This is a genomic window from Ruminococcus sp. RTP21198st1_G1_RTP21198_201120 (assembly GCF_040924265.1).
Taxonomy (GTDB): domain Bacteria; phylum Bacillota; class Clostridia; order Oscillospirales; family Ruminococcaceae; genus Hominimerdicola; species Hominimerdicola aceti.
This window is the reverse complement of the sequence record NZ_JBCOMH010000012.1, coordinates 57672-115342: the sequence shown is the minus strand read 5'-3', so window position 1 is coordinate 115342 and position 57671 is coordinate 57672. Positions and strand designations below refer to the sequence as shown.

57 protein-coding genes and 2 riboswitches (2 of these 59 cut by a window edge) are annotated in these 57671 nt (G+C 41.0%); of the genes, 13 read left to right on the top strand and 44 right to left on the bottom strand.

Annotation, left to right across the window (positions count from 1 at the left end):
* Window positions 1-908, bottom strand: the 5' portion of a protein-coding gene (locus AB5627_RS09395; RefSeq protein ID WP_265290632.1) for a hypothetical protein. It extends 139 nt beyond the left edge of the window; 908 of the gene's 1047 nt are visible here — the first part of the coding sequence; its start codon is at window positions 906-908; its stop codon lies beyond the left edge, outside the window.
* A 105-nt stretch (window positions 909-1013) separates the two neighbouring features.
* On the opposite strand from AB5627_RS09395, the gene AB5627_RS09390 reads away from it, so the two are divergent.
* Window positions 1014-1394: a hypothetical protein gene (locus AB5627_RS09390; RefSeq protein WP_117928528.1), complete on the top strand. Its 381-nt coding sequence runs from the start codon at window positions 1014-1016 to the stop codon at window positions 1392-1394.
* A gap of 95 nt (window positions 1395-1489) precedes the next feature.
* Here AB5627_RS09390 and AB5627_RS09385 read toward each other — a convergent pair whose 3' ends face one another.
* Window positions 1490-2581: a hypothetical protein gene (locus AB5627_RS09385; RefSeq protein WP_265290631.1), complete on the bottom strand. Its 1092-nt coding sequence runs from the start codon at window positions 2579-2581 to the stop codon at window positions 1490-1492.
* A 90-nt stretch (window positions 2582-2671) separates the two neighbouring features.
* Window positions 2672-3052, bottom strand: a complete 381-nt coding sequence (locus AB5627_RS09380) for a hypothetical protein (RefSeq protein ID WP_265290630.1) — start codon at window positions 3050-3052, stop codon at window positions 2672-2674.
* A 440-nt stretch (window positions 3053-3492) separates the two neighbouring features.
* On the opposite strand from AB5627_RS09380, the gene thyX reads away from it, so the two are divergent.
* From thyX to AB5627_RS09345, 7 genes are read left to right on the top strand one after another with little or no spacing between them, the layout of a single operon-like run.
* Window positions 3493-4266 (top strand): FAD-dependent thymidylate synthase, encoded by a 774-nt coding sequence (gene thyX / locus AB5627_RS09375; protein WP_265290635.1) that lies wholly within the window; start codon window positions 3493-3495, stop codon window positions 4264-4266.
* Window positions 4256-4924, top strand: a complete 669-nt coding sequence (locus tag AB5627_RS09370; protein WP_022286916.1) for a deoxynucleoside kinase — start codon at window positions 4256-4258, stop codon at window positions 4922-4924. The genes thyX and AB5627_RS09370 overlap by 11 nt, the downstream gene beginning before the upstream one ends.
* A gap of 10 nt (window positions 4925-4934) precedes the next feature.
* Window positions 4935-5840, top strand: coding sequence for a phosphatidylglycerol lysyltransferase domain-containing protein (locus tag AB5627_RS09365; protein WP_289148611.1), 906 nt, complete (start codon window positions 4935-4937; stop codon window positions 5838-5840).
* 19 nt (window positions 5841-5859) lie between these two features.
* A complete protein-coding gene (locus AB5627_RS09360) occupies window positions 5860-6402 on the top strand; it encodes a DJ-1 family glyoxalase III (RefSeq protein WP_022286914.1) in 543 nt (180 codons plus the stop codon).
* Window positions 6399-6974, top strand: a complete 576-nt coding sequence (locus AB5627_RS09355) for a 5-formyltetrahydrofolate cyclo-ligase (RefSeq protein WP_046441871.1) — start codon at window positions 6399-6401, stop codon at window positions 6972-6974. Before AB5627_RS09360 ends, AB5627_RS09355 begins: the two co-directional genes overlap by 4 nt.
* A gap of 3 nt (window positions 6975-6977) precedes the next feature.
* Entirely contained in the window at window positions 6978-8384 is a 1407-nt protein-coding gene (gene mltG, locus AB5627_RS09350; RefSeq protein ID WP_289148610.1) for an endolytic transglycosylase MltG, read from the top strand.
* Between the two features lie 18 nt (window positions 8385-8402).
* Window positions 8403-9626 carry a U32 family peptidase gene (locus AB5627_RS09345; RefSeq protein WP_022286911.1) on the top strand — a complete coding sequence of 408 codons (1224 nt, stop codon included), beginning with the start codon at window positions 8403-8405 and terminating at the stop codon, window positions 9624-9626.
* 37 nt (window positions 9627-9663) lie between these two features.
* Here the strand turns inward: AB5627_RS09345 and AB5627_RS09340 are convergent, their stop codons facing one another.
* A complete protein-coding gene (locus AB5627_RS09340) occupies window positions 9664-10644 on the bottom strand; it encodes a tyrosine-type recombinase/integrase (RefSeq protein ID WP_022286910.1) in 981 nt (326 codons plus the stop codon).
* 514 nt (window positions 10645-11158) lie between these two features.
* Here AB5627_RS09340 and AB5627_RS09335 point away from each other — a divergent pair.
* Window positions 11159-11833, top strand: coding sequence for a uracil-DNA glycosylase (locus AB5627_RS09335; RefSeq protein WP_022286908.1), 675 nt, complete (start codon window positions 11159-11161; stop codon window positions 11831-11833).
* 44 nt (window positions 11834-11877) lie between these two features.
* Here AB5627_RS09335 and AB5627_RS09330 read toward each other — a convergent pair whose 3' ends face one another.
* The 4 genes from AB5627_RS09330 to AB5627_RS09315 all read right to left on the bottom strand — a co-directional run bounded on the left by AB5627_RS09330 (window position 11878) and on the right by AB5627_RS09315 (window position 16575).
* Window positions 11878-14172 carry a hypothetical protein gene (locus AB5627_RS09330; protein ID WP_022286907.1) on the bottom strand — a complete coding sequence of 765 codons (2295 nt, stop codon included), beginning with the start codon at window positions 14170-14172 and terminating at the stop codon, window positions 11878-11880.
* Window positions 14173-14192: 20 nt separating this feature from the next.
* Window positions 14193-14966 carry a 23S rRNA (guanosine(2251)-2'-O)-methyltransferase RlmB gene (rlmB, locus tag AB5627_RS09325; protein ID WP_022286906.1) on the bottom strand — a complete coding sequence of 258 codons (774 nt, stop codon included), beginning with the start codon at window positions 14964-14966 and terminating at the stop codon, window positions 14193-14195.
* A gap of 132 nt (window positions 14967-15098) precedes the next feature.
* Window positions 15099-15359, bottom strand: a complete 261-nt coding sequence (locus AB5627_RS09320) for a hypothetical protein (protein ID WP_022286905.1) — start codon at window positions 15357-15359, stop codon at window positions 15099-15101.
* A gap of 532 nt (window positions 15360-15891) precedes the next feature.
* On the bottom strand, window positions 15892-16575 hold the full coding sequence (locus tag AB5627_RS09315) for a DUF6062 family protein (RefSeq protein ID WP_022286904.1): 684 nt from the start codon (window positions 16573-16575) through the stop codon (window positions 15892-15894).
* A 128-nt stretch (window positions 16576-16703) separates the two neighbouring features.
* Between AB5627_RS09315 and AB5627_RS09310 the strand changes: the two genes are divergently transcribed.
* A complete protein-coding gene (locus tag AB5627_RS09310; protein ID WP_022286903.1) occupies window positions 16704-17507 on the top strand; it encodes a DNA-3-methyladenine glycosylase in 804 nt (267 codons plus the stop codon).
* A 47-nt stretch (window positions 17508-17554) separates the two neighbouring features.
* Here the strand turns inward: AB5627_RS09310 and argS are convergent, their stop codons facing one another.
* The 6 genes from argS to AB5627_RS09280 form a co-directional block, all read right to left on the bottom strand.
* On the bottom strand, window positions 17555-19243 hold the full coding sequence (gene argS / locus AB5627_RS09305; RefSeq protein WP_265290614.1) for an arginine--tRNA ligase: 1689 nt from the start codon (window positions 19241-19243) through the stop codon (window positions 17555-17557).
* A 27-nt stretch (window positions 19244-19270) separates the two neighbouring features.
* Complete coding sequence (locus AB5627_RS09300; RefSeq protein WP_022286901.1) at window positions 19271-19708, bottom strand: DUF1934 domain-containing protein; 438 nt, start codon at window positions 19706-19708, stop codon at window positions 19271-19273.
* A 15-nt stretch (window positions 19709-19723) separates the two neighbouring features.
* Entirely contained in the window at window positions 19724-20533 is an 810-nt protein-coding gene (gene murI / locus AB5627_RS09295) for a glutamate racemase (RefSeq protein WP_022286900.1), read from the bottom strand.
* Window positions 20526-21608 carry a D-alanine--D-alanine ligase family protein gene (locus AB5627_RS09290; protein WP_368369810.1) on the bottom strand — a complete coding sequence of 361 codons (1083 nt, stop codon included), beginning with the start codon at window positions 21606-21608 and terminating at the stop codon, window positions 20526-20528. The genes murI and AB5627_RS09290 overlap by 8 nt, the downstream gene beginning before the upstream one ends.
* Before the next feature lie 126 nt (window positions 21609-21734).
* On the bottom strand, window positions 21735-22508 hold the full coding sequence (gene hisA / locus AB5627_RS09285) for a phosphoribosylformimino-5-aminoimidazole carboxamide ribotide isomerase (RefSeq protein ID WP_022286898.1): 774 nt from the start codon (window positions 22506-22508) through the stop codon (window positions 21735-21737).
* Between the two features lie 9 nt (window positions 22509-22517).
* Window positions 22518-23507, bottom strand: a complete 990-nt coding sequence (locus AB5627_RS09280; RefSeq protein ID WP_022286897.1) for a transglutaminase domain-containing protein — start codon at window positions 23505-23507, stop codon at window positions 22518-22520.
* 235 nt (window positions 23508-23742) lie between these two features.
* On the opposite strand from AB5627_RS09280, the gene AB5627_RS09275 reads away from it, so the two are divergent.
* Both AB5627_RS09275 and AB5627_RS09270 read left to right on the top strand, forming a co-directional pair.
* Window positions 23743-25683: an aconitate hydratase gene (locus tag AB5627_RS09275; protein WP_022286896.1), complete on the top strand. Its 1941-nt coding sequence runs from the start codon at window positions 23743-23745 to the stop codon at window positions 25681-25683.
* A gap of 208 nt (window positions 25684-25891) precedes the next feature.
* A complete protein-coding gene (locus AB5627_RS09270; RefSeq protein WP_022286895.1) occupies window positions 25892-27103 on the top strand; it encodes an NADP-dependent isocitrate dehydrogenase in 1212 nt (403 codons plus the stop codon).
* A gap of 54 nt (window positions 27104-27157) precedes the next feature.
* On the opposite strand, the gene AB5627_RS09265 is transcribed toward AB5627_RS09270, so the two are convergent.
* Both AB5627_RS09265 and AB5627_RS09260 read right to left on the bottom strand, forming a co-directional pair.
* Complete coding sequence (locus AB5627_RS09265) at window positions 27158-27724, bottom strand: chromate transporter (protein ID WP_022286894.1); 567 nt, start codon at window positions 27722-27724, stop codon at window positions 27158-27160.
* The gene (locus tag AB5627_RS09260) at window positions 27721-28305 is read right to left on the bottom strand and encodes a chromate transporter (RefSeq protein ID WP_022286893.1); all 585 of its coding nucleotides are present in this window, start codon (window positions 28303-28305) and stop codon (window positions 27721-27723) included. Before AB5627_RS09260 ends, AB5627_RS09265 begins: the two co-directional genes overlap by 4 nt.
* Window positions 28306-28471: 166 nt before the next feature.
* Window positions 28472-28570, top strand: a riboswitch (SAM riboswitch).
* 87 nt (window positions 28571-28657) lie between these two features.
* Here AB5627_RS09260 and metK point away from each other — a divergent pair.
* Window positions 28658-29830: a methionine adenosyltransferase gene (gene metK / locus AB5627_RS09255; protein ID WP_022286892.1), complete on the top strand. Its 1173-nt coding sequence runs from the start codon at window positions 28658-28660 to the stop codon at window positions 29828-29830.
* A gap of 67 nt (window positions 29831-29897) precedes the next feature.
* Here metK and AB5627_RS09250 read toward each other — a convergent pair whose 3' ends face one another.
* From AB5627_RS09250 to AB5627_RS09115, 28 genes are all read right to left on the bottom strand, one after another.
* Window positions 29898-30521, bottom strand: coding sequence for an ECF transporter S component (locus AB5627_RS09250; RefSeq protein WP_022286891.1), 624 nt, complete (start codon window positions 30519-30521; stop codon window positions 29898-29900).
* A 97-nt stretch (window positions 30522-30618) separates the two neighbouring features.
* Window positions 30619-30751: riboswitch (FMN riboswitch) on the bottom strand.
* Window positions 30752-30781: 30 nt separating this feature from the next.
* Window positions 30782-31225, bottom strand: a complete 444-nt coding sequence (locus AB5627_RS09245) for a CD1247 N-terminal domain-containing protein (RefSeq protein ID WP_022286890.1) — start codon at window positions 31223-31225, stop codon at window positions 30782-30784.
* A gap of 39 nt (window positions 31226-31264) precedes the next feature.
* Entirely contained in the window at window positions 31265-31822 is a 558-nt protein-coding gene (gene efp / locus AB5627_RS09240) for an elongation factor P (protein WP_022286889.1), read from the bottom strand.
* A gap of 138 nt (window positions 31823-31960) precedes the next feature.
* A complete protein-coding gene (locus tag AB5627_RS09235) occupies window positions 31961-33025 on the bottom strand; it encodes an aminopeptidase P family protein (protein WP_022286888.1) in 1065 nt (354 codons plus the stop codon).
* Window positions 33018-33476, bottom strand: coding sequence for a type II 3-dehydroquinate dehydratase (gene aroQ, locus AB5627_RS09230; protein WP_022286887.1), 459 nt, complete (start codon window positions 33474-33476; stop codon window positions 33018-33020). The genes AB5627_RS09235 and aroQ overlap by 8 nt, the downstream gene beginning before the upstream one ends.
* 18 nt (window positions 33477-33494) lie before the next feature.
* Window positions 33495-34349 (bottom strand): TIM barrel protein, encoded by an 855-nt coding sequence (locus AB5627_RS09225; protein ID WP_022286886.1) that lies wholly within the window; start codon window positions 34347-34349, stop codon window positions 33495-33497.
* Window positions 34350-34373: 24 nt separating this feature from the next.
* A complete protein-coding gene (locus tag AB5627_RS09220; protein ID WP_022286885.1) occupies window positions 34374-34853 on the bottom strand; it encodes a YqeG family HAD IIIA-type phosphatase in 480 nt (159 codons plus the stop codon).
* A gap of 62 nt (window positions 34854-34915) precedes the next feature.
* Window positions 34916-35089 (bottom strand): 30S ribosomal protein S21, encoded by a 174-nt coding sequence (gene rpsU, locus AB5627_RS09215; protein ID WP_002847085.1) that lies wholly within the window; start codon window positions 35087-35089, stop codon window positions 34916-34918.
* 258 nt (window positions 35090-35347) lie between these two features.
* Window positions 35348-37756, bottom strand: a complete 2409-nt coding sequence (gene leuS, locus AB5627_RS09210) for a leucine--tRNA ligase (RefSeq protein WP_022286884.1) — start codon at window positions 37754-37756, stop codon at window positions 35348-35350.
* A gap of 36 nt (window positions 37757-37792) precedes the next feature.
* Entirely contained in the window at window positions 37793-38170 is a 378-nt protein-coding gene (gene rsfS, locus AB5627_RS09205; RefSeq protein ID WP_022286883.1) for a ribosome silencing factor, read from the bottom strand.
* Between the two features lie 11 nt (window positions 38171-38181).
* On the bottom strand, window positions 38182-38760 hold the full coding sequence (gene yqeK / locus AB5627_RS09200; RefSeq protein WP_022286882.1) for a bis(5'-nucleosyl)-tetraphosphatase (symmetrical) YqeK: 579 nt from the start codon (window positions 38758-38760) through the stop codon (window positions 38182-38184).
* On the bottom strand, window positions 38750-39367 hold the full coding sequence (gene nadD, locus AB5627_RS09195; RefSeq protein WP_022286881.1) for a nicotinate (nicotinamide) nucleotide adenylyltransferase: 618 nt from the start codon (window positions 39365-39367) through the stop codon (window positions 38750-38752). Before nadD ends, yqeK begins: the two co-directional genes overlap by 11 nt.
* Entirely contained in the window at window positions 39367-39663 is a 297-nt protein-coding gene (locus tag AB5627_RS09190; protein WP_022286880.1) for a YhbY family RNA-binding protein, read from the bottom strand. Before AB5627_RS09190 ends, nadD begins: the two co-directional genes overlap by 1 nt.
* Before the next feature lie 18 nt (window positions 39664-39681).
* Window positions 39682-40260 (bottom strand): RdgB/HAM1 family non-canonical purine NTP pyrophosphatase, encoded by a 579-nt coding sequence (gene rdgB / locus AB5627_RS09185; RefSeq protein WP_022286879.1) that lies wholly within the window; start codon window positions 40258-40260, stop codon window positions 39682-39684.
* Window positions 40261-40270: 10 nt separating this feature from the next.
* On the bottom strand, window positions 40271-40771 hold the full coding sequence (locus tag AB5627_RS09180; protein WP_022286878.1) for an isochorismatase family protein: 501 nt from the start codon (window positions 40769-40771) through the stop codon (window positions 40271-40273).
* A gap of 50 nt (window positions 40772-40821) precedes the next feature.
* Entirely contained in the window at window positions 40822-41727 is a 906-nt protein-coding gene (ftsY, locus tag AB5627_RS09175; protein WP_117939206.1) for a signal recognition particle-docking protein FtsY, read from the bottom strand.
* 10 nt (window positions 41728-41737) lie between these two features.
* Window positions 41738-45304 carry a chromosome segregation protein SMC gene (smc, locus tag AB5627_RS09170; protein ID WP_022286876.1) on the bottom strand — a complete coding sequence of 1189 codons (3567 nt, stop codon included), beginning with the start codon at window positions 45302-45304 and terminating at the stop codon, window positions 41738-41740.
* Window positions 45304-46329, bottom strand: a complete 1026-nt coding sequence (locus tag AB5627_RS09165) for an elongator complex protein 3 (RefSeq protein WP_265290612.1) — start codon at window positions 46327-46329, stop codon at window positions 45304-45306. The genes smc and AB5627_RS09165 overlap by 1 nt, the downstream gene beginning before the upstream one ends.
* Window positions 46316-47014 (bottom strand): ribonuclease III, encoded by a 699-nt coding sequence (gene rnc, locus AB5627_RS09160; protein ID WP_022286874.1) that lies wholly within the window; start codon window positions 47012-47014, stop codon window positions 46316-46318. Before rnc ends, AB5627_RS09165 begins: the two co-directional genes overlap by 14 nt.
* Entirely contained in the window at window positions 47014-48024 is a 1011-nt protein-coding gene (plsX, locus tag AB5627_RS09155) for a phosphate acyltransferase PlsX (RefSeq protein WP_022286873.1), read from the bottom strand. The genes rnc and plsX overlap by 1 nt, the downstream gene beginning before the upstream one ends.
* 10 nt (window positions 48025-48034) lie before the next feature.
* Window positions 48035-49351 (bottom strand): methylenetetrahydrofolate--tRNA-(uracil(54)-C(5))-methyltransferase (FADH(2)-oxidizing) TrmFO, encoded by a 1317-nt coding sequence (gene trmFO, locus AB5627_RS09150; protein ID WP_022286872.1) that lies wholly within the window; start codon window positions 49349-49351, stop codon window positions 48035-48037.
* Entirely contained in the window at window positions 49341-51431 is a 2091-nt protein-coding gene (gene topA, locus AB5627_RS09145) for a type I DNA topoisomerase (protein ID WP_022286871.1), read from the bottom strand. Before topA ends, trmFO begins: the two co-directional genes overlap by 11 nt.
* A 25-nt stretch (window positions 51432-51456) precedes the next feature.
* Window positions 51457-52689, bottom strand: a complete 1233-nt coding sequence (locus AB5627_RS09140) for a DNA-processing protein DprA (protein WP_022286870.1) — start codon at window positions 52687-52689, stop codon at window positions 51457-51459.
* Window positions 52682-53503 (bottom strand): RNA methyltransferase, encoded by an 822-nt coding sequence (locus AB5627_RS09135; protein WP_022286869.1) that lies wholly within the window; start codon window positions 53501-53503, stop codon window positions 52682-52684. The genes AB5627_RS09140 and AB5627_RS09135 overlap by 8 nt, the downstream gene beginning before the upstream one ends.
* A 118-nt stretch (window positions 53504-53621) precedes the next feature.
* Complete coding sequence (rplT, locus tag AB5627_RS09130; protein WP_022286868.1) at window positions 53622-53975, bottom strand: 50S ribosomal protein L20; 354 nt, start codon at window positions 53973-53975, stop codon at window positions 53622-53624.
* Between the two features lie 48 nt (window positions 53976-54023).
* Window positions 54024-54221, bottom strand: a complete 198-nt coding sequence (gene rpmI, locus AB5627_RS09125) for a 50S ribosomal protein L35 (protein ID WP_022286867.1) — start codon at window positions 54219-54221, stop codon at window positions 54024-54026.
* Between the two features lie 22 nt (window positions 54222-54243).
* Window positions 54244-54798 carry a translation initiation factor IF-3 gene (gene infC, locus AB5627_RS09120; RefSeq protein ID WP_022286866.1) on the bottom strand — a complete coding sequence of 185 codons (555 nt, stop codon included), beginning with the start codon at window positions 54796-54798 and terminating at the stop codon, window positions 54244-54246.
* 211 nt (window positions 54799-55009) lie between these two features.
* Window positions 55010-57671, bottom strand: partial view of a UvrD-helicase domain-containing protein gene (locus tag AB5627_RS09115; protein WP_022286865.1) — the 3' portion only. 1049 nt of this gene lie beyond the right edge of the window; only the last 2662 of its 3711 coding nucleotides appear in the window; the start codon falls outside the window, past its right edge; the stop codon is at window positions 55010-55012.

The window sequence follows — 57671 nt, the reverse complement described above, 5'->3', positions numbered from 1 at the left end:
AAACTCTCCGACTTTCCGCTATCGAAAAGGTCTGTGGAGCAGTCAAGTATCACCATGACTTCAAGCCCCTCGCTAAGCTCTCCGTCACAGTAATATGTTGGCACTGTGCATACTGTCTTTTTGTCTGTGAGCTTAATTTCGGCCGTGTTGTCGCCTATGGTCTGTACTGTGCCGAAAAAGCTGGGGTAGTCACTGGTCGTGAGCGGCTCATACGTCTTTGAGCCGTCATCATTCACCGCAACAAGTAAGTTGATATCCTCAATAATAAACTTGCCATCGGTAAAAAGATAGCCGCCGAACATAACATCATCAGCACTTTCGGGATATTTTCCTTTCTGCCACTCCTCAAGATCGTTGAAGTCAGCCGTGATAGTCCGATTTGCATTGCTAAGCTCATAGACAGAGCCGCTCTTGTGGCAAAGCTTGTAGTCATACTCCTCCGCAGGCACGTCCGCCTTGATGTCCTCATACATTCCCGAAGCGTATTTCTCGCCGTTAGGACTTACAACATCACAGCTGTATATTTTGGTTATGCCCTCGTCCGTAATTATCTCCGCAGAAATGACCTCGCCGATATCGTTGTTTATTATTGCTTGGGATAAGCTTTTCCCATTCACATATTTTTCATCATGTTCAAAAAGCTCGCTGTCCATTGCAAGCGTGTATTCCTTGCCGTCATAAACAAAGGTGAGCTGTCCGTTATCATAACCCACAGCCTCAGCCTGCAAAGTCACCCTGCTGTCCAAAAGGCTGTCAGTTCTGCTTTCCGCAGCCGACACCGCCGCAGATGAACTATTCTCGCTATTATTTTGACTATTTCCGCAAGCCGTCAGACAGATGATTCCGCCTATCACAGCAATACCAAAAAGCCGCTTTGTGATTTTGTCTGTATTTTTGTTTATTTTCATACAACTGTCCTTTCGGTTTTTGTTGATTTATTTATGTAGATATGGTATAATGGGAAAAATATGTTGAGCTTTCTGCTCGACAGATCGGAATTTAGAGGTGTTAAAATGTTTGCGATTAGTTTTGGAAACTTATGTTTTAATAGAAGCGCCGATAGAGAACAAGGCATTGAATTTGTGATCGCACCAAAACAAAACTACCAGTCTTTAGATCATTTTGTTGATGCAGTATTTGAATTTATGAACACAGATCCTGAATTTGCAGATAACTATGATGAAATCTATAAAAAACGTATTTATGAGCCAGTTCCAGACATAGAATTGAATTTTTTGAGATCTCGCTTTTCTGATATGAATAATTCAGTAAACATAATTTTAGAGCCGTTTATAAGAGCGGAATATCTTGTTAAACCGAGATGGAATGATATAACTGTTATAATAGAAACTAAGAGTAATTATATATTTTATAATTGGGGTACAACAGCCTAAATTCTCGTTTATCTACACTTATTTTTCACAGCACTCAAACGAATGCTGTGATTTTTTATGCCCGATTTTCCTCCCAAAAGCTCCGCACTATGAAACTACGAAACATCAACAAAGACCTCGCCGCCCAGCGCATTGACTTTGATATATTCCTTTGCGCCTTCGCTTGCGCCATCGCCGCCATTTATCTCGAAACACCACATAGGCTCAAAGGTTTTTGGTGTCTTGTTGTATTCCTCCGCCAACTGTTCAGCCTTAGCAACATTGTCCTCTTCGGTCATATCCAATGCTGGCTGATTTGCAAGACAGCAGTACATAAGCTCAACATTTGAAAACTCATAATAAGACCCTTTTGCAAGCTCCGTCTCAAGAATTTTCACCGCCTCGTCAAATGGTATCATCTCAGTTTTCTCTGTTTTGTCAAGTATGTTAAGTGGCGCATTTGCGTTGATAAAATCAAATTTGCCGTCCTCCCCAATAGAGCCTGTCACCTGCAAAAACGTCCAGTAACTCATATTATTCTCGTTGTCTGTCCGACTGTATGCAGAGGGCGAATACTGAAAAGGCACATTTTCATAGTCAAGACTTGCCGTAAAATCAATTCTGCCCACAGTGTCATTCACCGAAAACTCTTTGGTATTGATCGTAAAATCCTTATAAAAATCAGCAATATAATTGTTTAAGCCACTGTCGATATCAGTCACATCAATGGCTTTGCCACCTAAAGTAATGCCGCCCTCGTCAAGCCCCACAACATAAGTCTGTCCGCTGCTGTTTTCTTGAAACTCATAGTCAGCGGAATAAAGTGCAATATCCATACCCCAGTATGCAGAGGTGTTCATTCCAGCCTGATAAACTATTCCGCCATTGTCAGTTGAAAGTGCACTTTCGTCGAAATCGTCACCATAAAAAGTCTTGAATAACTTTTCAGCATTGGTCATATCATCATTTTTCAAAGTATTGCAGGACAAAGAATATACCTTATTAAAGTCCACTTTGCTAATCTTTTCTGGCAGCTTAAAACTGCCGTGATCGCTGCCAAGCAACTTATCACAGCCGTCATAAGCCTGTTCCACAGGCTCAAGCCTTGCATCATCTGTACTGTGGTTATTGGATTTGTTGTCCTGAGATGAACAACCAAAAAGGAAAAGAAAAAGCAGAGATATAACAACGCCATAATTTTTTTTCATTATTTCACGACCTTTACTAATATTATGAGCGACTATCGGCTGATAAATTTCAGACAATATGTCGCTCATATGTTATTTTAAGTGCATATATTAATAACCAGAAGTACTTCCAGAAGCAGATGTTGCTTTTGAAGCATTTTTAGTTATAGAAACAACGTTTTTAGCATTCATGCCAACTGTTATCTGATACCACGAGCCTGTAGTCTTCTGTGTACCCGTAGATGTTGTGATCAAATTCCAAGTGTTGTTTTTCCAAACATAACACTTGGTCGTAACTGTAGTATTTTTACTTGCAGTCAATTTGGTATATGTAGTGTATTTACCAGATTGTGTTGTTTTAAAATTAAGTGTTTTGGAAGTCACGTTATCGCTTGAAGGTGCTCCCGGCGTGTTGCGAAGACTAAATGCTTTACTATCTGCCGCACTAGCCCCAATAGCCATAGAACTCATCATCATAACAGCAGCACCCATAGCTGCGATCCTCTTAACGATATTTTTCATATTAAACGTTTTTTCATAATATAGGTGTGATTTTCTTCAAGTTTTGTTGCAGAGTAATTTAACTTCATCATATCACACAATTATTACAACGGGTAATTGTGCATAATAAATATTCACATCTTCATTGGGCTTATCACATTTTTTGCAATAGACTTTTTTATCTATGCATACATTATTTTAACACATATAACACCAAAAGTCACTATATTCTGCATATTTCTCTCATATGCACAAGATTTTTGTATAGCTGAACAAATATTGCGTTCTAAATTATTTCATTTTACACAAGTTGATTGTTAAATGCGTGTTAACATCAACACGGAAGTTGAAATAGCCATTTAAAATAAAATGTTGACTTGTAGGCTTTTTAATGGTATAATATAAAAAATATTTGGAAAGGATCATATATGATGAGGGTTGAACTTATTACCCATACACCTGAGCCTGAAAAGGTGGTTGCTACTGCTGCAAAACTTTGCTATTCAAGCAGTGATATCGCCTCGCTTAGAGAGGGTCTTACGGAAGAAAAAACAAAGAGCTTTATTGAAAGGCTCGTGTCTATTGGTCACGAAAGCCCTATGGAACACGTTTCTTTTACTTTTGGCATAGAGGGGATATCCCGTGCCTGCTCTCATCAGTTGGTAAGACACAGAATTGCGTCTTATTCTCAAAAAAGCCAGCGTTATGTAAATGAAAGCGGCTTTGAGTTTATCACGCCACCATCAATAGAGGCTGTGCCAGAAGCAAAGGCTGCATTTGACAGGCAAATGGATCAGCTACTTGATTGTTATAATAAGATTGCAGACATACTTACAAATACACATGAAAAGGCGTTTTTAGAGCAGGGTATGTCTGAAAAGGACGCACTTAACAAGGCTAAGAAAAAAGCCTATGAGGACGCAAGATTTGTTCTTCCAAACGCTTGTGAAACAAAGATAGTTGTGACAATGAACGTCAGAACACTGTTTAATTTCTTCCAGCATAGATGCTGTAACAGAGCACAATGGGAGATAAAGGCTGTGGCTGATGAAATGCTCAGACTTTGCAAGCAGGCCGCTCCTGAGCTCTTCAAGAACGCAGGTCCGTCATGTGTGATGAAAGGCAAGTGTCCGGAGGGCGCAATGAGCTGTGGAAAAATGGCTGAAGTAAAGAAAATTTACGGAGAAATGAATAATGTTGAATAAATCTGGACTTATAGTTCTTGAGGGACTTGATGGAAGTGGAAAATCAACTCAGTTTGAAAGGCTTTCTGCTTATTTCAGTGAAAATGACATAAAGCATAAGGCTATAAGCTTTCCTGACTATGATAATCCGTCGTCTGCGTTGGTAAAGATGTATCTTAATGGTGAAATAGGCAAAACGCCTGCTGACGTGAATGCCTATGCAGCTTCAAGCTTTTACGCTGTTGACAGGTACGCTTGCTACAAACAATTTTGGGAGCATGACTATAAAGAGGGAAGTCTTGTACTTGCAGCGAGATATGTTACGTCAAACTGCATTTATCAGATGACAAAACTGCCGAAAGAGCAGTGGGAAGATTTTATAGGTTGGCTTGAAGATTACGAGTATGACAAGCTTGGGCTTCCAAGACCTGACAAGGTGATATTCTTGGATATGCCAATAGAGATATCTCAAAAGCTGATGTCGGGAAGATACGGCGGAGATGAAAGCAAAAAGGATATCCATGAAGCAAATGTGGAGTATCTGAAAAAATGCCGTGAAGCCGCTTTGTTTACCGCAGAGAAACAGGATTGGGATATTATTCCTTGCAGCGACGGCAGCGAGCCTTATACAAAAGATAAGATTTTCGGAGATGTTCTGGGGTTAATCAATAGAAAGTAATGTGTGTTTAATGTTTGATTTCAGAAAAATAAGTTTTGAGGACAAAGAATGGATAACCAAGTGTCTTGCAGTATCAGATTTCAGAGGAGCAGAATATTGCTTTGCAAATAATATGGCGTGGCAAAGACTTAATGACACTGTAATAACACATCATGGTGATTTTTATATAAGCTGTTCCTTTGAGGACGGTCAGCCGTATTTTACATTTCCTGCGGGCGTTAAAATAGACGTTGAGGGCAAAGAAAAATATATCAGGCTTTTTGATGAGCTTAAAGAATATGTTTCCGCCCAGGGAAAGCCGCTTATCGTATCTTCTGTAACAGATGATAACCTAAGCTGGATAAAAGAATATTATGGTGATAAAATCATCTGCGAGTATGATAGGGACAGTTCAGACTATATTTACAATGCTTCCGACCTTATCGAGCTTAAAGGCAAAAAGTATCACGGCAAGCGTAACCACATAAAGCGTTTCATGGACGAGCCTTGGGAATACAGAGAGCTTACTGATAAGGAAATAGACAGCTGTATTGAATTTTCGGCTGAGTTTTATAATAAGAATGACAACGCTGACGATCCTTCGGCGGTGGTTGAGCAATATGCTATTGATCTTTTTCTTACGAATATGGATAGGCTCGGACTTAAAGGCGCTGTGCTTTACAGAAATGATAAAATGACAGGCTTTACGGTTGGTGAACAAATAAATTCGGATACCTTTGTGGTGCATATAGAAAAAGCACTCGCTGACGTTCAGGGTGCATATCCTATGCTGTGTAATCAGTTTACGTCGCATAATGCAAAGGGTCTCAGCTTCATCAACAGGGAAGAGGATCTAGGAATAGAGGGTCTTAGAAAGTCAAAGCTTTCTTATAACCCTGCTTTTCTTTTGAATAAAAATGTAATTACTTTCAGATGATCGAAAGGAGTCATTTGTTATGGTTTATGTATTTCTTGCCAATGGTTTTGAGGAAATGGAGGCTCTTGCCCCTGTGGATCTGCTCAGACGAGCAGGCGTTGAAGTTTTTACTGTAGGTGTAGGCTCTGATATGATAGTCAGCTCACACAACATTCCTGTCAAGACCGATACAACAGTGGATAAGATAGTTCTTAATGACGAGCTCGAAATGATAGTTCTCCCAGGTGGTATGCCGGGTACTTTAAATCTTGAAGCAAGCCCTGATGTGCTTGGTGCAGTTGATTACTGTGCTGATAATAACAGATACATTGCCGCGATATGTGCCGCTCCGTCCATAATCGGTCATAAGGGTCTTCTTGACGGCAGATATGCAACTTGTTTTCCAGGCTATGAGAAAGATCTTAAAGGTGCGATACATTCTGCCAGACTTGTGGCTGTTGACGGTAAGTTCATCACTGCAAAGGGCGCAGGCTGTAGCATGAAGTTTGCACTCAAGCTTGTAGAGCTTCTTGTTTCAAAAGAAAAGGCAGAAGCCCTTGAATCAGGTATGCAGAGCAAATGACAGATAAAAAAGCTTTAAGAAAGCATTTCAAAGAGATACGTCTTAGTATGTCTGCGGAAGAAAGAAAACAGGCAGATGTGGCTGTTCAGCAAGCTTTCCTTGACAGCGAGGAGTATAAAAGCTGTACAACTGTGCTTGCATATGTTTCCTCTGATATTGAAGTGTCTACGGCGGAGATAGTAAGAAAGGCGCTAAAGAGCAAAATAGTGCTATGCCCGAGATGTGAAAAAAACGGCAATATTATGTATTTTTACAGAATAAACAGCACCTATGATCTCAAAGAGGGTAGGTTTGGCATTTTTGAGCCTGATGAAAGTTGTGAGAAATACTGCGTTTTTGACAATGCATTGTGTATCGTGCCTGCGCTTTCGTATGATAAAGACGGATACAGGCTTGGCTTTGGTATGGGCTTTTATGACAGATTTTTGGCTGATTATAATGGCATGAAGCTAGGTTTATGTTACGATAACTGTATGTCAGAAAGTTTTTGTCATGACGGCTATGATATCTCTGTAGACAAGGTATTTACTGATAAGGATATATATACTATAAACACAAAGGAAAGGAAGTAAATAATGGACGATCTGAATTTTAATGTTGACGATATAATAAATGATGTCAACGCAAAGATAAAGTCTGCCGAGAAAAATGAAGCGGACGAAGAAAGCGTTGAAGCAGAGCCTATCGCTGACACTGAGAACAGTTCCGAAGACTGTGAACAGGCAGATAATACTGACGAGAAACCACAGTCACAGGAAACTCCAGAAGCGACCGATGACAAGCCTGGACCTATCCTAGCTTTTCACGAGGACAAGTCAGAGGAAGACAAAAGCGAGGAAGACGAGGATAAAGGGCCTGAGAAGCCCGAAAAGCAAGAAAAAAAGTCAAAAAGCGGCAAGAAGAAAAAGAAAAAAAGAAAGAAAAGCAAGGTGAATAATTCGGTGTTTGGCGGAATTATACTTGTTATAGTAATTCTTACAGTCTCTTTAGTGCTTGCAGTGGGCGGCATTTCTATTGGCATGGAGTATTATGGTATCGGAAAAACTGACGAGGATATCAGATTTAATATCCCTGCAGGTTCAACAAACAGTGAGATAGCTGATATACTTGTAAATGAGGGAGTTATAAAGAACAAAAAGCTGTTTATGCTTGCTTTGAAATTTGAAAAGCCTGCAGCTATATATCCTGGTGATATCACACTTCAGCCATCAAGCGGATATTCTGAAATAATCGAAAAACTTTCACAAATGAGAGAGTCATACAAGACTGTAAGCATTACATTCACAGAGGGAGAAAATCTTCTTGACATAGCTAAAAAGCTTGAAGATAATGAGGTCTGCACTGCTGACGACTTCCTGTTTGAATTCAATAAAAATCAAGGCTTTGACTTTGAAAATGATGTTGATGATAACGGCGATATGTTCTATCGCATGGAAGGCTATTTCTATCCTGATACATATGAGTTTTATGTGAATGACAGTGCAGGAAACGTTACCAAGAAGCTTAGAGAGCAGTTTGAAAAGAAATACGAATCTGTCAAAGCTAAGATCAAAAATTCCGGTATGTCACTTAACGAAGTTATGACCCTTGCTTCTATCGTTCAGCTTGAAGCCGCTTCTGAGGACGAAATGCCAAAGGTAGCTTCGGTATTCCTGAACAGACTAGATGACCCTGACACCTATCCTATGCTCCAGTCTGATACAACAACAAATTATATTAAGAATGTTATAAAGACCGAGGCTGACAACACAGCTTCTATCGAGCATTATACCGAGTGTTATGATACCTATAAGTGCAAGGGCTTGCCGGCAGGACCAATATGCAACCCTGGTATGGCTGCAATAAACGCTGTTCTTGAGCCTAAGAAGACTGATTACTATTACTTCTGTAATAATCTTAAGACGGGCGAAACATTCTATGCAAAGACACTTGACGAGCATGAGGAAAATCTTGTTAAGGCTGGACTTGCAAAGAAAAAGTAATAAAGGATTGAATTTTTAATGACTGAAAATAATTTGCTTGAAGTTCTTGCTCCTGTGGGAGATATGGAACGTCTGTATGCGGCGCTGGATTTTGGTGCTGATGCAGTTTATCTTGGAGGTACGGCTTTCGGAATGAGAGCCGCCTCTGCAAGCTTTGACGCTGAGCTTCTTAAAAAAGCCTGTGACGAGGCTCACAGTAGGGGTAAGCGTGTGTATCTGACCTGCAATACGCTTCCTCATAATGACGAGATAGTGCATTTAGAGCAGTTTGTGAATGACGCTCTTGCGGCAGGCGTTGACGCTATGATAGCCAACGATATCGGTGTTTTCTCACTGATAAAAAAATATGCACCTGATATGGAGATCCATGTTTCCACACAGGCTGGTATAGTAAATTATGTTACTGCAAATGAATTTTATAACATGGGTGCTAAGAGGGTAGTGCTTGCAAGAGAGCTTTCTCTCGAGGAGATCGCCGAAATAAGAGCAAAGACCCCTAAAGATCTTGAAATTGAGTGCTTTGTACATGGTGCAATGTGCGTAAGTTTTTCAGGCAGATGTTTGCTTTCCCAGTACCTTGTAAACCGTGACGCAAATCGTGGCGAGTGCGCACAGCCTTGCCGCTGGGGATACCACCTTATGGAAGAAAAGCGCACCAATGAGTTTTATCCTGTTTTTGAGGACGAAAAAGGAACTTATATCCTCAACGCCAAGGATATGTGTATGCTCAACCACATTGATAAGCTTGCAGAGGTAGGCGTGAACAGCTTTAAGATCGAGGGCAGGGCTAAATCTTCGTATTATGTGTCCGTTATCACAAATGCCTACAGAAAGGCTATGGATATCTATAAGTCTGATCCGAAGCATTTTGAGTTGCCACAGTGGCTTAAGGATGAAGTTTTCAAGGTAAGCCACAGAGCATACTGTACAGGATTTTTCTTTGGTCACCCAAAGGAGAGCCAGTATTACGAAAACGGCGGGTATATTCGTGAATATGATGTTGTGGCTGTGGTTGACGGTTGTAGCGGTGGAAGAATATACTGTACTCAAAAAAACAAATTCAACAAGGGCGACGAGATTGAAGTGCTTTCACCTGTTGGTAGCCCTGTGAAGTTCACCGTGGAGGAAATGTTTGATGAATACGACAACTCCATAGATACTGCAAACCATGCAGCTATGAAGATGTCGATAAGATCAGATCTGACATTCCCAGAACATTCTATAATTCGTATGAAAAAATAGCAAAAAAGCCATGTGATTTTCCTCACATGGCTTTTGTTTACTTCTTTTTCTTTTCAATTTCTTCAGACAATGGATTCGACTCCATGGCCTTTTTGATGTTTTCATCAGATAAATGGGTGTATATCTCAGTGGTCGCAATGCTTTTGTGACCGAGTATATCTTTCAGTACAAGAGTATCTACACCGCCGTGTTGGTACATTAGGGTTGCGGCTGTATGCCTGAGCTTGTGGGTGGTAATACCCAAATTACTAAGTCCTGCACGCTGGAGCTGTTCATCTACTATTTGTTGAACACGTCGCTTGTTTATCCTTGTTTTGTTAGCTGACAAAAAAATGGCAGTTTGTTCCACATGGGGACGGGTAGTGTCAATATACTCATCAAGTGCAGAAACACAAGCGTCGTTAAGATAAATAATGCGCTCCTTGCGGCCTTTGCCGAGGACACGTAGAGTTCTGTTATCTCGGCTGTAATCGCTTAAATTCAAGCCCACAAGCTCGCTCAGACGCATACCGCAGTTAAGGAACAGAGTAATGATACAATAATCACGCACCTGATTTTTAGAGTCGATATTACGCAGAAGCTCAAGGCTTTGTTCAAGGGACAGATATTTAGGCAAGGCTTGATTTATATGTGGCAATTCAAGATCATCAAGCGGATTGTTTGAAATAATCTTGGCTTTTTGGCAAAGATAAACATAGAATTGTTTCAAAGCTGAACATTTTCTTGCACGGGTTTTTGTGGAATTATTGCGCTCATCTTTGAGATACTTTAAATAAACATAAGCATCGTTTAGTGAAAAGCATTCGAGCCATTCTATTGGCGTTTCTTTTATTTTTATTTTATTGAAAGGCGTTTCGGCTGGAATTGCATGGTGCTTGACATTAAGATATCGCAGAAATGTTCGGATATCAATAAAATAAGCTTCTTCAGTGCGGTCAGAACGGTCTTTGACAACTTTCATGTTAGTTAGAAAATCGTCAAGATAATATGGGCAATCATCTACATATGCTTGTTTCATTTATATCTATTCTCCTTATTTATCACTTCTCTAAGTTTCACTAAATTTTTATTTAGTGAAACTTTCTGTACACACTGTGTGAGGGGCTGTTTGTGACTCTTTTACGCTTGTCGGCTCTCCCCGTTGTGCACTGCTTTAAGTATACACCCTACTTTGTGGGCTGTCAAGCTATGCTACATTTGCGGTAATCCATTGACAACTAAATTTATGATATCATATAAAGCAAGGCGAGGTTAAAACCTTGCTCATATGATATTTTTTTTCGTATAGCAGTTGCTTACTTACGAACCTTTGCGAGCCACTTCATTATTTTTTTGAACAAATTATTTTATAAATTTCCTCCAAACAGTTGATTTTACAGCGAAAATATGATAAAATTATAGTAGTATATTTTATGAAAGGAACGATAGTTAATGAACGACAAGAAACCTATGGTCATGAGAATACTCGTTCTCGCTTTGGTTGCCGCACTTATACTCGGTCTGATCGTCGGAACTGTCATTAGTGCTGTATAATGGTGCATATCGGAAATAGCTGGGACGATATTCTGGCTGATGAGTTTAAAAAGGAATATTATTTGAAACTCCGTGAATTTTTGAAATACGAATATTCACACTTCACTGTTTATCCTGATATGCATGATATCTTCAATTCATTGAAGTACACGCCTTATGAAAACGTCAAGGCTGTTATCATTGGACAGGATCCTTACCATGGTCCGGGACAGGCTCATGGTCTTTGTTTTTCCGTTAAAGCTGGTGTTAATCCACCACCTTCTTTGCAGAATATTTTTAAAGAACTTAATGCTGATCTTGGTATCTCTATCCCTAATAATGGCGAGCTTACCGATTGGGCTAAGCAGGGCGTGCTGATGATGAACACTGTTCTTACTGTTCGTCAGGGTCAGCCTAATTCTCATAAGGGTAAAGGCTGGGAGCAGCTTACTGACGCTGTAATAAAAAAGCTTAATGAGCGTAATGTGCCTACTGCATTTATCCTTTGGGGTGGCAATGCTAAGGCTAAGGCACCACTTATAACGAACCCTATTCATGCAGTATTCAAGGCAGCTCATCCATCTCCATTGTCTGCATATAATGGTTTTTTCGGATGCAGGCATTTTTCTAAGGTTAACGATTTCCTTGTAAGTAACAATATTCAGCCAATAGATTGGACAATAAGCAATAAGTAAAAAAATAACCTCGGTTTGTATCACTACAGGCCGAGGTTTTATTTTTATAGTTTTTTGATGTGTTGTATAAGCAACGCTACTCCCATTACAATGAGGTTGTAGACGATAACTAGCGTTGGAGTAAGCTGAACAAATGAACCTGTCAGCATCATTATAAGGGCTATGAACGCCGCAAGTATCGTTGCACCATACATCACTGACGCACCAAGTTCTGCGGTAAATTTGAGCCTTTTTGCGCCTATCACAAGCATTGCAAATGACGGAAAATGTCCGCTGCAAAGCATTGATGAAGCCTGACGTGGAACGTACTCGGTTTCGTTTTCGTAATCCTTGTGATATCTGAAGCTGAGAAGCTTAACGCTGTCGCTTTCAATATCAAAGAGGTCAGAGAGAAAACGCTGTGAAAGAAAGCCGTCAACTGTTCTTATTACTGTTGTGATACCTTCAAGTTCAAGCTCCTGAAGCCAACGTGTAACGGACAGATTAGGCGATACCTGAATAACGAACATTGCTGCTGTTATTCCAGAAATAGAAAGATATACAGCAACATTCCCATTTGTATACTCCTTCTCTTTTGCTTCTGACGGCAGACCATCAATAGAGTGGTTTTCCATAAGCTCTCTTGTACCAAGAAGTACACGTTTGTTTTCTATCCAGCCCGAAAGTCCAAGACCGTCCTCATAAATGTAGCTTTCAACAGGATAAAGCAACTCAGTCTTTCCTCTGAGCATTTTGTAGAATGTAGATTTAAGAACACTTCCCGATTGACAGCTAAGGCTTGCCGCCATTAAAATGCAGTCTTCAATAGAAATAGCTGAGAGTAGTTTAAGGTTTGCAAGCTCAATACTTCCTTTAGGGAAAAGCTGTTCAGCGTCAACAAGAAGTGAATTTGTGTCAGCAAATTCATCAACAGAAGAATATCCCAGCATTACCGCTGAATACTGCAAATACTTCTTTGTAGCTCTTGCCAAAGGTACATTTACTATAAGCATTACCGCAAACGAAGAACACATGGTAACAGTGCCTGAGAAAGCCGCAAGTGCTATGAACAAACGTTCTTTCATGTTTGACGCACCCTTATCAAATATAAGTGACAAAAGTGCTATAACAACGCCTGCAATGAGGATATAAGGGCTTATTTTCTTTGAATACTCATCTGAGATATCAGAAGTGTAGCTATTCTTCATGAAATCGTCCACAAACTCGGTTTTGCGCATAGCTGCTATCTTTGGCTCTGCAACAGCACCTCTTGTGAAGTTTTCTGCTATTTCCTCATCTTCAACGGATGTAACTGCATATCTCTCAAAATCTCCTGCAACGTACCTAAAATTACGTTCAGTACGTTTTACCACCATAAGTTTTCCAAGAGTATTGAATATCAGACCCACGATTGCAACGGATATGTAAACATGGTAAACACTGTCACGAATAGACTCAGGGTCAAATAGATTTATTATTCCTGCAATGACTGTAATAAAAATACCTATCGCTGCTATTGTATCATTATCTGCCTCTTTTTTAAATAGGCTTTTCATTCCTGCAAGAAGCACGTTATAGCACACCGCTATAGAAATAAGACCCAAAATAGTGTTTGCAAACAGATATGCCGCAGGGGTTATCGTTCTGTCAAATGTCTTTATAAGGGGTAGTTCCAAGTCATTTGCAACCGTGATGAATGTGCTGAAAATGCCCGTAAACAGAAGTACACAAAGCCTTAGAACAAGGTTGCTCTTCACATGACGGATAGAGCCAAAGACCTTTTCGGCGTCATCAAACTTCTTAAACTCCGTCTGCCCTGCCTTGTCTTTATCGTTTTTATCATCACTGTCAGGCTCGCTTTCCTGCTCGTCAGTTTTAAGAACAAAGCTGTCAACTTTCTTCTTTCTGTGCTGTGACAATATAGAGGATTTTTCCTCATAGGTGGCGTCATCAGGGATAAGTGCCTTGTCAAACTCCTCTGTTTTCGGGATTATTTTTCCCGTCAGTCCCATTTTGATATCTTTAAGGCTTGCCCTGTTCACAGGCGGAATGCTCTGCTTTGCAGCCTTGCCTTTTTTATGTTTGGTGAGATTATTTATAAGTGCAGCATTTTCCTCATTACGTTTTTTCTCATTCGTATGATCTGACGCCAATTCATCATCAAAATCTGTTGCTTTTATTGGATCATAGCCGTCACTATCTATATCGCTGGTATCATTATCTTTTTCAATACTCTCATCAATATTAGTATCTTCATTTAAAATTTCATCGTTTTCCTGTGACTCGTCAGTCTTTAAATCGTTTTCAACTTTTTCGCTGTATTCTGAAATTATATCGTCTATTGAGAATTTATCAGCCAAAGCTTTAACCTCCCTGTTCCTTATAGATTTCTCTGTCTTACGGCTTCGTACATAAAAATGCCCGCCGCAACGGAAGCATTCAAAGAATTGACTTTGCCTGCCATAGGCAAACTAAGCAAAAAATCACATTTATCTTTTATTAAACGTCCCATGCCGAAGCCCTCAGAGCCGACTATCAGCCCTATAGGACCAGTTAGCTTAACTTCAGTATAGCTCTGTCCCTCGCCGTCAGTTCCATATATCCACACACCGTTTTCTTTAAGCATATCAATAGTTGCAGCAAGATTTGAAACTCTTGCAACAGGCAACCAGCTTGCTGCACCTGCGGACGTTTTGAAAACAGTTGCGTTCAATGATGCACTTCTTCTCTTTGGAATGATAACGCCGTGAGCACCTGCCGCCTCAGCCGTTCTGATTATTGCACCAAGATTGTGCGGATCTTCTATCTCATCGCAAATGATAATGAAAGGATCCTCTCCCTTTTCATTTGCGATGCTGAGAATATCCTCCGGAGACACATACTCCGCACACGCACCCATAGCAATAACACCCTGATGTGAAGCTCCCCTGCTCATATTGTTGAGTTTTGTTTCGGTAACACGCTTGACATTTATGCCTTTTTCCTTTGCAAGTCTACAAATAAGTGTTATAGAGCCTTTAGCCTCAGGGTTAATATAGATAGTGTCGATCAGCTTATTTGCTTTTAAAGCCTCGATAACAGGGTTTCTGCCAATTATAAACTGCAGTTCATTTTCTTCGTCTAAATTATTATTTTTATCTTGATAATTACTCATTGAATTTTCCTTTTCAAAAAAATATACTACTCGTAATTATACCACAAAAAAACCATAATGCCAATAGTAAACAGGCTTTTTATATAGACTTTCGACGATTTACACAAATTTTATCAATGATATTTATGCTTATCACATACACAATGCGATAAGCAGCAGAACAAGCATTGCCACACCAATTATAGTTGATATCACAGCCGCAAAGTTGAATTTTCTGTTTGTCGAAAACATTTTGTCCCCCGTTATCGCACTTGCGATATCAACAGCATTTTTTCTTAAAATATCAGGGTGTAGATGATTTTTATTTGCGTTTACAAATAATAGAATCTTATCAAAACATTCATTTTCTGTACACTTTATTTCGATGATTTGTTTATTAATTCCTTTGAGCATTACAGTCAACTCCTCTAAATACCAATTACTTGATTATATTACTGATTGTTGGCATTAAAAAAGTGCAATATTCAACATTTCAACGCAAAAATGTTGAATATGAAAAGTTTTCAACATTCGTAGGGGCATTTTCTGTTGAAAACCATGTTGAAAACGTTGAAAACTCATGGTTTTATCGGTATTTGCAGGCTGTTGAAAACTTCATATTATAACGAAAATCGACCATTTAAGCGAAAAAACGCTAACTTTTGGGAACAAATACACACGAGAATGTTACGAATATATTAACACACAAACTTGTCTGTTGAAGGTTATTTGTTAGCAGCGGAATGACCGCACTTTACATAATTTTTGAATTTGTTTGAGAATAAATTTACAATGCTAGATCCAAAGTACAAAAAAATGACCTGTTCAAAGAACAATGACCTATTAAATGATATAAGCTGATCTTCTGTACATATAATTGTACTTTTACAATCTTCTGCATAAAATCTAAGCTGTAACCATTGTAACGAAAAGTAACGAAAATTTCTTATCTTGTGGTAAGAAATTTTATAGCACGCTCTATGGAGTCTTTTGAGTTTCCCCAATCGGCATTTGCTCCTGTGTTACGGTAGTCATACATCTTGCAGTAGTGTGATACGTCCGCTTCAAGAGTGTCAAGATATTTGCTTGTCAGCTCGCCGCAAGCGTCAATAAACTGCTTCTGATATTTCTTATCCATACTTTCAGTACACATAGACACTAAAAGGTCATAGTGCGGCAGACAAAGCATTTCCTGCTGAGCAAAAAGATCTCTGAAATCACGCTGTTGAACATACATCTCAAACAGCGTAACGAGTATCCTTGACATTCCCCAATCCACCTTGCTGCATACAAAACATTCGTTATTAACTGCGCTGACTTTCTTTTGCTTTGCTGTCTTGCCCTCGAACATTTTCTTTCGTGTGAAAATATGCTTTTGCATATCCTGCAAATGTGATTGAAGCATAAGCGCAAGTGACAATCTATTTTTGCAGGCTCTCATCTGTTCAAAATGTGTTTTGCAGAAACCGAGCTTATTGGTCTCCATACGCACGTCTGGCTCCATCATAGCCGCTCCCATTATGTACTCAACAGTTCTCTGCTCCAACGTATCACGCAGGCGGCATATTGGACAGCCGCATTTCGGCTCAAATATATCTGTGACAGGTATTGTCAGAATGCTTTCTCTCATATGATCTATCCTTTCTTAGATATGTTTATTTTATCCGCTTGAAAAATACTAATATTTATAGTATAATATTTTTTGTAGAATTTTGCAAGTAGATTCGATGATTTTATGATAAATAGGAGCTGAATTTTATGGATTATACACAAAGCGGCAGTGACATTTTGCTGAAACAGCCTGATTTTGGACTAGATGATACACTTGATTGCGGACAGGCTTTTCGCTGGGAGAAGATAGATAAAAAAACTTACAGCGGAGCTTTCCTTAACAACAAACTTACCATAAGTGAGGAACCCGAAAATGGCGTGTTTAGGTTTCATGACACTACTGTGCAGAACTTTGAAAACATTTGGATCGATTATTTTGACCTGAATACTGATTACGGGGAGCTTAAACGCCGCTTCTCTGAGAACGAAACTCTGTCAAAAGCCTGCTCATTTGCAGGCGGCATAAGAATACTCAGGCAGGACAGTTGGGAGGCGTTATCTTCCTTTATAATAAGTCAGAATAACAATATCCCAAGGATAAAGGGCATTATAGGACGTTTGTGTGAGCATTATAGCGGCTACCCTTCTGCAGAAGATATGGCAGATGAAACTATAGACAGCCTTGCATATCTGCGTTCAGGGTTCAGAGCAAAATATCTTGTTGACGCCATTGAAAAGGTTTTGAGCGGTGAGATAGACTACCAAAATATAAAAGAAATGCCCCTTGACGATGCACGAAACGAGCTTATGAAGATCAAGGGCGTTGGTCCGAAAGTTGCTGATTGTACACTGCTTTTCGGCTTTTACAAAACGGACGCCTTCCCAAAAGACGTGTGGGTGAAGCGAGTGCTTGCACAGTGGTATCCGAACGGACTTCCCTCTTGTGTGAAGGGTGTCGAGGGCATTGCACAGCAATATCTATTCCACTACATAAGAAATACCCAGAAATAACAAAAGACCCGATCGTAGAGTTTTCCACGGTCGGGTCTGATATTTTATTACATAGACTCTGGGCAAGTTATCTTGAGCATATCAAGAATATTCTTTATTACCTGCTTAACTGCAAGTGAAAGTGAAAGTCTTGCCTGCATAACGCTCTCGTTTTCTCCCATGATACGGCAGTTGTTATAGAACTTGTGATACATTGTAGCAAGGTCTATAACATACTTTGTTACCTTAGCTGGGTCATAAGCCTTTGCAGCCTCGTTTATAACGTTTGGCAGAGTAGCAAGGTGTTTTATCATCTCCTGCTCCTCAGGGGCTGTGAGGACGCTGAGAGCCGCCTTGTCGAGGCTCTTAACTTCAATGCCCTCTTCGTTCATCTTTTTAAGGACAGAACAAATTCTTGCGTGTGCATACTGTACATAGTAAACTGGATTCTGGCTTGTCTGAGATACAGCAAGGTCAAGGTCAAAATCGAAGTGAGAGTTAGGCTCACGGAGATTGAAGAAAAATCTTGCTGCGTCTATTGGAATCTCGTCAAGAAGAGTTGACAGAGTGATAGCTTTGCCTGAACGCTTGGAAAGCTTATACTTTTCACCGTTACGGACAAGGTTTACCATTTGCATGATAACAATGTCAAGTCTGTCAGCGTCAACGCCAAGTGCTGTCATAGAAGCTTTAATACGAGCTATATATCCGTGGTGGTCCGCACCGAAAATATCTACAGCTTTATCGAATTTTCTTACTGCAAGCTTGTTGTAGTGATATGCGATATCAGGCACAAGATATGTTGGCACACCGTTTTCACGAACGAGAACTCTATCCTTTTCGTCACCGAACTCTGTTGTTTTAAACCAAAGGGCACCGTCTTTTTCATAGGTATGACCGCTTGCTTTGAGCTGTTCGATAACTCTCTGAACTGAGCCGTCCTTATGAAGTGTGCTTTCGTTGAACCACTTGTCATACTGTATTCTATATTTGCCAAGGTCGTCGTGAAGCTTCTGAATGTTCTTTGGCAAGGCAAAATCGCAAAGTGCCTGACGGCGTTCCTCGCTGTCAGCGTTCACATACTTGTCGCCGTATATCTCATTGAATGCGTTTGCATGGTCGATTATGTCCTGACCCTTATAAGCGTCCTCCGGAAGTTCAGTTTCAGGCTTGTATATCTGAAGATATCTAACTTCGAGTGAAGTCTTGAACTTCTCTATCTGATTGCCTGCGTCATTGATATAGAACTCTCTTGCTACCTCATAGCCTGCCTTTTCAAGAACAGACGCAAGACAATCGCCTATAGCTCCGCCTCTTGCATTACCTATGTGCATAGGACCTGTTGGATTTGCAGAAACAAATTCCACAAGAACGCTCTTCCCAGCGCCAAGGTCAGTTTCACCGTATTTCTCTTTCTGCTCCAAAACAGTGGCAACTACAGTTGCATACCATTCAGTAGAATAGAAAAAGTTAATGAACCCAGGACCTGCCACTTCACATCTTGCAAAGTATGAGCCGTTAAGGTCTATCTTTGATACGATAGCTTCTGCTATTTTTCTTGGATTGTTTCTGAAAGGTCTTGCACATACCATTGCGGCATTAGTGGAAACGTCACCGTTTTTTGAGTCGGCAGGTATCTCCGTATTAAATGCAGGAACAGGCTCTGCTGGAAAAGTTCCGTCTGCAACAAGCTCGCCCATAGCCTTCATTACAAGCTCCTTAGCCTGAATAAATGCGTCGCTTATGAGATTAGTCATATTATTTTTCCGTCCTTCCAAATATAATTATGCGACAACATTTGCCGCTTTTACTTCTATAGCTATCTCAAAATCACCGATATAGCTTGAATTGACATCTAAAACATAGTGAAAGAAAAGCATTCCACCGTTTTCGTCAAGATCTGATCTTATGGTTTTAGCGGTTATGCCTATCATAAAATCACCGTATGGAGTGCCATAAACGCAATGCTGCTTTTCGCCTATATCAACAACAAGATTTGCTTCAACCGTTCCGGTTCTGTTCATAGTCACCTTGCGGCAGCCTTCGGTTTCTAGCGTTGTAACGCTTCCTTCAAATCCTGTTGCCTCAGACTCCTCATACGATATGCGATATCCTTTTTCGGTTGCTTCATAAAGTCCTGCTGAGATAAGCTCTGTTTCTTCTTTTGTATTACCGTCGCTTTGACGGCTAACAAGTTTTATTGATACTTCCTTGCTGGTCAAATAAAATCCTCCAGTTTACAGCTTTAGGCTGCATTTTGATATTTGTGCATTGATATTGTTTCCGAGAAAACGTTCAACATTCTCAGAAAACAGCTCAACGCTGTCGGTACAGTAAAGCTCAAGGCTCTCACGCTCTTCTCTTTCAGCCGTATCATCGCTGTATGAAAGGGAGTTGAGTGCATATTTCGCAAGCTCTGCACCTGATGAAACAAGTGTTACACCCTCGCCCATTATATCTGAAATTAGTTCAGTGAGGTGTGGATAGTGAGTACAGCCGAGAATAAGCGTATCAACGTCTTCTTTTTTCATTATTTCAAGATACTCCTGTGCGATATATCTTGCAGGCACGCAATCGGGGGCAGTATAGCCATTCTCTACCAGTGGTACGAACATAGGACAAGCTTTGCCGACCACCTTGATGTTAGGGTTAATGCTTCTTATAGCTTTGCCGTAAATGCCGCTCTTTATGGTCGCACTTGTGGCTATAACGCCTATCCTGTTATTCTTTGTAGCAGAGCAGGCAGCCTTTACAGCAGGCTCAACAACTCCGCTTATGGAGATATCTGACTTTATATCCATTGCAGGCAATACAGAAGAAACTGTACCGCAAGCAACGAGTATCATTTTAACGTTATGCTGTTTAAGAAACTCTATATCCTGTCTGGCATAGCTCATTATAGTCTCTCTGCTTTTTGAGCCGTATGGCACTCTTGCCGTGTCGCCAAGATAAACGATATTTTCATTTGGCAGAAGCTTTATAAGCTCTTTCACACAGGTAAGCCCGCCAACTCCTGAGTCGAAAACTCCAATGGCGGCGTTATTCATAATCAACCTCCGCCTTATCAAGTGCCAGCTTGATAAGCTTATCTTCCTGCTGTGCAGGGGTCATTCCCTCGTACTGCATAAGCTGTGGATACATACTTATAGGCGTGTGACCTGGGAGAGTATTTATCTCGTTAAGAATAACAGTGCCGTCTTTCATAAGGAAGAAGTCTACTCTTGAAAGTCCGCTGCAGCCCATTGCTCTGTATGCCTTGACAGCCGTCTTTCTTATTTCTTCAATGCTCTCCTCGCTCATTCTTGCAGGGATAAGCGTTTTGGAAGTGGCGTCATTATATTTTGCGTCAAAATCGTAAAACTCGTCATTTGCGGAGCATACTTCACCGACAGTTGAAGCAAAAGGCTCGTCATTGCCCATTACCGCACACTCGCACTCCATGCCTACTATAGTTTCTTCTACAATGACCTTGCTGTCATGAGCAAATGCAAGCTTGATAGCAGATTTAAGCTCGTCTCTGTTTTTAGCTTTTGAAACGCCCACCGAAGAACCACAGTTTGCAGGCTTGACGAACATAGGATAGCCAAGCTTGCTTTCCATTTCGTCACACTTTTTGTCAAGATGTGAAAGCTCTGAGGTTATAATGCCTACCCACTTTGCTGTCTTTATGCCGTTTGCGTCAAGAACAGTGTGTGTAAGTCCCTTATCCATGCAGTTTGCAGAGGATATGCAGTCACAGCCTACAAATGGTATCTCAGCAAGCTGAAAAAGCCCCTGAATAGTGCCGTCTTCACCGTTCTTTCCGTGAAGGACTGGGAAAATAACGTCAACTTTTACATTCTGATATTCGCCGTTTTCGCCAAGAGCGATAAAGCCCTTGTGAAGAGGGTCAGGGCTGAGAACGCATGGAACATTATCAGGGTGCTGTTCCCATTTGTTTGACGCAATATCGTCAACATCTCCTATATATTTCATCCAGTGACCTTTTTTTGTTATTCCGATACAAATAACATCATATTTGTCCTTTGGTATACTCTTTATAACGTGAGTTGCAGAAACAACAGATACGTCGTGCTCGTTTGATTTTCCGCCGAAAATAACGGCAACTCGGATCTTAGACATAAAAAATCGTCCTTTCTGAATTAGTATCATAATATTATAACATATTTCCGCTAAAATTGCAAATCTTTTTGTGCCAAAATATACGCAAAACTGCCTTGAATATTGTGTTTATTGCATAAGGCAGGACTATTTGCCGTAGGCAGCGACTTTTTCAAAGCTAATATTGCCACCGAATATATCCAGTGCTGAGCCTATGGTGAAATCTATCTTTCCCCTGCCGAGTTCTTTTAGCGTATCGAGGTCATCAAATGAGGAAATGCCGCCTGCATAGGTCGATGGAATGGTGCAGTATTCTCCCATTATCTTTGCTATCTGCGGCTCAATTCCCTTCGCTTTGCCCTCTGTGTCAACAGCATGGATAAGAAATTCATCGCAGTATTCTGAGAACATTTCTAGGGTCTGGCTGTTCATTTCAATATCGGTGAATTTCTGCCAGCGGTCTGTCACAACGTAATACTTCCCGTCCCTTTTGCGGCAGGAAAGATCTAGCACAAGTCTGCTTTTGCCAACGGACTTCACCAGTTTGTTCAGATTATCGAAATTAACAACACCGTTTTTGAAAACAAAGCTCGTTACGATAACATGGCTTGCGCCCTTGTCAAGAAATTGTGCGGCGTTTTCGTCATTTATTCCGCCGCCTATCTGCAATCCGCCCTCAAATGCGGATAATGCACTGTAGGCTTGTTCGAGGTCTGCGTTGTAAAATTCGCTGCCGACAGGGTTTAATATAATAATATGTCCCCCCGTCAGTCCGTATGACTTATAAAGTTTGCCATAATAAGCGCCGTCATATTCTGAAACGAAGTTATCCACAGCATAATTGTTTTTGTCAGAAAGGCTTCCGCCCACTATCTGTTTTACATTACCATTATGGATATCTATGCAAGGTCTGAATTTCATTGCTCTCTCCTATCTGAATTTTCTCATGTATATCACCAAAACTATATCATTTCCGTTTTGGACACGTTGACAATATACTTGATGATCTGTATGCTTTTCGCAGAAGCTGTCAAAAACTTTGCTAAGCCCTTTGATATTTTCCTCATTGAAGTTCGTGTCTATCTGGTCAGTTTCACTGAATTGAAAATCGCTCATATCTGACGTTACCGCCACGCTGTCCTGCATATTATCCAAAGCCTTTTCCATAAGGCTCTCTATCTCATTTACTGAGTTTATATGCGTAATTGTCTGCGTAATATAGCTGAACTTTGTACTATCTGTATCAGGAAGCTCTGTATCGTCCCAGACGTGTTTTGTTTTCATGTATTCTTCTGAGACGTTAAAATACTTGTGCCTTACTGGTCTATCCGTAAAGTCAGGGATAGGGTCGTCCCAGCAGACGTCAACATAATACCAACTACCGCCTATCTGAACTATGTTCCATGAATGATCGTCGCCCTCAAAATCTGTGGCGTATATGGTCTTGCAGGGTATTTCCAGCATATCCATAAAAAGCTGAAATGTTGTGGAATAGCCTGAACATATTGCTTTTCCGTTTATAAGACAGCCATATGGATTATCAGAGTTTGGCAGGCCAATACCAAGCGCATTGAGATGTGCTTCGTCATAGCTTGCACACTGCACTATAAAGTCATGTATGGCAAGCTCTTTTTCATAATCGCTCATGTCAGGTGTGATAAGTTTTTCAATGGCTGAAACGGCTTTGTTGTATATTTCAAGCTGTTTATCATCAAGATTTGCTGTATTGCCTGAGAGATAAGCCTGAGATATAGGCGTGCTGTCATAGTATTTATCATTGACGCTTTCGCTGTCAGCACTTGATGATGTAGTCACGGCAGAGGAATTATCCACAACTGTTGTGGGCTTTTGTGACTCTGTACAGCCTGTAAGACATAGTATCACTGCTGATAATAATATCAAAACAGTTTTTGCTTTCATGCTTTTCACCGCCTTGTTTTCTCTGATAACACAACTATTATATAATATACGCTTTGCCGTGTCAAGTAAGGATATCGTAAGAAATGAAAATTTATACAGTAAATTGACGTATACCATGCAAAAACATGCACTAAAACGCTATAAAATCAAGCAAATGTTTATATTTACCTTGACAAAAATCGCAATTTGTTATAAAATATTAATATCAGTTATTTTTGAAAGGATTGTTGTTACAATGGGACTTACTTTAACAGAAAAAATACTTAAAGCACATCTTGTTGACGGCGAATTTGTTAAGGGTCAGGAGATCGGTATCCGTATCGACCAGACGCTTACTCAGGACGCAACAGGTACAATGGCTTATCTTGAATATGAGGCAATGGGCGTTCCTCGTGTCAGAACGGAAAAGTCTGTAGCTTATATCGACCACAACACGCTTCAGTCAGGCTTTGAGAATGCCGATGACCACAGATTTATCGGTTCTGTCTGCAAGAAGCACGGCATTTATTTTTCACGTCCCGGAAACGGTATCTGTCATCAGGTACATCTTGAGCGTTTCGGTATACCAGGTAAGACCCTTATAGGTTCTGACAGCCACACTCCAACAGGCGGTGGTATCGGAATGATCGCTATAGGTGCAGGTGGACTTGATGTTGCAGTTGCAATGGGTGGTGGTGCTTATTACATCACATATCCTAAGATAGTAAAGGTAAATCTCACAGGCAAGCTTTCTCCATGGGTATCAGCTAAGGACGTTATCCTTGAAGTTCTCAGAAGAATGTCTGTAAAGGGCGGCGTAGGCAAAGTTATAGAATACTGCGGCGAGGGCGTAAAAACACTTACAGTCCCTGAGAGAGCAACTATCACAAATATGGGTGCTGAGCTTGGTGCAACTACATCTATCTTCCCTTCTGACGAAACAACACTTGCATTTCTGAAGGCTCAGGACAGAGCTGACGTATGGAGCGAGCTAAAGGCTGATGATGACGCTGTTTATGACGAACAGATAGATATCGATCTTTCACAGCTCGTACCACTGGCTGCCTGTCCTCATTCTCCTGACAACGTTAAGAGCGTAAATGAGATCGGAAAGCTTAAGATAGATCAGGTTTGTATCGGCTCATGCACAAACTCTTCTTATGTTGACATGATGAAAGTTGCTCACATTCTTAAGGGCAAGACAGTTGACCCTAGCGTTTCACTTGCAATCGCTCCAGGCTCAAAGCAGGTACTTAACATGATCGCTGAGAACGGCGCACTTGCTGATATGATAGCAGCAGGCGCAAGAATACTTGAATCCGCTTGCGGCCCATGTATCGGTATGGGTCAGTCACCTAACTCAAAGGGTGTTTCACTTAGAACATTCAACAGAAACTTCGAGGGACGTTCAGGTACAAAGGACGGTCAGATCTATCTGGTATCACCTGAAATGGCTGCTGTTTCAGCTCTCACAGGCTACCTCACTGACCCAAGAACACTTGGAGATATGCCTGAGTTCAAGCTTCCTGAACATTTCAAGATAAACGACAATATGGTTGTTCCGCCAGCTGACGAGGCTGATATGGACAGCGTTGAGGTTCTTAGAGGACCAAATATCAAGCCTTTCCCACAGACTTCACCGCTTGATGACAGCATTGATTGTCAGGTATCACTTAAGGTGGGCGACAATATCACAACCGACCACATCATGCCGGCAGGTGCGAAGATACTTCCACTGCGTTCAAATATCCCTGCTATTTCACAGCACTGCTTTACAGTATGTGATGAGGACTTCCCAAGACGTGCAAAGAACATGGGCAAGTCAATAATCGTTGGCGGCTCAAACTACGGTCAGGGCTCATCAAGAGAACACGCAGCACTTGCTCCTCTCTATCTTGGCATAAAGGCTGTTCTTGTTAAGAGCTTTGCAAGAATACACAGAGCTAATCTTATCAACGCAGGTATCCTTCCGCTCACATTTGTAAATGAAGCTGACTATGACAAGATAAATCAGGGCGATGAGATCGTTCTTGCTGACGTTCGTGCAGATGTTGAGGCTGATATGTCTAAGCTTACTGTTGTGAATAAGACAACAGGTGTTGAGATACCAGTTCTCTGCGAGCTTACAGGCAGAACAAAGGATATCATTCTCGCGGGCGGTCTGCTTGACTACACAAGAGAACAGCTCTCAAAATAATAAAGTCTGATATGTAGGTCCCTATGGGATTTTCTCGAAACTTTTCGGCACAAAGGACAGCACTCTCAAAGGTGCTTGCATATGTATGATAGATATTGACAGCGACAGCTATGAGCTTATCATTGCAAGTCTTGACGTTTACAAAAAGATATCTGCGATAGCTAAAAACAACGGATATTCCATTATTACTTTATAGGAGGTCTTACCAATGGCAAAAATTCAGATGAAAACACCGCTCGTTGAAATGGACGGCGACGAAATGACCAGAATTATCTGGCAGGATATAAAGGATATTCTTCTTACTCCATATATTGACCTTAAAACAGAATACTATGACCTTGGTCTTGTTCATAGAAATGAGACCGACGATCAGGTAACTGTTGACTCTGCAAACGCTACAAAGAAATACGGCGTTGCTGTTAAGTGCGCAACTATCACACCTAACGCTGCGAGAATGCCTGAATACAACCTCAAGGAAATGTGGAAATCCCCTAACGGCACTATCAGAGCTATCCTTGACGGAACAGTTTTCAGAACTCCTATCCTTGTTAAGGGTATCACTCCATACATTCCTACATGGACAAAGCCTATCACTATCGCTCGTCACGCATACGGCGACGTTTATAAGAACGTTGAAATGAAATGCCCTGCTGGCTCAAAGGCAGAGCTTGTTTGCACTGACAAGGACGGCAAGGAAACTAGAGAAACAATTTACAACTTTGAGTGCGACGGAATCATTCAGGGTCAGCACAACAAGTCAACTTCTATCGCTTCATTTGCAAGAGCTTGCTTTAATTTTGCACTTGATAAGAAGCAGGATGTTTGGTTTGCTACAAAGGATACTATTTCAAAGAAGTATGACCACACATTCAAGGATATCTTCCAGGAGATATACGACAACGAGTACAAGGCTAAGTTTGAAGCGGCTGGTATTGAGTATTTCTACACTCTTATCGACGACGCTGTTGCGAGAGTTATTCGCTCAAACGGCGGTTATATCTGGGCCTGCAAGAACTATGACGGTGACGTAATGTCTGACATGGTAGCTACAGCATATGGCTCACTGGCTATGATGACTTCTGTTCTTGTTTCACCTGACGGCATTTATGAGTACGAAGCTGCTCACGGCACTGTTCAGAGACACTATTACAAGCACCTCAAGGGCGAAGAAACTTCTACAAACTCAGTTGCCACACTGTTCGCATGGACAGGCGCTCTGAGAAAAAGAGGCGAGCTTGATGACCTGCCTGAACTTATGAACTTTGCTGATTGTCTTGAAAAGGCAACTATCGAAACTATTGAAGACGGTGTTATGACAGGTGATCTTTATCTGCTTTCTACACTTGAAAATAAGAAGAAAGTAAATACAGTGGACTTCCTTAAGGCTGTTGACGAGAGACTTAAAAAGCTTCTGGGTTAATTTTCATATCACAAATATTAAAAGCTGTAGCACTTTGCGGTGTTACAGCTTTTTTTAATAGAATATTATGCCGAGAAAGGCGGAGCTTACGATAATTGTGATCGGTGAAAGCTTGAATTTCTTCAGTTTCAAAAGAAGCACATCTGCCAAGGCTATGAGCAGGAATATTATCAACGCTTTATAGTCAAAAGCAGGCTTTGAATTTATGGTGGTGATATTTAGCAGTGAAGATAAAGCCATTGTAATGCCAGTGGCGAGTATCATTGCAACAACGCAAGGACGAATGCCTGAAAGCATTGCTTTTACCCCTGAGTATTTAAGCAAATCCTTCATGATCGAAGCTATGATGAATATTATCACGAACGAAGGCAACACAACGCCAAGAGTGGCTATCAATCCGCCTATGAAGCCTGCCTGCGATGAGCCTACAAAGGTCGCCATGTTCACGGCAAGTGGTCCAGGGGTGGACTCAGATACGGCAATAAAGTTCACAAATTCGTCCTCACTGAGCCAGCCAAAGGTAAGAACTTTTTCACGGATAATGGATATCATTCCATATCCTCCGCCGAATGACACTGCGCCTATTTCAAGAAAAATGAGAAAAAGTTTGAGATATATCATTTTATTGTACTTCTCTTTCTGAGGGTTTTAATCAGATACACGGCAATGCCCACAGCACCACTTATGATAATATAAAATACTGATGAAAACTTCACAGAAAAAAGTGTGAAAAGTATCATCATTATGAAAACTCCAAGCATTATAATTTTGTCAAGCAATGTGTTATCAAGTGCTTTCAACATTCTTAGTCCTGCAGTAAGTATAAGATATATTACACCCACCTGAATGCCACGGAATCCAGCGTAGACTACTTTTAAAGACAGAAATTTGTCAAAGAAAAGTGATATTATGTAGATTATAAAAAACGACGGTATGCACACACCGACAGTTGCCGCAATAGCACCCCGCACACCGTCTATTTTGTAGCCGATATATGTAGCACTGTTTACAGCAGTTGGTCCGGGGGTGGACTCTGATATAGCTGTCATATCGAGAAATTCTTTTTTATCAAGCCAATTTTTGCGCACACAAAATTCTGTTTCAAGCAAGGCTATCATTGCATATCCTCCGCCAAAGGTAAAAACGCCTATCTTAAGAAAGGTCAGAAACAATGTTCTTATATTTGAATTGTCATTTTTCAAAAAAACTCACCTCTTTTTATATTATAACGAACTTGTCCTAGTAAGTCAATGCTTTTATTAGCATTTGCTGATTTATTACGAAACATTAAAATAATCTATAATTATGTGTAAAACAGTTGACAATAGTCGATATATGGTGTATAATATACTTTGTTAAAATTAAATAGCCTTATCAAGAGTGGTGGAGGAAACAGGTCCTGTGAAGCCCAGCAACCTAGCGTTAGTTAAGGTGCTAAATCCTGCGGTTATTTCCGAAAGATGAGGAAATTGAGTAATTTCAAGCGTTTCGGAATGAAGCGCTTTTTTTGTGGCTGTTTTTAGATTAACAAATATTCAGAAAAGAGGTATTTTTATGTCAAAGTATTTATTTACATCTGAGTCGGTTACTGAGGGACATCCTGACAAAATATGCGATCAGATCTCTGACGCTATACTTGACGCTCTGCTGGAGCAGGATCCTATGTCAAGAGTTGCCTGCGAAACGGTCACTACAACAGGTGTAGTAATGTGCATGGGCGAGATAACAACAAAGGCTATAATCGACATACCACAGATCGTTAGAGATACAGTTGTCGGTATAGGCTATGACAGAGCCAAGTATGGTTTTGACGGACACACCTGTTCAGTTCTCACAACTATAGACAAGCAGTCGCCTGATATTGCAATGGGTGTTGACAACGCTCTCGAAGGCAGAGCTGAAAACGCATTCGATACAGGTGCAGGCGATCAGGGTATCATGTTCGGTTTTGCTTGCGACGAAACACCTGAACTTATGCCAATGCCTATATCACTTGCTCACAAGCTTGCTCTTAAACTTACAGAAGTTAGAAAGAACGGCACTTTGCCATATCTCAGACCGGACGGAAAAACTCAGGTAACAGTTGAATATGATGATGGCAAGCCAACAAGAGTTGACGCTGTTGTAGTTTCTTCACAGCATGATGACGCTGTAACACTGGAGCAGATAAGAGAAGATATTATCGAGAACGTTATAAAGACAGTTATCCCTGCTGAACTTCTTGATGAGAACACTACTTATTTTGTAAACCCAACAGGAAGATTTGTAGTCGGCGGCCCTCAGGGCGACAGTGGTCTGACAGGAAGAAAGATAATCGTTGACACATACGGTGGATATGCTCGTCACGGTGGTGGTGCTTTCTCTGGAAAAGATCCTACAAAGGTTGACAGAAGCGCAACATATGCTGCAAGATACGTTGCAAAGAATATCGTTGCAGCAGGTCTTGCCAAGAAGTGCGAGGTTGAGCTTGCGTACGCTATCGGTGTTGCTCACCCTGTTTCAATCATGGTCGACACATACGGCACAGGAAAGGTTTCTGATGAAAAGATAGAGGCAGCTGTAGAAAAGGTATTTGACCTTCGCCCTGCTGCAATAATCAAGAGCCTTGACCTTAGAAAGCCACAGTACAAGCAGCTTGCAGCTTATGGTCATATGGGTCGTGAGGATCTTAATGTAGCTTGGGAAAAGACAGACAAGATCAATGATCTTCTTGAAGCAGTTAAATAATAAATATCAAAGCCTTGACAGGAATGTGCCTGCCAAGGCTTTTTTTGTGTTCAGCATTAATTTTGTTTTAGTCTTTGCCTTTAAGAATAGGCGACAAAGGCTTATAAATAAGAATTGTGACCAATGCACAAATAATACCCTTCACAAAAGTAAAAGGCAGATTGAAAATACACAGTGCAGAGAAAATATTCTTTACACTACCCATTATCTGCTGGTACATACCGAGTATAGCAGCTTCTCCGCCGAATGCTTTAAAGTATATAGGATAAACGATAAAATAATTCAACGGCAAGCTTATTACTGTGAAAACCAAAGTGCCAATGATACAGCTTATGATAGCATTCTTTCTGGTTTTTTTCTTGTGGTATATAACAGAAGCCGTCAGCACAAAAGCTGCGCTTGTTACAAAGTCGAAGATGTTGCCGATACCCATTGTTGTGCCTAGTCCCTTTATAATCAACTGGATAACGTTCTTGATAAGGCAAACGATCACGCCTGCAATAGGTCCCATTGAGAAACCTGCCAGCAGGGATATAACGTTTGAAAGGTCAAGCTTGATAAATCCTGGCATAAGTGGCACAGGGAAATCAAGGTAATATATCACAGTAGCTATGGCGCTGAGCATTGCCACCGTTACCATTTTTCTTGTTGTAAAAGTTTTATTTCTTGGCATAGTGTTATCACTTGTCATTTTAATTCCTCCAAATAATAAAATTATCGGGAGAAACAGCAGCAAAAGCAAAAGCACCCTGAAAATAAAATCAGGGTGCAATTTATGCGTTATTGATCTGTCGTTTCTTCCATCCGGACTTTACCGTCGGTTTCGGATTTTCACCGAATCAGCGCATTTCTGCGGTCGAGGACTTACGAATACTATTCGATCACCTCCGGTGTGGAATTTCACCACCCCTGAAACACATTATTAAATTTTGCTGAACACTTTTTATGAGATCAATCCTCGTTGTCCTCGTCCTCAATTTCTGAGAAATCAAACTCAAGGCTCTCTCCACAGTTTGGACAGTCAATAGAACCGTCAGCGATAATGTTCTCGCCGAGCATTATTGTGTCACCGCAGTTAGGGCATACACACTCATACATAGCGTTATCATCATCATCGTCATCATCACAACAACAATCATCGTCGCAACAACAATCGTCGTCATCGTCATCATCATCACCGTAAATAAGCTCTTCTATCTCGCCGAGATCCTCGTCAAGAGTATCTACAAGCTCAACTGTTTCGTCAACTTCTTCGGCAATATCTTCAACTGTAGCAGACATCTCATCAAGAATATCAGCCATAATTGTCAATATCTTTCCTTCGTTTGTGGAATCGTCAATCTTAAGACCTTCCATAAGTCCCTTTAAATATGCAACCTTCTTTGACAGCTCCATAATATTCCCTCCGTTTCTAAAAACCGTAAAGGCTAAAACTTATGCTCTTTCCATGTACTCACATGTACGAGTATCGATTCTTATTCTGTCGCCTGTGTTGATGAACAGAGGAACTCTGATCTCAGCACCAGTTTCAACTGTTGCAGGCTTTGTAGCATTTGTAGCTGTATCGCCCTTGATACCAGGCTCTGTCTCTGTTACTTCAAGATCAACAAAGTATGGAGGCTCTACGCCGAATACTGTACCCTTGTAAGAAAGGATCTTACATACCATGTTTTCCTTTACGAACTTAAAGTTATCTGAAAGCTCAGCCTTGTTTACTGGAACAAGCTCATAGCTCTCTGGATCCATGAAATAATAAAGATCGCCGTCATTGTAAGAATACTCCATATCCTTTCTCTCAACATATGCTGTTGGGAATTTAGCTGTTGGATTGTATGTCTTTTCAACAACAGAACCTGAAATTACATTTCTAACCTTTGCTCTGACGAACGCTGCACCCTTACCAGGTTTAACGTGCTGAAACTCAACGATCTGCATTACGTTGCCGTCCTCTTCAAAAGTCACGCCGTTTCTGAAATCACCAGCAGTTACCATTATTTAGTACCTCCATAAACATTCTTAATTAATGTGTACACAGTTCAAAATGTCCGCATACCTCTATATTTATTTTACCATATTTATTTGTTTATTGCAATAGCTTTTGAAAACTTTTTTACCAAAAATCAAAAAAAGTTACAAGCAAATAAGCTCTTTAGGGGCTTTTGTCATATTGATACATCCGTTTTCTGTAACAACAACAAAATCTTCTATTCTCACACCAAACTTGCCCTCAAGATAAATACCTGGCTCTACTGTTACGATCGAATTTTCAGGCAATATATCTTCCCTGCTAGGCGAAGCATAAGGGCTTTCGTGTATCTCAACGCCAACTCCATGACCAAGAGAATGTCCGAAATTATCGCCGTAGCCTGCATCAGTTATGATATCTCTAGCTATCTTGTCAAGCTCTTTTCCTGACATACCTGCCTTTACTGCGTCAAGAGCTGAAAGCTGTGCATTAAGGACAGTTTCGTATACAGACTTCATCTTGTCACTAGGTTTGCCTACGCATACAGTTCTAGTCATATCGCTGTGCCAGCCATCATAAGTTGCTCCGAAATCCATAAGCACGAACTCACCGCTCTCAACTTTTTTGTCAGATGGTACACCATGTGGAAGCGAAGTATTAGAGCCTGAAAGTGCAATAGTGTCAAAAGACAGAGCTTCAGCACCATTTTTAAGCATATAATAGTCAAGCTCCAGCTGAATTTCTTTTTCAGTTCTGCCGACCTTGATAAAGTCAAGCATATGTGCAAAACCCTTTTCAGCGATACGCTGTGCTTTGATTATCTTGTCTATCTGCTCTTGGGATTTAACTGTTCTGATCTCTCTTATTATTTCCGCAAGCTTTGTGTCTGCGATGACCTCAGCATTAAGCTTTTGCTGATATGCGATAAGCTCGGAAAGTGTGCAGGTATCGGCATTAACAGAAACTGTTTTTGCACCATGCTTTTCAATAAGGCTGTTTATCTGCTCATAGAGCTTGTCCTGCAAAATGACCTCGCAAGCTGTGACAGTTTTCTTTGCCTTTTCAATATATCTGAAATCTATGATAAAATACGCTTTTTCCGGAAAAACCACTAGAGTTCCTGCACTTGATTTCATTGCGGTGAAATATCTTCTGTTCACATCGTCAGTGATAACAGCACAATCTGCCGCTTCTGTTACTCGTGAACAAAGTTTTTCAAGATCAGTCATTGTCTGCACCGCTTTCATTTTTCCATTTGTAATACAAAGCGTCAACAGCCATGTAGTATGAATACTTTCCGAACCCGCTTATCTGACCCACGCATACAGGTGCGATAACAGAAGTGTGTCTGAATTCGTCACGGGAGTGTATATTGCTCAGATGTACCTCAACGACAGGAATCTTTATTGCGGCGATGGCGTCTCTGATAGCATAGCTATAGTGTGTATAAGCGCCTGCGTTAAGTATAACGCCGTCATAATTTTTTCTAGCAAGGTGAAGCTTGTCGATTATTTCACCCTCATGGTTTGACTGATAAACGTCGCAGTGAAACTCATATTTCATTGCATGCTCGATTATCTCGTTGTTTATGCTCTCGAATGTATCTGTACCGTAAACTCCAGGCTCACGCTCGCCCAGAAGATTAAGGTTAGGACCATGTATAACAAGTATTTTTTTCATATCAATACTCTCCTATCTTTATTTCACCGACAAATAAAAATTCTTCATTGTCAGTGCGTCTTTGTCCTGAGTGCCTGCACTTTCACAGACGAATATAGGTGAAAGATCTTTCTTTGCGACTATCTCCATAAGCGGCTCATAGTCAGGTCCAAAGCCTTGATTATCGTCAAAAGTCAGGTGCTTTTTCTCACCTCCTGGATTTGTAAACATTATCTTAGAAAAATGGCTGTGGAATATTTTCAGCCTGTCGTGACCGATAGCATTTTCCACTTCATCAAGCATTTTCTCATACTCTGCCTTACCTTTTATATAGCCGAACTCTCTTGCGTTGAGATGTCCGAAATCTATTGTCGGCAGGAACGTATCATCAAGCTTGCAAAGCTCCAACACTTCTGTTAAGTTACCAAGCTGATTTACCTTGCCCATAGTTTCAGGGCAAAAAACGATATGCTCAAAGCCCTGCTCAACGGCTGCTTTTCTAGCCCTTGTGAGAGTATCTTTAGCAAGTTCCAAAGCGTCCTCTCTGCTTATTTTCGCACAGCTTCCTGAATGGATAACTATTCTATCAGCACCCATTCTGCTTGCAGCGTCACAGGATTGCAGAATATAATTTATGCTGTTGTCACGCTTTTCAGCTTCAAGGCTTGAAAGCGAAATAAAATACGGCGCATGGAGCGAAAGCGTGATATTATGCTCTTTAGCCTTATCTTTCAAGGCAAAAGCTATTTTATCGGAGACCTTAACTCCCCTGCCACACTGATATTCATAGTGGTCAAGCCCCATTGCTTCGAGATATCCCGGAGCTTGAAGTGTTGTTTTATATTTAATGGAAAAAGCCTCGCTGTTTCCCGCAGGTCCGAATTTTGCCGACATTAGTATCATTCCTTTCGTTTTATGCTATTTGAGCTTTGGTAAAAACGGCTTTTCACAAGCTCTTTTAAATCGAAATGGCAAGCTCGTTTCAGGCTTTATTGGGAACACGAATATTGAGCGTATACCTTTCAGATTTGAGCCAAGCACGTCAGTGAATATCTGATCACCCACAGCCGCAACATTTTTCTTATTAAGACCCAGCTTAGCTATAGCTTTGGTATATCCAAAGGTCAGCGGTTTTTTGCCTTCAGGTACAAAGTCAAGCTCCAACTGCTCTGCAAAAGGCTTTACCCTTGGAGCATGATTGTTTGAAACGATCATAAGCTTTATCCCTGCCGCTTTCATCTTAGCAAGCCAATCAAGACTCGACTGCGGGGGAACGGGATTGTTATGTGTTGTCAGCGTATTATCAAGATCGAGGAGCAGCCCCTTGATATGCTTTTTAGCAAGAAAATCGGGGGTTATCTCTCCTACCTTGTCAAAAACATAAGTTGGTTTGAACATAAAAAAACTCCTGTAGTATAAAATAAAAAGCGGACATAAAAATGCCCGCCTTTAATTACATATTAGTATTTACGCTTACGAGCAGCTTCGGACTTCTTCTTACGCTTTACCGAAGGCTTTTCGTAGTGTTCTCTTTTACGAACCTCTGCGATAACGCCGTCTCTTGCACATGATCTCTTGAAACGCTTAAGTGCTGTATCCAAAGTTTCGTTCTTTCCAACACGGATTTCTGCCAAAATTATTCCCTCCCTTTGCCACCTGTGACAGAGGCAATTCTATCGGAATTTCCGAAAATCAACGGTGATAGTGAAGGTGTCTGCAAAAGCAAACTGAAACGCTTTACGTTCCCCCAGTCCTACTCTTTCGGACCGCTCTGTCTTTAATCTGCGGAATTTATAAAACCGATATAATTACAAATTTAATTATACTATATTTCCACCAAAAAGTCAATAGCTTTCTGGCTCTTTTTTTGATTTTTCTGAGGAAATTTTCGCTTACTTTACAACCAGATTTACAAGCTTGTTAGGAACATAGATTTCCTTGACTATATTTTTGCCTTCCGTTGCCTTAACGATAGCTTCGTCAGCCTTAGCAAGTGCGATAACGTCGTCCTTAGCTGCGTCTGTAGGTATTGTGAGCTTGGATTTTACCTTGCCGTTTATCTGACAAACGATCTCGATAGTATCGTCCTTGCAGAGTGCTTCATCATATGTTACCCACTCCTGCTCGTCAAGAACTCCCTCGCAACCGATCATCTGATAAAGTTCTTCTGTAACATGAGGTGCAAAAGGATTGAGTATGATAAGAAGATCTCTGAACTCTTTCTTTGTGATAGAGCCAACATTATATATCTCATTAAGAAGCGTCATCATTGCGGCAATAGCAGTATTGAACTTCATTGACTCAATATCATCGGATACCTTCTTGATAGTCTTGTGCATGAGCGATCTCAGCTTGTCGCTGTACTCGTCGCTGTCAACTACCTTATCCTGCAAAGCCCAAATTCTGTCCACAAATCTCTTACAGCCCTTAACACTGCTCTCGCTCCATGGAGCTGCCTTTTCATAGTCACCCATGAACAGAACATAAAGTCTGAGAACATCTGCACCGTATTCGTCAACAACATCGTTAGGGTCAACAACGTTTCCTCTTGACTTACTCATCTTCTCACCATCAGGTCCAAGGATAAGACCCTGAGCTGTTCTCTTTGCATAAGGCTCTGAAGTTGGTACAAGACCGAGATCGTAGAGGAACTTGTGCCAGAAACGTGAATAGATCATATGACGTGTAACGTGCTCCATACCACCGTTATACCAATCAACAGGCATCCAATATTTCAGTGCTTCCTGTGAAGCAAACTCGTCATTGTTGTTAGGATCGCAATAACGCAGGAAGTACCATGAAGAACCAGCCCACTGTGGCATTGTATCTGTTTCTCTCTTTGCGTCACAGCCACACTTAGGACATTTGCAGTGTACGAAAGAGTCTATCTTAGCCAGAGGGCTTTCGCCGTCTGTACCAGGCTCAAAGTTCTCTACCGGTGGCAATTTAAGTGGAAGCTCATCATATGGCACAGCGACCATTCCGCAGTGAGGGCAATGTACTATCGGGATAGGCTCGCCCCAATATCTCTGACGATTGAAAGCCCAGTCTTTCATCTTATACTGAACGCCCTTTTCACCGCAGCCCAGTTTTTCAAGAACAGTAAGCATCTTTTCGATAGCTTCTTTTTTGTTTGTTATGCCGTTAAGCTCACCAGAGTTGACCATTTCGCCGTCGCCTGTGTAGGCTTCCTTAGAAATGTCGCCGCCCTTGATGACTTCGATTATGTCAATGCCGAACTTCTTTGCAAAATCATAGTCCCTTGTATCGTGAGCAGGCACAGCCATGATAGCGCCTGTGCCGTATCCCATCATAACATAGTCTGAGATGTAGATAGGTATCTCTTTGCCTGTGATAGGATTGATAGCTGTCAGACCGTCTATCTTAACGCCTGTTTTATCCTTAACGAGCTGAGTTCTCTCAAATTCGCTCTTCTTTGCACACTCTGTCTTATAAGCGTCAAGATCAGCAATGTTTGCAATACTATTTCTGTATTTCTGGATGATAGGATGTTCAGGAGCGATTACCATGAATGTAACGCCGTAAAGTGTGTCAGGACGTGTAGTGTAGATCTTGAGCTGTTCATCCTGCTCTTTGATCTTGAAGTTTACAAATGCACCTGTTGATTTTCCTATCCAATTCTGCTGCTGGAGTTTGATGTTAGGCAGATAGTCAACTTCTTCAAGTCCCTGAAGAAGCTTGTCAGCGTATTCTGTGATCCTCAGATACCATACTTCTTTAGTTTTCTGAACTATCTCGCTGTGGCAAACATCGCAATGACCGCCCTGTGAGTCCTCATTTGAAAGAACGACCTTACAGCTTGGGCAATAATTTACAAGGGTCTTATCTCTGAATACAAGACCATTCTCAAACATTTTAAGGAATATCCACTGTGTCCACTTATAGTAATTTTCATCAGTGGTATCGATAACTCTTGACCAGTCAAATGAAAAACCTACTCTTTTAAGCTGCCCCGTGAACTTCTTGATATTGTCGTCTGTTACCTTTCTTGGGTGAACACCTGTTTTGATAGCTGTGTTCTCTGTAGGCAGACCGTAAGCGTCAAAGCCTATAGGGAAAAGAACATTATAGCCCTGCATACGTCTTTTACGGCTTACAACTTCTAGACCAGAATACGCCTTGATATGTCCAACATGCATTCCATGACCTGACGGATAAGGAAACTCTACAAGTCCGTAAAATTTCTTCTTTGAAAAGTCATTGCTTGCCTCAAAAGTCTTATGCTCGTCCCAGTATTTCTGCCATTTGCTTTCTATGGCCGAAAAATTGTATTCTTTCATCTTTATCAATCCTTTGTTAAATTATAATTGTCAAAATTAATCCTGTGGCTCGTCTGGTAAGAACTGCTTTACGTCGATATCCTTGCCGTCAGACCATAGTCTTTCAAGATTGTAATGATCTCTTGTTTCCTTATAGAAAACATGAACTATGATATCACCGTAATCAAGTACGACCCAAGTTGCACCCTGATAGCCCTCTGTTCTGTTAGGTTCAATGCCAAGCTGGCTCATTTTGAACTCAACTTCCTCAGCAAGGGCCTTTGTCTGAGTGCTTGAAGTACCATTTGCTATAACAAAATAATCCGCAACTATAGTCAGGTCACCGATCTTTATTATCCTGATGTCCTCTGCTCTTTTTGAATCAAGAGCTTTAACAATAGTTGACAGCTTTTCATTCTGTGAAATATTATCCATAAAAATCTCCTTTATTTTGAATTATCGGCAAAATCATTATATGCTTCAAGTGTGGAAACAGGGATAGTATTACCCTTTTCCACTGAGTCTTTTATTGAGAATTTCAAAGCCTCAAACATTGCTTTCTCCAAGCTTTGTTCGGCATACTTTCTCATTTTCTTTACGTCTTTATAATCCCTGTCCGCAGAAATAAGGTCTGCAAGATATACTATCTGGCTAAGCTTGGGCATATTGCCACAGGCAACTGTATGATAGCGTATAGCTGAGATTATCTCAGGATCATGGATATCAAAAAGCGTCTGCACAAGCTCTGCCCCTGCAATACCGTGAAACAGAGGAACAGCCTTTTTCTCTATATCGCACACATCAAGTGAAGATTTAGAAACTATAGCCGCAAGCTCCAATGCTGGTATCTCTTTTGCAACATCATGCAAAAGTCCTGCAATATAAGCCTTGTCTGCGTCAGCACCATATCTTTTTGCAAGCTCCACAGCGGAATTTGCCACGTTCATAGAGTGTGTGTATCTCTTTTTTGATAAATGTTCTTTTAGGTATGCTTTATAAATGCCTATTGTTTTTTTATCTGCCACTTAGAAAACCTCGGTTATACAAATTTTTGTCCACTATATATTGTACAACATTTTCACTCAAATAGCAAGAGCAATCAACATTTTTTTTGAGCATTTGACGTATCTCAGTTGAAGACACCTCAAATGGGTCGGTTTTTACTATGATTATCTCTCCACCCTCGGCTTTGAGCTGTTTGGCTTTCACCTCTATGTGGTCAATGTCCTCATGCGAGCGTGCAACGCAGATAAGTGCCGAAAGTGATAATATCTCCTTATACTGATACCATTCTTCAAATGAAAGCAACATATCACTACCCATTATAAAAAACAGCTTATCATGTGGATATATCTCTTTTAGATGTCTGAGTGTTATCACTGAATAGCTTTTGCCCTCTTGCTTAAGTTCCCAATCGGATATTTCCACACATGGGATATCTGCAAAAGCAAGTCTGCACATATTCAACCTATCCTCAGAGGAAGCTAAGTCCTCCGCTTGCTTATGTGGAGGTATTCTGTCAGGCATGACGATCATCTTGTCAAGGCTCGCCTGCTCCGCTACGCTTTTAAGGCAATTTAGATGCCCTAAGTGAACAGGATTGAACGTGCCGCCGAAAACACCTATTTTCATTACTTTGACTTTAATTTTATAACAGGCTGCTTCTCATTGCGTTTATAAAGCACCGCCTTTGAGCCTATTACCTGAACGACTTCAGCAGATATCTTTTCAGCAATCTCCTCTGCGGCTTCTCTTGCGGTGTACATTGAGTTGTCAAGCACCTTTATTTTTACAAGCTCGTGAACTCTCAGATAATCGTCTATCTGTGCCACCTGAGCGTCATTAACTCCGCCCTTGCCTATCTGAAAAGCAGGCTGTATAAGCGAAGCCATACCTTTGAGTTCTGCTCTTTGTTTAGTTGTAATCATAATCTAAATCCTTTCAGTTTACTGCTTTGTGAGCTGTTCAAGCAAAGCTTTCAGTGCGTTTGCTCTATGGGAAACGGTATTCTTTGTTTCTGAGTCAACCTGAGCAAAGCTCTTGTTCCCATACATGAAAATAGGGTCATAGCCGAAGCCGTTTTCGCCAACAGGCTCGTGAGCTATCTTACCGAATACTTTTCCCTCAACGGCTATCTCTTCACCGTCTGCTTTGATAAAGTGTATTGTACAGGTAAAGTGTGCTCCCCTTTTATCATCAGGTATTTCCTTCATTTTTTTAAGCACAAGAGCGGTACGCTCATCATCAGTTTCGAGTCCGCCATATCTTGCTGAATATACTCCAGGCTCACCATCCAGGGCGTCTATCTCAAGACCGCTGTCGTCTGCAAGTACAGCACAGCCGCAAAGCTTGAATGCAGCTCTTGCTTTTAGTGCAGAGTTTTCAGCAAAAGTAGTGCCTGTTTCCTCAACATCAAGTATCAGACCTGCCTCTGATTGCGAGAACACCTCATAACCAAGCGGCTCAAGAATCTGTTTATATTCTCTTATCTTGCCTTTATTGTTGCTTGCAATAACAAGTTTCATTTTTTCTCCTTTAGTTGTGTATATAAGTTACCTTATTTTTCTTTAATTTTTCACGGCATTTGTTTGCCTTATCTTTGAAAACTGTACCGATACATTCTTCGTTGAAAACAACTTTCATTCCACATTCAATAGCACCTATTGCAGTGTTGATAACGGAGATACCACCATCAACACCTACAAATTCTATCTCTTTCACATTCCTTGCTCTCATAAAATCTTCAAGAGCAACGTTTGAAAAAGCATCGGGCTTGCTTTTGGAATAAATATTTTTGGATACAACTTTCAGCTTTGCTGGAAAGCTAGCCGCAGGTGTTCCCTCTTTGGGCATTCCTCCACCCAAAAGTCCCTTTTTGTAGCTGACGATATAAAAGACCTCCTCAGCTTTATAAGCAGAGATACGCTTGTTTATGGCGTCGATAAGTGATTCGGCATCATATGAGTATGTGGTTTTATCTCTGCCCCTTCCTACATACATTTCCTGCATATCAACTACAAACAAAACCTTATCCATAAAAAATTCCCCCTGATTTTATACTTTTAAGTGTCTAATCCAATATTCTATTATTCAAACAGCGCTTCAACAAAATCTCTTGCTGAAAACGGCTGTATGTCGTCTATTTTTTCGCCTACTGTAACAAGCTTTACAGGCACTTGCAGATCATCGGTTATGCTGATAATTATTCCACCCTTGGCTGTGCCGTCAAGCTTGGTAAGAATAATACCCGTTATATCAGCTACTTCGTTGAACTGTCTTGCCTGATTAACTGCGTTCTGTCCCGTTGTAGCGTCAAGCGCAAGCAGAACTTCGAGAGCGCAGCCCTCTGCCTGCTGGTGAACTATACGGGATATCTTTTTCAGCTCGTCCATAAGGTTTTTCTTATTGTGAAGACGTCCTGCGGTATCGCATATAACAACGTCAGCCTGTCTTGCCTTAGCCGCCACCAGTGCGTCAAATACCACGGAAGCAGGGTCTGAACCTTCGTTGTGCTTGATTATGTCTACCCCTGCTCGCTCTGTCCACACTTCGAGCTGGTCAATAGCAGCCGCTCTGAAAGTATCAGCCGCCGCAACGATAACCTTTTTGCCTTGTTTGTGAAGCTGATAAGCAAGCTTGCCGATAGTTGTTGTTTTGCCAACACCGTTTACACCGATAACCAGTATAACTGACGGTGTTGTTGACATATCGAGCTTCTGATCCTCACCGAGCATTTCTGTGATTATCTCTTTAAGCATATCCTTGATTTTTTCAGGCTCTTTAACGCCCTCCTGCTTGACTTTCTGTCTGAGCTTATCGCATATCTTTTCAGAAGTTGTAACACCGATATCGCAGAGGATAAGCGTTTCTTCAAGCTCCTCAAAAAGATCTTCATCTATTTTGCTGAATGAATGGAGCAGACTTTCTATTCTGCCCATCATTGAGTCTTTAGTCTTTTTAAGACCATTTTTCAGCTTTTCAAAAAATCCCATTTCTTCACTCCTATTCAAGTTTCATTTGACGTGTTTCCGAAACGTCCATTTTAAGAAGCTTGGAAACACCCTTTTCTTGCATCGTTACGCCATACAGAACGTCAGCTTCTTCCATTGTTCCACGTCTGTGAGTAATGGTGATAAACTGTGTTTTATCTGTAAGGTGGTGCAGATATTGTGCATATTTACTTACGTTCACATCATCAAGCGCCGCTTCTATCTCATCGAGAAGACAGAAAGGTGATGGCGAAATTTTCAGGATCGCAAAATAAATTGCAATAGCCACCAGAGCCTGCTCTCCGCCTGAAAGGGACATAAGGTTTGTTATGACCTTGCCTGGCGGCTGAACGTTTATCTCAATACCACATTCAAGGACATTGTTTGGGTCTGTGAGAATAAGCTCGCACTGACCACCACCGAAAAGCTCGGTGAAAATTTTCTTGAAGTTCGCATTTATGCGCTCAAAGCTGTCGGTGAACATATTCTTCATATTTTCTGTCAGATCCTCGATAAGTTTTTCAAGTTCTGTTTTTGACGTATTTACGTCATTAAGCTGACCTGTGAGAAATTCGTGTCGTTGTGACACTTCTGCATATTCCTCTATAGCTCCAAGGTTTACGCTTCCAAGATTTCTTATCTTTCCACGAAGTTCGTTGAGTCGCCTGTTAGCTACCGTTATATCCACAATATCCTCGGCTATCTCTGCAGCGTCGCTTCTTGTAAGCTCATAATCGTCCCAAAGCTGTGCCACAAGCTTATCAAAGCCTGCAGTAACAGATTTTTTCTGTTCCTCCGCTCTTGTAAGCTGACCTGAAAGTGTTTCCTTCTCGTCCATTTTGTGCTTCTGCTTGGTGCGAAGTTTGTTTGCTGCATTGTCAAGCTCAATATGCTCACGCTGAGCCTGCTCCGCCATTTTCTGTGCGGCGGCTATCTTTTCGTCAGCACCGCTGAGTTCCTGTTTGGTCTGAAAAATAAGCTCTTTCTTCTCGGCTATTTTCTTTTCACACTCGGAGATATTATCGTTCAACTTGCCGCTGTCAGTATCACTGTCGCCGATAGTTTCTTCAAGCTGTGATATTGAAAGCTTGCAGGCATCAAGGTCTTTGGATAACTCTGCCGCCATTATCTTCATTTGCGAAAGCTCTTCGCTGAGCTGTTCACGCTTATTTTTAAGTTCTGCCTGCTCGTTTTGAGAGTCGGCAAGCTTGGCTTCATTATCTGATATCTCAGCTTCGATTTCTGAAAGTTCCGTCTGAGCCTTGTCGATATCTCCGCTTACTATCTTGTATTTATTTTTCAGCGTTTCGATAAATGTTTCTATCTCATCAAGCTTGTTTTCATAGTCAGAATAATACTCTGAAACACGCTTTATTTCCATTTCAAAACGGAGTATATCGCTGTTTACCTGTGAAAGCTTTTCCCTTAGTCCCTCGGTATCAGCGGTGTATTTTGAAACCTCTTGATTTAGCTTCTCAACCTGCTGTTTAAGCTCTGTAAAGGAGTTTTCAAGTGCAGTTTTCTTTTTAGCAAGTGCTTCCGCTTCATTTTTTCTTGTAAGCAGACCTGTCTGTTTGGAAACGCTTCCTCCTGTGAATGAGCCGCCCGCGTTTATCACTTGTCCGTCCAGGGTAACGATGCGGAATTTATAGCCGTATTTCTTTGCGATAAGGGTTGCACTGTCGATATCCTCTGCTATACATATCCTGCCTAAAAGGCTGTTGATTACGCCCTCAAACTGGCTGTCATACTTAACAAGCTCACAGCCTAGAGCCACAAAGCCGTCCTCATTTTCAAGTTGCGGCATATTTAGCCTGTTTCCTCGAACTGACGTAACAGGCAGAAATGTTGCACGGCCTGCTCTGTTCTCTTTCAGAAGCCTGATACCTCTCTTAGCAGAGTCCTCATTATTTACGACAATGTTCTGAAGTGCCCCACCCAACGCAGTTTCAATGGCTACAGAGTATTTTGTTTCAACAGATATAAGCTGAGAAACAGTACCGCAAATGCCGCTTATCCTACCCTGCTGTGAGGCTTTCATTATATGCTTTACGCTGAACTGAAAGCCCTCCATGGAGTTTTCAAGGTCAGCTATAGTCTTTATCCTGTTCTCAACGTCACGGAGCTGTATTTCCGTATCTGTGAGATTTTTGCGACATTCTGAAAGCTTCGTGTTTCTAGTTTCAAGAAGCTTTGCAAGTCCGCTCATGCGGTTTGTAAGCTCCTGCTTGTTTTCGTCAGCTTTGCCTTTTGATTCACGCAGTTCCTTTAATTCCTTTGAAGAAAGTTTTGAGTGTTCTTCAAGCTGTTTTTTTCTTTCAAGAGAATTTTCGATCTGCTCATCAATATCCGAAAGGTTGTTTTTAGCATTTTCAAGTCTGAATGAAACTTCCGACTTTTTCATGTAAAGCTCATTTATAAAGCTTCCAGCTTCACTTACCGACTTGTCAGATAATGCAGTTTTATCAATAAGCTCAGAAAGCTCTTTTTCCTTACAATCTACAGCTTCCTGCTGCTTTGCTTTTTTCTCGTCGAGTTCTTCAAGCTCCTGTCTGCGTGTTTTCAGCTCAGCCTCAAGATAGTATTTTGATGAGTTGGACTCACTTATCTGCTCTTTAAGCTTCAAAATATTATCTTCAAGGTGAGAAATATCATTCTCATATACTGCGATCTTTGACAGTGCCTGAGAGTTTTCAAGCTCCACCTGATGTATCTGATTTTTGTAGCTGTCAGCAAGCTCAGATTTTTCAGCGCTCTTTGCAAAGCTGTCATTTATATCATCTTCAATGCTTTCAAGCTCCTGCGTGATGACCTCGTACTCTTTTTTTACAGCAGAAAGCTTCTCCTCATAACCTGCTATTTGGCTCATATACTCGTTGAGTTTATGCACCCATACTGAGACTTCCAGCTTTCTCTTTTCTTCATCAAGGACTCTGAACTTCTCCGCCTTTTCAGCCTGCGCTTTAAGCGGACCTATTCGTCCTTCTATCTCTCCCATGATGTCATTGATACGAGAGAGATTATCCTCAGCCGCCGCAAGCTTTTTTTCGGCTTCTTTTTTCTTTGAACGGAATTTTGAAATGCCTGCCGCTTCTTCAAATATCTCACGGCGGTCATTGGATTTTCCGTTTACGATATCTGCTATCCTGCCCTGACCGATTATCGAATAACCGTCCCTGCCAAGACCGGTGTCCATAAACAGTTCCACTATATCCTTTAAATTTACTTCTTTACCGTTTATCATGTAAAAGCTGTCGCCATTGCGGTAAAGCTTTCGTGATACTGACACGGTGTCGCTGTCATATTCAAGTGCACCGTCCTCGTTGTCTATGGTGATAGTTACCTGAGCAAAAGGCGCTTTTGGTCTAGTTTGAGTGCCGTGAAAAATAACGCCTGCCATTTTTTCACCTCTCAGGGCTTTGGAAGATTGCTCGCCCATTACCCAGCGCATAGCGTCACCGATATTACTCTTGCCTGAGCCGTTAGGACCGACAACTGCGGTGATACCCTTATTGAATTTCAGCTCTATTTTATCTGGAAAAGACTTAAAGCCCTGCAATTCAAGTGATTTAAGATACATTATTTTTCACCACCCCTCATTATGATTTCGTTTATCTTTATTTTATCGCTGCCTTCGTGACCTATAATTTTTATATTGACACCAAGATCTTTGAAATATTCTATATTAGCTTTTTTCTGACCTATTGCCTTGCTTATCTGCCTTTTTGGTACAGATATCACAACGGAAGCTATATCGCTTATATTACCATGCTTTCCAAGCTCCTCTGCTATAAGCCTGCGGTAATTTCTGCCTTCGCAAAGTTCACGGAATGCAGGGTGATAAAATCCGCCCAACATTTGCTCCTCTACGACCTCGCTTGCGTGCAGACCAAGCTTTATAACATCTATACCAAGTTTATCGGCTTCTGTGAGAAGATAAGAACAGATTTTCACTACCTCGTCAAAGTCCATAGGCTTATATTCGCCACTTTTGTAAAGCTCTCCGAGCCTTGTACCATTAAGGATAACAACGGGATAAATACGTACTGTTTTAGGAGACAGCGCCGCTATCTTCGACCAAGTTTCCAGCTCAGTGTCACGGTTGCTTTTATAAAGTCCTATCATCATTTGCAGACCAAGGTCAAAGCAGCCATAGCTTTTTATAAGCTTTGCAGCGTTTTCAACGTCCTGAACAGTATGTCCACGCTCGTTGGCTTCAAGAACAACATCTGACATAGACTGTGCGCCAAGCTCGATAGCCGTAACGTGATTATCTCTGAGAATGTCAAGTATCTCAGTGCTGATATAGTCAGGTCTGGTGGATATCCTGATACCCTTGAATTTGTCGTTGCCTATAAACTCCTGTGCTGCACCAAGAAGTTCGAGCATATATTCTCTCGGCACTGCTGTAAAGCTACCGCCGAAAAAGGCTATCTCCGTCTGTGAAACGTCCTTGACTTCGTTAATTGCCTGTGTGCAGATACGCTTAACATCATCAGCGTGCGGTATCTTCTCTGTACCAGTTATGGTGCGCTGATTGCAGAACGCACACATATGCGGACAGCCTATATGCGGCACGAAGACAGATATATTACTGTGCCCCATAGCCCATTAGTTCCAATGCTTCTTTAGCCGCCAACTGTTCAGCGGTCTTTTTCGATCTGCCTGTACCCTCGCCGATAACATTCGTATTCAAAAGCACCTGGACAGTAAATTTCTTATTATGGTCAGGACCTGACTCGCCTTTAAGGTGATATTCTATTCTCTCCTCAGGATTTTTCTGGATTATCTCCTGAAGAATAGTCTTGTAATCATGGAAAACAACTCCATCAGGCGTGATATTTTCAGGTATGAATGAAAGTATATATTTTGAAACAGGCTCGATACCACCGTCAAGATAAATTGCAGCGATAACTGCTTCAAAAGCGTCTGAAATAATTGACGGTCTTTCTCTGCCCCCTGTTATCTCCTCGCCTTTTCCGAGAAAGATATACTTGCCAAGTTCTATTTTCTTTGAGAACTCAAACAATGCTTTTTCGCACACAAGTGAAGCTCTCATTTTTGTCAGCTCGCCCTCAGGCATATGCTTGTAATGCTCGAAAATGTGATCTGACACAACTATAGAAAGCACTGAATCTCCAAGAAATTCAAGCCTTTCATTGCTGTTTCTTGCCTTCTTGTTTTCATTTGCAAATGATGAATGGGAAAGAGCTTCGTAAAGGAGCTTTTCGTCTTTGAACTGATAACCTATTCTTTCCTGAAACTCTTTAAGAGCCTTTTGCTCGTCCATTATAACATCTCCTGTTTGCTTTTCAACTGCTCGATAGCAGTTGTGATCTCGTCTATCACATTAGTTTCAGTAAATTGTTTTGCTTGTCTAATAGCGTTATAGAATGCTCTTGCATTTGATGAGCCATGTGCCTTGATAACAGGCTTTGCAGTACCAAGTAGAGGCGCTCCGCCATACTCAGAGTAGTCTACCTTTTTCTTGAATTCTTTAACGTTCTTCATTACCATAAGAGCAGCGATCTTTGACTTTGTATCCTTAGTCAGAAGCGTTTTAAGCTCCCCTGAGAAGAATTTTGCCATGCCCTCGTAAAGCTTGAGCATAAGGTTTCCGCAGAAGCCGTCAGCCACGCATACGTCACAATCGCCCATAGGAAGCTGTCTTGCTTCGATATTTCCAACAAAGTTTACAGGTGCGTTTTTCAACTGCTTGTAAGTTTCAAGCTCCAGCTCTCTGCCCTTTGACTCCTCTGCACCAATATTTGCAAGGCCTACTCTTGGTGACTCAACACCAAGTATCTTGTTCATATAAGCCGAACCCATTATTCCAAACTGAGTAAGCATTTCAGGGCGGCAGTCTGCGTTTGCACCGCTGTCAAGAAGCATCGTAGGCGTCGTTGCCGTAGGAAGTATTGTTGCAAGAGCTGGTCTTTTGATTCCCTTTATTCTCTTTACGATAAACGTTGCTCCAACTACAAGTGCGCCTGTTGAGCCAGCTGAAACGAAAGCGTCGCCCTCGCCGTCTGCAAGCATTTTCATGCCCACAGCCATTGAACAATCCTTCTTGCCCTTGATTACTTCTGTAGGCTCTTCACATATCTCGATAACAGTATCAGCGTGCTTGATATGTAAAGCTGTGATATCAAGTCCGTTTTCCTGTGCACATTTTTTTATTTTTTCTTCATCACCAACAAGAGTAACGTCAACACCGAAATCTTTCTGTGCATCAATTGAACCTTTTATGACTTCGAGAGGTGCGTTATCTCCGCCGAAAGCGTCAATTACTATGTTCATAACATTCTCCTTAAAATTCCTCAATAGCCTTGTCAAGGTCTGCAAGACCCCTTTCAGCTATCATCTTATATTTCAGTTTCTTATCTCTTATACGTTCAGGCAGCTCAGGCAGGATACCCATATTACATCCCATAGGCTGGAATTTCTCCACAGTAGGATCGCTTATATACTTTGAAAGCGCACCCAGCATTGTGGTATCAGGCAAGGTAACCGCAGGCTTGCCCTGCAAACGTCTTGCCATGCTCAACCCTGCAAAAATTCCGCTTGCCGCCGATTCGATATATCCCTCAACGCCTGTCATTTGACCTGCAAAATAGAGGTTATCTCTATCTCGCATATTAAACTGCGGGTTTAACAGCTTAGGCGAATTGATGAAAGTGTTTCTATGCATAACTCCATAGCGTATAAATTCTGCATTTTCAAGTCCTGTGATAAGAGAAAATACTCTTTTCTGCTCACCAAATTTAAGGTTTGTCTGAAAGCCCACAAGGTTATACATACTTCCCTCTGCGTTCTCTGCACGAAGCTGAACGACGGCATAAGGTCTATTGCCTGTTCGTGGATCTGTCAAACCTACAGGCTTCAGCGGACCGAAACGCATTGTGTCCTCACCACGTTTTGCAAGGACCTCAACCGGCATACAGCCCTCGTAAACTTTGAAGCCGTCCTTAGAAAAATGCTCCTTATCAAAATCATGGAGCGGAGCGGATTCCGCATTGATAAGTTCATTATAGAACCTGAGATATTCTTCCTTATTCATAGGGCAGTTTATATAATCAGCTTCTCCCTTGCCGTATCTCGAAGCAAAAAACACCTTATCCTTATCAAGACTTTCATATGTGACGATAGGTGCGGCGGCATCATGAAAATACAGATAATCACCGCATATTTTGCCGATACTCTCTGCAAGCTCATCGCTTGTAAGAGGACCTGTTGCGATTATAACATCGCCATCAGGTATATCTGTGACTTCTTCCTCGATAACAGTGATGTGAGGATTTTCCATTATCTTTGCCGTGACCATATCGGAAAACTTTTTCCTATCAACAGCAAGTGCTCCGCCTGCTGATACCTTAGTTTCAGCTGCACATTCCATCGTAACAGAGCCAAGCCTGCGCATTTCTTCTTTTAGCATACCTGCGGCTGAATCTATTCTGTCCGCTTTCAATGAATTTGAGCAGACAAGCTCTGCAAAGCCCATATATTTATGGGCAGGCGTAAACTTTTTCGGCTTCATTTCATAAAGCTCAACGTCTATCCCTGCTTTGGCTAACTGCCACGCAGCTTCACAGCCTGCAAGTCCTGCACCTATTACCTTAACCGCCATTAGATAAATTCCTTTCATATCCGCAATCAGGCTTATGGCAAATAAGTATTCCGTTCTTTCCGCCTTTCTGGAAAAGTGTACTGCCACACTTAGGGCATTTCTCTTCGGTAGGAACGTCCCATGTCATGAACTTACACTCAGGATTATCCTCACAGCCGTAATATTTCTTGCCCTTTTTAGACTTTTTGAGAAGCACTTTCTTTCCGCAGTAAGGGCAAATTCCACCTGTTTCCTGAACTATTTTCTTGGTATTTTTGCACTCAGGAAAACCTGAGCAAGCCATAAATTTGCCATATCTGCCTATCTTTATTACCATAGGTTTGCCGCAAAGCTCGCACACCTGATCTGTTTCTTCGTCAGGCACTTTGATACGCTTCCCGTCCATGGCTTCCTCAGCTTCAGTCAATTCCTCGTCAAAGTCACTATAAAAGTCCTGCAAAGTTTTTACCCAACTTTTCTTGCCATTTTCCACTTCGTCAAGAGATTTCTCCATGTTTGCAGTAAACTTAACATCAACTATTTTATCAAAATGCTCGCTCATAAGCTGGTTTGTTACTTCGCCAAGCGAAGTCGGCTTAAGCTGTTTTCCGTCACGCTCAACATAATTTCTGTTTATTATGGTTGTAATAGTTGGAACATAAGTTGAAGGTCTGCCGATGCCTGTTTCCTCAAACGCTTTTACGAGAGTCGCTTCTGTGTATCTTGCAGGTGGCTGAGTGAAATGCTGATTTCCCTCAAGGTTACGCACCTTTATTGAGTCACCAGATTTTATTGGAGGAAGCACGTTTTTCTTTTCACCCTCATCGTCTTTGGCCTCTTCATAAAGAACAGTAAATCCGTCGAACTTTACAGAATAGCCTGTTGCCTTGAAGTTACAACCGTTTGCAGAGATATCAACAGAAACAGTGTCCATAAGGCAGTTTGACATCTGAGAAGCTATAAATCTCTCCCAAATGAGTTTATAAAGCTTGTACTGGTCACTCGTCACTCCGCTTGCCTTTACCATATCAGGTGTTACCTCTGGGTGTGTTGGTCGGATGGCTTCATGAGCGTCCTGAGCGTTGCCCTTAGTTTTATATTTTTTCGGTGTGTCAGGGATATACTTATCGCCATATTTTTTTTTGATAAAATCATATGCCGCTGCTCTTGCTTCATCAGAAATTCTAAGGCTGTCAGTACGCATATAGGTGATAAGACCTGTCTGACCCATATCGTTTATCTCAACACCCTCATAAAGCTCCTGAGCGGTTTTCATCGTTCTTCTCGCCTGAAAGCTGAGACGTCTTGACGCTTCCTGCTGTAAAGTCGAGGTGGTGAATGGTGCGGCAGGAGATTTTCTGTGAACGCTCTTTTTTACCTTGTCGATAACAAACTCGGCACCCTCAAGTCTTTTCAGTATCTCGTCAGCCTGCTCTTTATTTTTCAACTCTGGCTTTTCTCCGTCAACTGTATTAAGCTTTGCGGCAAAGGTCTTTCTTTCACCGTTTGCAGAAAATTTTCCGTCAATGGACCAATATTCCTGAGATACAAATGCCCTTATCTCGTTTTCTCTGTCGCATATCATTTTAACTGCGACAGACTGAACTCTGCCCGCTGAAAGTCCTTTTCTTATCTTTCTCCAAAGAAAAGGTGAAAGCTTATAGCCCACAAGTCTGTCAAGGATACGTCTTGCCTGCTGTGCATTAACAAGGTTTATATCAATAGAACGTGGGTGGCTCATTCCAGTTTTGATACCAGTTTCAGTAAGTTCGTTGAAAGTTACTCGGTTTTTATCATTCAGATCAAGACCCAAAAGCAATGCGAGATGCCATGAAATGGCTTCTCCCTCTCGGTCAGGGTCTCCTGCAAGATAAACATGGTCGCTTTTCTTTGCAAGCTTTTTTATATCTTTTATAACGCCCTCTTTGTCTTTTATGTTGACATATTTAGGTTCAAAATTATTATCTATATCGACGCCCAGCTTTGATTTTGGCAGGTCACGGACATGACCCTTTGAAGCCACGACTTCATAATCATCGCTAAGATAACGCTTAATTGTTTTTATCTTCGTTGGTGACTCAACTATGATCAAATTAGACAAATCTATTCTCCATTCTTAATATATATTAAAGTCCAAACATTTTGCCCGGATATGACTTAACAGTGCCATAAAGTTCAAGCTCCGTTAGCTGTGCAAGCACATCAGAGATATCCATACCAAGCTTTGCGGCTATCTCGTCCGCAAGCATATTTCCGCTTTTTAACAGTTTGCAAATGCTCTTTTGTGTGTCATCAAGCCCTGACAGATCAGGCTCAGGTGTTGGCTTTACCACTTCTGTTTCAGAAACAGTCTTGCTGTCAGGCACTTTTCTTTTGCTTTTTCTGTGCTTCACTGTCTTAGGCTCGCCATTGTTAAGTATAGCAGAATCCTCAGCAGGAAGCGTGAACTCTCCCAGGCTTTCCACAAGTCTAAGAGATTGATACCTTTCATTGCCAAGCGAATACACTATATCCTCTACGCCGAACACAGGTTGACACTCATTTCTTATGAGATCACGTTGTCCGAAATATCGACTATCATAGATATCATGTGGCGGTACTACAAATACCTGTTTTCCTTGAGATATGGCGTGATTGACATTATCAAGACCATGACTTTCCTTGCTACACTCAGTAAAAAGCACTGCATTTGAAAGTCCTGTAAGAATCCTATTGCGATTCACAAAAGCATTTCCAAATGGTTTATAACCCGGAAAATACTCTGATATTACTACTCCATTCTCAGCGATCTGTTTTTTTAGCTCGTTACTTCCCTTAGGGTAATCACAATCAAGAGCTGTGCCACACACAGCTATAGGTCTACTATTATTTTCAATAGCTACCTTGTTAGCGATCTGATCTATACCGCCTGCAAACCCCGAAGCAAGCAGACAGTTTCTTCTTATAAGATCTGCGCAAATATGCTTCGTTATCTTTACAGAATATTCAGACGGCTCACGGGAGCCTACTACTGAAATAACGCATTTATCGTTTAAAAAGTCAAGGTTACCATAAGTATACAGAACAGCAGGTGGATTTGCGATCCGTTTAAGTCTGTCAGGATAGCCCTCACTTTCGTAACAATAAATATTTATGCCAAGCTCTTCACAGCGTTTTTTTATGATTTCTGCGTCTTTAAGACTATATTTTCCTATCCTCTGGAGCTCTTTATCATTAAGTCCGCTGACCATATGATCATCGAGTGCAGTCATGAACTCAACTATATCATCATAATTTGCAGAAACTTCCCATATACGTTTGCTCGATGGAGTGAAAATCAGAACCGCTCTTATCCACAATAAAAGTCTTTCTTTATCCATGACTGCCACCTCGAAACATTTCCCACAAAATGATTGTGCCTGCGCAAGCAGCATTAAGTGATTCTATATTGCCGTGCATAGAAATAGTCACACGATTTTTACAAATGTCTGAATGTTCTCTAGGCAAACCTTTGCCCTCGTTTCCTATTACAACAGCACACGGTCTGTCAAAATCAAATTCTGTGATATTTTCACCGTTTCTGACAACTGCAGCATTTGTAACGATACCAAGCTCATCAAAAAGCGTTGCGACGTTCAGAAAATTATCCACTACAAAAAGATCAAGTCTTGTAATGCTTCCCATAGCGGAACGAACCACCTTTGGATTATACAGATCAACGCAATTATCTGTCATAACTACTCCACTAACGCCTACGGCATCGGCAGTTCTTAGAAGCGTACCCAAATTACCTGGGTCCTGTAAATTATCAAGAACGAGATACTTCCCTTTTTTGTCAATATACTCAGCCGCAAAAGGCAAATCGACCTTAAAAACGATCATATAAATGCCCTGAGAGTTTCCCTCATCTGTCATCTTTTTCGCAAGCTCATCAGATATTTCAAAAACATCTTCGGGTCTTGCACACGAGAAAAGGCTATCAGTTTTAAGTGTATTTTTATACTTAGTCAAGGCCGTTTGAGTATAGAAAACAGAATGGACTTTTATTCTTCCGCACACAGCTTCATAAGCGGTGTCAACGCAGTTTCTTGCACCTTCAACAGCAAACAATCCATGTTCTTCCCTAGCTTTTTTTGATGACAGAAGCTTTCTGAAAAGCTTCACTCTAGGGTTATCTTTACTATTAATATGCAAACTGCGTCACCTCTTATTCTGAAAATTTAATCATTTAATTGCCAAATGCGTCATATATGGTGTTGCCTTAATATACAACAAAACACGCAGGTTACAAGAACGTGCGTGTTTTTGACTATTAAAGAGCAGCCTTCGCCTTTTCTGCAATCGCTGTGAAACCAGCAGGATCGCTGATAGCTATTTCGGAGAGCATCTTTCTGTTAAGATTGATACCAGCCTTGTTTACGCCGTTCATGAATGTTGAATAATTCATACCGTTCATTTTAGCAGCTGCTGAAATTCTTGTGATCCAAAGCTTTCTGAAATCTCTCTTCTTCTGCTTTCTTCCAATGTATGCATACTGACCTGACTTCATTACAGCCTGTTTAGCCATTTTGAAGTGCTTGCTCTTGGCACCAAAGTATCCCTTAGCAAGCTTCAGAGTCTTATTTCTTCTCTTACGAGTCATCATTGCTCCCTTTACACGAGCCATAGTTATTACCTCCTGAAATTTTTAAAATTTGTTTTCCCTACAACTCGTTTATTTGTAAGGGATAAGAGCCTTTACGTTCTTGATGTTAGTATCATCTGCATAAGCTGCACCACGCAGGATTCTCTTACGCTTGTGATCCTTCTGAGTAAGTCTGTGTCTTTTGTTTGTGTGCTGGAACTTAACCTTACCGCTACCGGTAACACTGAAACGCTTCTTAGCACCAGAATGTGTTTTGATCTTTGGCATTGTATTTATCCTCCTTATTATTTTACTTGTTTACTTTCGGAGAAACGAACATCACAAGACTGCGTCCCTCCATTTTTGATGGCTTGTCAACAACGCCGGCTTCAGAGATAGCGTCTTTGAATTTTGCAAGAAGTTCTTCACCGAACTGTGGATGAGCCAAAGTTCTTTTCTTGAACCTTACAGAAACTTTTATCTTATCTCCTCCGTTAAGGAATTTAACAGCCTGATTGACCTTTACATTAAAATCATGAGTGTCGATCGTAGATGACATTCTAACTTCCTTGATCTCGATAACTTTCTGATTTTTCTTTGCTTCCTTCGCACGCTTTGTCTGTTCAAAACAGAACTTGCCATAATCCATGATACGGCATACAGGCGGAGTTGCCTGAGGAGCGATCTTTACAAGATCAAGATCTTTCTCAAATGCAATTTTAAGAGCCTCGTCAGCGCTTAAAATACCAAGCTGATTTCCATCAACGTCTATGACCCTGAGTTCTTTATCACGGATCTCTTCGTTGATCTGATGTTCCCTGTTGCTAATGACGCAGCACCTCCAAAAATAAAATAAAACGGGCACAGAACTGATCCGTACCCGCATAAAATCACATTGATATGCAAATTCATGTTGACCTTTTTACTACAGAGAACTGCGCTTAAGGTGAGAACGGACATTGTTCTGCTTTGTTTACCATGATATTATACTACACTTTTACCCACTTGTCAATACCTTTTCTCAAATTATTTCAAAAAAATATTATCAAAACTCTCTATATGTCATTATATCACATTCAGAGCTTGATTTCAACCCCTTTTCGCAGCCAAAATGAATAAATATAACAGCTTTTTATTTTCTCTCCGAGTATCATCTCAAACGATGCTTTATACAGTGCAAGCTGTGTTTTATAGCCCATGAGCTGTGACAAATCATTAAATCTGTCAGTTTTATAATCAACAATAACATATCCGTCAGGCTCGTGGAAGATACAATCGGCGATACCTTGAAGCATTCCGCTGTTACCATTATATTCAGGAAGATTTTCACTTAAGTCAAGATCGCTCATTGAAACAAGAAACTTCTTTTCACGCATCACATTATCGGAATTTTTCACACGCTCATAAAAATCAGATCTAAAGAATGCTTCAAGTGCTTCAACATAAACTCCGTCAGCTTCTTTCTGGCTGAAGTACCCCTGATTCACAAGACGTTCAAGCTCTGTTTTTACGCTTTCATGTGCCTTATCATAGTCCGATAACTCCATAAATTTGTGGGTAAAAGTTCCCTTTTCCGCTGCTGATAGTTTATCAAACTCATCATCAAGCCGTGGAAGACTAGGATAAAACTCAGGTTCGGTTTTCTCTGTCTGCTTCTCTTTTTCAGCCGCAGTTATCTCCGTAACAGTAAGCTTTGCTGGTGTTGATACTCCTGACCAGTCATACTCAAATGCAAATTTGTCAAGAAGATTTCTAAGCATTGTTTTGTCCGCTTCTATTTCGTTAATAGATGTATCTTCTTCCTGTGTCTGTTCTGTATTTTCAATGCCGTATTCATTATATATTATCTCAGGCTCAGGATATTCGTCCCCGCTGACAGCTATATTATCAGTGCCAAGCCAAGATGTGAGTTGATCACCCGTGGAGTGAAGTGCAAGCGTTATTGTTATCCAATCAAGCATCGTTTCAGCGTCCGCCACAACATTTTCAAGAGAATCTCCCTGCTTTGAGTATATGTTTCTAAGCCTGTCAACTATTCCCGCCTTACGTTCAATAACCTTTTCATATGTGGTATTGCTGTAAATAATCGGTGCGTAGCTTACAAAAAGTCTTTCTTTTGCTCTTGTACATCCAACATAAAGCAGGCGGAGTTTTTCACTTTTTTCCTCTGCTTTTGATTCCTTTGAAAGCTTATCATAGTAAAGTGAAGTTTTTCTCATAAGTTTGCTGTTATCCATAAAACTGAAAGCAAAGCCCAGCTTGTTATGTGAACAGTAACCTTTGTCTTTCTTTATAAGCGGTATGTCAAGCTGACATAAAAATACAAATGGATATTCAAGACCTTTTGAAGCATGGTAGGTCTTTATGTAAACGGAATCTGAGCCCTCTGTTACCGTCATTGCCTGCTTAAAGGCTTTTTCATTTGAGGACACAGAGTCGATATATCTTAGAAAACCAGTTACGCCCTCCTGACTATTTTGCTCATAGGATGAAGCATATTCAAGAAGCAGACGAAGGTTTGCTCGCTTTTTATCAGAATCAAGATACAGCGAAACGATCCCCATAAGGTCGGTCATGTCGTATATTTTTCTTATGAGCCGTTCAAGACCCATGCTCATTGAAAGATAACGCAGGGAATTAATAAGCTTATTAAGCTCTATGCACTTATCCTGCAATGTTTTATTATTAAAACTTATATGAGTAGCTTCCTTTTCGTGGCTGTCCTCAGCAGAAGCTGACGCCGCTACCACCTGATAGATATGGTCTTTCAGTTTGCTGTTAGGCTTCTTTGACTTTTCTGTTACTGCCGCCATTTCATCAGGCGTAAATCCCATGATAGGCGACATCATGATAGCTGTCATTGCAATATCGTTCATAGGATTGTCAATTACCCTGAGCATATTCAGCACAAGTGTTATCTCTCTTGACTTCATGTATCCGTTTGTATCCTCAGAATATGCTTTCAGACCTACTTCTTCAAGGGCTTTTGCCATAAGGGTAATTTCATCATTCTTTTGAACAAGTATACAAAAATCTCCTGCACGGCACGGCCTTAGAGAGCCATGATCTTTGACTTCCTCACCGTTTTCAAGCATATGCTTTATCTTTTGTGCTATTACTTTGTTCTCCACAGAATAGCCATTTGTCTTTTTGTAGTCCTTATCAAAAGGTATGAGCATTATTTCTGTAGGCTTGTTATTTTCATCATAAAGTTCACCGTATCGAAGTTCTTCATTTCTATCATAATCCACCTGACCTGTGTGCTGTGTCATAAGATAGTGGAACAGAAAATTTACAAAATCAACCACAGACTCACGACTTCTGAAATTCTTGCTTAGCAAGATAGCCTCGAGCTGTTCGCTGTTTTCAGGTGCGGAAGCGTCATTTCTCGTTTTGCTGAAAAGTTCAGGATTTGAGAGTCTGAAACGATATATAGCCTGCTTTATATCGCCTACCACAAAAACATTTTTGCCCATGATATCCAAGTTATCAGAATCAGAAAGCGAGCGGAAAACAAGCTCCTGAAGATTATTCACGTCCTGAAACTCGTCTATGAAAATAAGCTCATATAGCTTGTTTTTGCGAATTTCCTCGCAAAGCTCCGTGCGAACAGGTCCATTCTCGGTATCTTTTACAAGCAATTCTCTCGCCATTATCTCAACGTCAGAAAAAGTAACGCCATTTCGTTCAAGCTTCATTTCTTGTGAGATCTTGTCTATATCTTCGCATACCCTGCAC

Coding starts and splice junctions, on each gene's coding strand:
- AB5627_RS09390 (WP_117928528.1), top strand. CDS start 1,014: ATGTTTGCGATTAGTTTTGGAAACTTATGTTTTAATAGAAGCGCCGAT.
- AB5627_RS09385 (WP_265290631.1), bottom strand. CDS start 2,581: ATGAAAAAAAATTATGGCGTTGTTATATCTCTGCTTTTTCTTTTCCTT.
- AB5627_RS09380 (WP_265290630.1), bottom strand. CDS start 3,052: ATGGGTGCTGCTGTTATGATGATGAGTTCTATGGCTATTGGGGCTAGT.
- thyX (WP_265290635.1), top strand. CDS start 3,493: ATGAGGGTTGAACTTATTACCCATACACCTGAGCCTGAAAAGGTGGTT.
- AB5627_RS09370 (WP_022286916.1), top strand. CDS start 4,256: ATGTTGAATAAATCTGGACTTATAGTTCTTGAGGGACTTGATGGAAGT.
- AB5627_RS09365 (WP_289148611.1), top strand. CDS start 4,935: ATGTTTGATTTCAGAAAAATAAGTTTTGAGGACAAAGAATGGATAACC.
- AB5627_RS09360 (WP_022286914.1), top strand. CDS start 5,860: ATGGTTTATGTATTTCTTGCCAATGGTTTTGAGGAAATGGAGGCTCTT.
- AB5627_RS09355 (WP_046441871.1), top strand. CDS start 6,399: ATGACAGATAAAAAAGCTTTAAGAAAGCATTTCAAAGAGATACGTCTT.
- mltG (WP_289148610.1), top strand. CDS start 6,978: ATGGACGATCTGAATTTTAATGTTGACGATATAATAAATGATGTCAAC.
- AB5627_RS09345 (WP_022286911.1), top strand. CDS start 8,403: ATGACTGAAAATAATTTGCTTGAAGTTCTTGCTCCTGTGGGAGATATG.
- AB5627_RS09340 (WP_022286910.1), bottom strand. CDS start 10,644: ATGAAACAAGCATATGTAGATGATTGCCCATATTATCTTGACGATTTT.
- AB5627_RS09335 (WP_022286908.1), top strand. CDS start 11,159: ATGGTGCATATCGGAAATAGCTGGGACGATATTCTGGCTGATGAGTTT.
- rlmB (WP_022286906.1), bottom strand. CDS start 14,966: ATGAGTAATTATCAAGATAAAAATAATAATTTAGACGAAGAAAATGAA.
- AB5627_RS09320 (WP_022286905.1), bottom strand. CDS start 15,359: ATGCTCAAAGGAATTAATAAACAAATCATCGAAATAAAGTGTACAGAA.
- AB5627_RS09315 (WP_022286904.1), bottom strand. CDS start 16,575: ATGAGAGAAAGCATTCTGACAATACCTGTCACAGATATATTTGAGCCG.
- AB5627_RS09310 (WP_022286903.1), top strand. CDS start 16,704: ATGGATTATACACAAAGCGGCAGTGACATTTTGCTGAAACAGCCTGAT.
- argS (WP_265290614.1), bottom strand. CDS start 19,243: ATGACTAATCTCATAAGCGACGCATTTATTCAGGCTAAGGAGCTTGTA.
- murI (WP_022286900.1), bottom strand. CDS start 20,533: ATGAATAACGCCGCCATTGGAGTTTTCGACTCAGGAGTTGGCGGGCTT.
- AB5627_RS09290 (WP_368369810.1), bottom strand. CDS start 21,608: ATGTCTAAGATCCGAGTTGCCGTTATTTTCGGCGGAAAATCAAACGAG.
- hisA (WP_022286898.1), bottom strand. CDS start 22,508: ATGAAATTCAGACCTTGCATAGATATCCATAATGGTAATGTAAAACAG.
- AB5627_RS09280 (WP_022286897.1), bottom strand. CDS start 23,507: ATGAAAGCAAAAACTGTTTTGATATTATTATCAGCAGTGATACTATGT.
- AB5627_RS09275 (WP_022286896.1), top strand. CDS start 23,743: ATGGGACTTACTTTAACAGAAAAAATACTTAAAGCACATCTTGTTGAC.
- AB5627_RS09270 (WP_022286895.1), top strand. CDS start 25,892: ATGGCAAAAATTCAGATGAAAACACCGCTCGTTGAAATGGACGGCGAC.
- AB5627_RS09265 (WP_022286894.1), bottom strand. CDS start 27,724: ATGATATATCTCAAACTTTTTCTCATTTTTCTTGAAATAGGCGCAGTG.
- metK (WP_022286892.1), top strand. CDS start 28,658: ATGTCAAAGTATTTATTTACATCTGAGTCGGTTACTGAGGGACATCCT.
- AB5627_RS09250 (WP_022286891.1), bottom strand. CDS start 30,521: ATGACAAGTGATAACACTATGCCAAGAAATAAAACTTTTACAACAAGA.
- AB5627_RS09245 (WP_022286890.1), bottom strand. CDS start 31,225: ATGGAGCTGTCAAAGAAGGTTGCATATTTAAAGGGACTTATGGAAGGT.
- efp (WP_022286889.1), bottom strand. CDS start 31,822: ATGGTAACTGCTGGTGATTTCAGAAACGGCGTGACTTTTGAAGAGGAC.
- AB5627_RS09235 (WP_022286888.1), bottom strand. CDS start 33,025: ATGACTGATCTTGAAAAACTTTGTTCACGAGTAACAGAAGCGGCAGAT.
- aroQ (WP_022286887.1), bottom strand. CDS start 33,476: ATGAAAAAAATACTTGTTATACATGGTCCTAACCTTAATCTTCTGGGC.
- AB5627_RS09225 (WP_022286886.1), bottom strand. CDS start 34,349: ATGTCGGCAAAATTCGGACCTGCGGGAAACAGCGAGGCTTTTTCCATT.
- AB5627_RS09220 (WP_022286885.1), bottom strand. CDS start 34,853: ATGTTCAAACCAACTTATGTTTTTGACAAGGTAGGAGAGATAACCCCC.
- leuS (WP_022286884.1), bottom strand. CDS start 37,756: ATGAAAGAATACAATTTTTCGGCCATAGAAAGCAAATGGCAGAAATAC.
- rsfS (WP_022286883.1), bottom strand. CDS start 38,170: ATGGATAATATTTCACAGAATGAAAAGCTGTCAACTATTGTTAAAGCT.
- nadD (WP_022286881.1), bottom strand. CDS start 39,367: ATGAAAATAGGTGTTTTCGGCGGCACGTTCAATCCTGTTCACTTAGGG.
- AB5627_RS09190 (WP_022286880.1), bottom strand. CDS start 39,663: ATGATTACAACTAAACAAAGAGCAGAACTCAAAGGTATGGCTTCGCTT.
- rdgB (WP_022286879.1), bottom strand. CDS start 40,260: ATGAAACTTGTTATTGCAAGCAACAATAAAGGCAAGATAAGAGAATAT.
- AB5627_RS09180 (WP_022286878.1), bottom strand. CDS start 40,771: ATGGATAAGGTTTTGTTTGTAGTTGATATGCAGGAAATGTATGTAGGA.
- ftsY (WP_117939206.1), bottom strand. CDS start 41,727: ATGGGATTTTTTGAAAAGCTGAAAAATGGTCTTAAAAAGACTAAAGAC.
- smc (WP_022286876.1), bottom strand. CDS start 45,304: ATGTATCTTAAATCACTTGAATTGCAGGGCTTTAAGTCTTTTCCAGAT.
- AB5627_RS09165 (WP_265290612.1), bottom strand. CDS start 46,329: ATGGGGCACAGTAATATATCTGTCTTCGTGCCGCATATAGGCTGTCCG.
- rnc (WP_022286874.1), bottom strand. CDS start 47,014: ATGGACGAGCAAAAGGCTCTTAAAGAGTTTCAGGAAAGAATAGGTTAT.
- plsX (WP_022286873.1), bottom strand. CDS start 48,024: ATGAACATAGTAATTGACGCTTTCGGCGGAGATAACGCACCTCTCGAA.
- trmFO (WP_022286872.1), bottom strand. CDS start 49,351: ATGGCGGTTAAGGTAATAGGTGCAGGACTTGCAGGCTGTGAAGCTGCG.
- AB5627_RS09140 (WP_022286870.1), bottom strand. CDS start 52,689: ATGGATAAAGAAAGACTTTTATTGTGGATAAGAGCGGTTCTGATTTTC.
- rplT (WP_022286868.1), bottom strand. CDS start 53,975: ATGGCTCGTGTAAAGGGAGCAATGATGACTCGTAAGAGAAGAAATAAG.
- rpmI (WP_022286867.1), bottom strand. CDS start 54,221: ATGCCAAAGATCAAAACACATTCTGGTGCTAAGAAGCGTTTCAGTGTT.